At 39.4% G+C, this 57,671-nt stretch carries 48 protein-coding genes and 1 pseudogene (2 of these 49 cut by a window edge); 6 read left to right on the forward strand and 43 right to left on the reverse strand.

The genetic code is table 11. The features are described from left to right. Both HZR21_RS04565 and typA read right to left on the reverse strand, forming a co-directional pair. A protein-coding gene (locus HZR21_RS04565) for a DUF3165 family protein (protein WP_180746638.1) crosses the window boundary here: on the reverse strand, positions 1–85 show its start. The gene continues 146 nt to the left of window position 1, outside the view; the window shows 85 of its 231 coding nt (coding positions 1–85); its start codon is at positions 83–85; its stop codon lies beyond the left edge, outside the window. Between the two features lie 36 nt (positions 86–121). Next, positions 122–1,957, reverse strand: a complete 1,836-nt coding sequence (gene typA / locus HZR21_RS04570; protein WP_180746639.1) for a translational GTPase TypA — start codon at positions 1,955–1,957, stop codon at positions 122–124. A 211-nt stretch (positions 1,958–2,168) separates the two neighbouring features. Here typA and HZR21_RS04575 point away from each other — a divergent pair, with 211 nt between their 5' ends. Together HZR21_RS04575 and HZR21_RS04580 are read left to right on the forward strand one after the other, a co-directional pair. Then, positions 2,169–3,068 carry a phosphodiester glycosidase family protein gene (locus tag HZR21_RS04575; protein ID WP_180746640.1) on the forward strand — a complete coding sequence of 300 codons (900 nt, stop codon included), beginning with the start codon at positions 2,169–2,171 and terminating at the stop codon, positions 3,066–3,068. 2 nt (positions 3,069–3,070) lie between these two features. Beyond that, a complete protein-coding gene (locus HZR21_RS04580; protein ID WP_180746641.1) occupies positions 3,071–3,988 on the forward strand; it encodes a phosphodiester glycosidase family protein in 918 nt (305 codons plus the stop codon). A 126-nt stretch (positions 3,989–4,114) separates the two neighbouring features. On the opposite strand, the gene HZR21_RS04585 is transcribed toward HZR21_RS04580, so the two are convergent. The 5 genes from HZR21_RS04585 to HZR21_RS04605 form a co-directional block, all read right to left on the reverse strand. Continuing rightward, the gene (locus tag HZR21_RS04585) at positions 4,115–5,053 is read right to left on the reverse strand and encodes an LCP family protein (RefSeq protein WP_180746642.1); all 939 of its coding nucleotides are present in this window, start codon (positions 5,051–5,053) and stop codon (positions 4,115–4,117) included. Between the two features lie 6 nt (positions 5,054–5,059). Continuing rightward, the gene (locus HZR21_RS04590) at positions 5,060–5,452 is read right to left on the reverse strand and encodes a rhodanese-like domain-containing protein (RefSeq protein WP_246307805.1); all 393 of its coding nucleotides are present in this window, start codon (positions 5,450–5,452) and stop codon (positions 5,060–5,062) included. Then, positions 5,443–6,438 (reverse strand): ROK family glucokinase, encoded by a 996-nt coding sequence (locus HZR21_RS04595; protein ID WP_180746643.1) that lies wholly within the window; start codon positions 6,436–6,438, stop codon positions 5,443–5,445. Before HZR21_RS04595 ends, HZR21_RS04590 begins: the two co-directional genes overlap by 10 nt. Beyond that, the gene (locus tag HZR21_RS04600; RefSeq protein ID WP_003138303.1) at positions 6,413–6,643 is read right to left on the reverse strand and encodes a YqgQ family protein; all 231 of its coding nucleotides are present in this window, start codon (positions 6,641–6,643) and stop codon (positions 6,413–6,415) included. The genes HZR21_RS04595 and HZR21_RS04600 overlap by 26 nt, the downstream gene beginning before the upstream one ends. Positions 6,644–6,783: 140 nt before the next feature. Further along, entirely contained in the window at positions 6,784–7,245 is a 462-nt protein-coding gene (locus HZR21_RS04605) for a Dps family protein (protein ID WP_180746644.1), read from the reverse strand. A gap of 201 nt (positions 7,246–7,446) precedes the next feature. Here HZR21_RS04605 and HZR21_RS04610 point away from each other — a divergent pair, with 201 nt between their 5' ends. After that, the gene (locus HZR21_RS04610) at positions 7,447–8,145 is read left to right on the forward strand and encodes a prepilin peptidase (RefSeq protein ID WP_180746645.1); all 699 of its coding nucleotides are present in this window, start codon (positions 7,447–7,449) and stop codon (positions 8,143–8,145) included. 335 nt (positions 8,146–8,480) lie between these two features. On the opposite strand, the gene dinB is transcribed toward HZR21_RS04610, so the two are convergent. From dinB to HZR21_RS04675, 13 genes and pseudogenes are all read right to left on the reverse strand, one after another. Continuing rightward, entirely contained in the window at positions 8,481–9,542 is a 1,062-nt protein-coding gene (gene dinB / locus HZR21_RS04615; protein WP_180746646.1) for a DNA polymerase IV, read from the reverse strand. Between the two features lie 93 nt (positions 9,543–9,635). Next, positions 9,636–11,597 carry a DNA topoisomerase (ATP-hydrolyzing) subunit B gene (gene gyrB, locus HZR21_RS04620; protein WP_219605572.1) on the reverse strand — a complete coding sequence of 654 codons (1,962 nt, stop codon included), beginning with the start codon at positions 11,595–11,597 and terminating at the stop codon, positions 9,636–9,638. A 303-nt stretch (positions 11,598–11,900) separates the two neighbouring features. Next, positions 11,901–13,570 (reverse strand): annotated as a pseudogene (locus HZR21_RS04625) (FAD-dependent oxidoreductase). 107 nt (positions 13,571–13,677) lie between these two features. Beyond that, positions 13,678–14,277, reverse strand: a complete 600-nt coding sequence (locus tag HZR21_RS04630; protein WP_180746648.1) for an HAD-IA family hydrolase — start codon at positions 14,275–14,277, stop codon at positions 13,678–13,680. Next, on the reverse strand, positions 14,274–15,179 hold the full coding sequence (locus HZR21_RS04635; RefSeq protein ID WP_180746649.1) for a DMT family transporter: 906 nt from the start codon (positions 15,177–15,179) through the stop codon (positions 14,274–14,276). The genes HZR21_RS04630 and HZR21_RS04635 overlap by 4 nt, the downstream gene beginning before the upstream one ends. 33 nt (positions 15,180–15,212) lie before the next feature. Next, on the reverse strand, positions 15,213–16,691 hold the full coding sequence (abc-f, locus tag HZR21_RS04640; RefSeq protein WP_343037646.1) for a ribosomal protection-like ABC-F family protein: 1,479 nt from the start codon (positions 16,689–16,691) through the stop codon (positions 15,213–15,215). 499 nt (positions 16,692–17,190) lie between these two features. Further along, positions 17,191–17,493 (reverse strand): PTS sugar transporter subunit IIB, encoded by a 303-nt coding sequence (locus tag HZR21_RS04645; RefSeq protein ID WP_040525803.1) that lies wholly within the window; start codon positions 17,491–17,493, stop codon positions 17,191–17,193. Between the two features lie 123 nt (positions 17,494–17,616). Then, positions 17,617–18,840, reverse strand: a complete 1,224-nt coding sequence (locus tag HZR21_RS04650; RefSeq protein ID WP_180746650.1) for an FtsW/RodA/SpoVE family cell cycle protein — start codon at positions 18,838–18,840, stop codon at positions 17,617–17,619. 123 nt (positions 18,841–18,963) lie between these two features. Then, the gene (locus HZR21_RS04655; protein ID WP_180746651.1) at positions 18,964–21,066 is read right to left on the reverse strand and encodes a heavy metal translocating P-type ATPase; all 2,103 of its coding nucleotides are present in this window, start codon (positions 21,064–21,066) and stop codon (positions 18,964–18,966) included. Positions 21,067–21,138: 72 nt separating this feature from the next. Beyond that, positions 21,139–21,339 (reverse strand): heavy-metal-associated domain-containing protein, encoded by a 201-nt coding sequence (locus HZR21_RS04660; protein ID WP_180746652.1) that lies wholly within the window; start codon positions 21,337–21,339, stop codon positions 21,139–21,141. Continuing rightward, positions 21,336–21,803, reverse strand: coding sequence for a CopY/TcrY family copper transport repressor (locus HZR21_RS04665; protein ID WP_180746653.1), 468 nt, complete (start codon positions 21,801–21,803; stop codon positions 21,336–21,338). The genes HZR21_RS04660 and HZR21_RS04665 overlap by 4 nt, the downstream gene beginning before the upstream one ends. Positions 21,804–21,893: 90 nt before the next feature. Continuing rightward, complete coding sequence (locus HZR21_RS04670; protein ID WP_180746654.1) at positions 21,894–22,550, reverse strand: thiamine diphosphokinase; 657 nt, start codon at positions 22,548–22,550, stop codon at positions 21,894–21,896. A 64-nt stretch (positions 22,551–22,614) separates the two neighbouring features. Beyond that, the gene (locus HZR21_RS04675) at positions 22,615–24,588 is read right to left on the reverse strand and encodes an NAD(P)/FAD-dependent oxidoreductase (RefSeq protein ID WP_180746655.1); all 1,974 of its coding nucleotides are present in this window, start codon (positions 24,586–24,588) and stop codon (positions 22,615–22,617) included. A 305-nt stretch (positions 24,589–24,893) separates the two neighbouring features. Between HZR21_RS04675 and HZR21_RS04680 the strand changes: the two genes are divergently transcribed. Next, on the forward strand, positions 24,894–26,003 hold the full coding sequence (locus tag HZR21_RS04680) for a lactate oxidase (RefSeq protein ID WP_180746656.1): 1,110 nt from the start codon (positions 24,894–24,896) through the stop codon (positions 26,001–26,003). A gap of 308 nt (positions 26,004–26,311) precedes the next feature. On the opposite strand, the gene recQ is transcribed toward HZR21_RS04680, so the two are convergent. Beyond that, on the reverse strand, positions 26,312–28,111 hold the full coding sequence (recQ, locus tag HZR21_RS04685) for a DNA helicase RecQ (protein ID WP_180746657.1): 1,800 nt from the start codon (positions 28,109–28,111) through the stop codon (positions 26,312–26,314). Between the two features lie 145 nt (positions 28,112–28,256). On the opposite strand from recQ, the gene HZR21_RS04690 reads away from it, so the two are divergent. Further along, positions 28,257–28,607 carry an iron-sulfur cluster biosynthesis family protein gene (locus HZR21_RS04690; protein ID WP_003138278.1) on the forward strand — a complete coding sequence of 117 codons (351 nt, stop codon included), beginning with the start codon at positions 28,257–28,259 and terminating at the stop codon, positions 28,605–28,607. Between the two features lie 686 nt (positions 28,608–29,293). On the opposite strand, the gene HZR21_RS04695 is transcribed toward HZR21_RS04690, so the two are convergent. The 16 genes from HZR21_RS04695 to HZR21_RS04765 form a co-directional block, all read right to left on the reverse strand. Next, complete coding sequence (locus HZR21_RS04695; RefSeq protein WP_180746658.1) at positions 29,294–30,229, reverse strand: glycosyltransferase family 2 protein; 936 nt, start codon at positions 30,227–30,229, stop codon at positions 29,294–29,296. Positions 30,230–30,445: 216 nt separating this feature from the next. Next, a complete protein-coding gene (locus HZR21_RS11735) occupies positions 30,446–31,102 on the reverse strand; it encodes a hypothetical protein (protein WP_246307806.1) in 657 nt (218 codons plus the stop codon). Next, entirely contained in the window at positions 31,054–32,523 is a 1,470-nt protein-coding gene (locus tag HZR21_RS04700; protein WP_246307807.1) for a DUF3329 domain-containing protein, read from the reverse strand. The genes HZR21_RS11735 and HZR21_RS04700 overlap by 49 nt, the downstream gene beginning before the upstream one ends. Positions 32,524–32,829: 306 nt before the next feature. Then, positions 32,830–35,325, reverse strand: coding sequence for a leucine--tRNA ligase (gene leuS / locus HZR21_RS04705; protein ID WP_180746659.1), 2,496 nt, complete (start codon positions 35,323–35,325; stop codon positions 32,830–32,832). A gap of 87 nt (positions 35,326–35,412) precedes the next feature. Beyond that, the gene (locus tag HZR21_RS04710; protein WP_180746660.1) at positions 35,413–36,159 is read right to left on the reverse strand and encodes a helix-turn-helix domain-containing protein; all 747 of its coding nucleotides are present in this window, start codon (positions 36,157–36,159) and stop codon (positions 35,413–35,415) included. Positions 36,160–36,187: 28 nt separating this feature from the next. Continuing rightward, a complete protein-coding gene (locus HZR21_RS04715; protein ID WP_003137436.1) occupies positions 36,188–37,171 on the reverse strand; it encodes a ribose-phosphate diphosphokinase in 984 nt (327 codons plus the stop codon). A gap of 197 nt (positions 37,172–37,368) precedes the next feature. Further along, a complete protein-coding gene (gene ftsY / locus HZR21_RS04720) occupies positions 37,369–38,571 on the reverse strand; it encodes a signal recognition particle-docking protein FtsY (RefSeq protein ID WP_180746661.1) in 1,203 nt (400 codons plus the stop codon). Next, positions 38,572–39,378 carry a Cof-type HAD-IIB family hydrolase gene (locus tag HZR21_RS04725; RefSeq protein ID WP_180746662.1) on the reverse strand — a complete coding sequence of 269 codons (807 nt, stop codon included), beginning with the start codon at positions 39,376–39,378 and terminating at the stop codon, positions 38,572–38,574. Positions 39,379–39,401: 23 nt separating this feature from the next. Beyond that, entirely contained in the window at positions 39,402–42,938 is a 3,537-nt protein-coding gene (gene smc / locus HZR21_RS04730) for a chromosome segregation protein SMC (RefSeq protein WP_180746663.1), read from the reverse strand. A 2-nt stretch (positions 42,939–42,940) separates the two neighbouring features. Beyond that, positions 42,941–43,660: a ribonuclease III gene (gene rnc, locus HZR21_RS04735; RefSeq protein WP_003137430.1), complete on the reverse strand. Its 720-nt coding sequence runs from the start codon at positions 43,658–43,660 to the stop codon at positions 42,941–42,943. Between the two features lie 73 nt (positions 43,661–43,733). After that, complete coding sequence (gene yqeK, locus HZR21_RS04740) at positions 43,734–44,360, reverse strand: bis(5'-nucleosyl)-tetraphosphatase (symmetrical) YqeK (RefSeq protein WP_180746664.1); 627 nt, start codon at positions 44,358–44,360, stop codon at positions 43,734–43,736. Continuing rightward, positions 44,357–44,815 carry a GNAT family N-acetyltransferase gene (locus tag HZR21_RS04745; RefSeq protein ID WP_180746665.1) on the reverse strand — a complete coding sequence of 153 codons (459 nt, stop codon included), beginning with the start codon at positions 44,813–44,815 and terminating at the stop codon, positions 44,357–44,359. Before HZR21_RS04745 ends, yqeK begins: the two co-directional genes overlap by 4 nt. A gap of 49 nt (positions 44,816–44,864) precedes the next feature. Beyond that, positions 44,865–45,200: a DUF1622 domain-containing protein gene (locus HZR21_RS04750; protein ID WP_180746666.1), complete on the reverse strand. Its 336-nt coding sequence runs from the start codon at positions 45,198–45,200 to the stop codon at positions 44,865–44,867. Positions 45,201–45,202: 2 nt separating this feature from the next. Further along, positions 45,203–47,215, reverse strand: a complete 2,013-nt coding sequence (gene metG / locus HZR21_RS04755) for a methionine--tRNA ligase (protein ID WP_180746667.1) — start codon at positions 47,213–47,215, stop codon at positions 45,203–45,205. Between the two features lie 116 nt (positions 47,216–47,331). After that, on the reverse strand, positions 47,332–48,990 hold the full coding sequence (locus HZR21_RS04760) for a Cna B-type domain-containing protein (RefSeq protein WP_180746668.1): 1,659 nt from the start codon (positions 48,988–48,990) through the stop codon (positions 47,332–47,334). 26 nt (positions 48,991–49,016) lie between these two features. Then, the gene (locus HZR21_RS04765) at positions 49,017–49,157 is read right to left on the reverse strand and encodes a hypothetical protein (protein WP_180746669.1); all 141 of its coding nucleotides are present in this window, start codon (positions 49,155–49,157) and stop codon (positions 49,017–49,019) included. A gap of 561 nt (positions 49,158–49,718) precedes the next feature. On the opposite strand from HZR21_RS04765, the gene HZR21_RS04770 reads away from it, so the two are divergent. Continuing rightward, positions 49,719–50,546 carry an exodeoxyribonuclease III gene (locus HZR21_RS04770; protein WP_180746687.1) on the forward strand — a complete coding sequence of 276 codons (828 nt, stop codon included), beginning with the start codon at positions 49,719–49,721 and terminating at the stop codon, positions 50,544–50,546. A gap of 437 nt (positions 50,547–50,983) precedes the next feature. Here the strand turns inward: HZR21_RS04770 and HZR21_RS04775 are convergent, their stop codons facing one another. The 6 genes from HZR21_RS04775 to uvrB all read right to left on the reverse strand — a co-directional run. Further along, positions 50,984–51,340: an arsenate reductase family protein gene (locus HZR21_RS04775; RefSeq protein ID WP_180746670.1), complete on the reverse strand. Its 357-nt coding sequence runs from the start codon at positions 51,338–51,340 to the stop codon at positions 50,984–50,986. Continuing rightward, a complete protein-coding gene (locus HZR21_RS04780) occupies positions 51,337–52,518 on the reverse strand; it encodes a 3-phosphoglycerate dehydrogenase family protein (protein WP_180746671.1) in 1,182 nt (393 codons plus the stop codon). Before HZR21_RS04780 ends, HZR21_RS04775 begins: the two co-directional genes overlap by 4 nt. A 75-nt stretch (positions 52,519–52,593) precedes the next feature. Further along, on the reverse strand, positions 52,594–53,691 hold the full coding sequence (gene serC / locus HZR21_RS04785) for a 3-phosphoserine/phosphohydroxythreonine transaminase (protein WP_180746672.1): 1,098 nt from the start codon (positions 53,689–53,691) through the stop codon (positions 52,594–52,596). Positions 53,692–53,886: 195 nt separating this feature from the next. After that, positions 53,887–54,711, reverse strand: a complete 825-nt coding sequence (locus tag HZR21_RS04790) for a transporter substrate-binding domain-containing protein (RefSeq protein ID WP_180746673.1) — start codon at positions 54,709–54,711, stop codon at positions 53,887–53,889. A gap of 161 nt (positions 54,712–54,872) precedes the next feature. Further along, on the reverse strand, positions 54,873–55,682 hold the full coding sequence (locus HZR21_RS04795; RefSeq protein WP_180746688.1) for a transporter substrate-binding domain-containing protein: 810 nt from the start codon (positions 55,680–55,682) through the stop codon (positions 54,873–54,875). A gap of 96 nt (positions 55,683–55,778) precedes the next feature. After that, a protein-coding gene (uvrB, locus tag HZR21_RS04800) for an excinuclease ABC subunit UvrB (protein WP_180746674.1) crosses the window boundary here: on the reverse strand, positions 55,779–57,671 show its 3' portion. It continues 96 nt past the right edge of the window; 1,893 of the gene's 1,989 nt are visible here — the last part of the coding sequence; its start codon lies off the right edge, out of view; the stop codon is at positions 55,779–55,781.

Raw genomic sequence — 57,671 nt, forward strand, 5'->3', positions numbered from 1 at the left:
AAAGGTTTAAGCTTTTTTTTATCTCATCTGGTGCCAGAAAAAGGTAACACAAGGCAAAGAGTGCTAATACGACTAAATAAAACATCTTATCCTCTCTTATATCTATCGGTCTATTGACTGCTTATCCTTTTTTCTTTTTGTTTGCTTTTTCGCGTTCTGCTTTATTCAAGATTTGTTTACGTAAACGAATTGATTCTGGTGTGATTTCGAGGTATTCGTCGTCAGCCATGAATTCAATTGATTCTTCCAAAGTGAGGATACGTGGTGTTTTAATGACGTTAGTTTGGTCTTTATTGGCAGAACGTACGTTTGTCATTTGTTTTGCTTTTGTTACGTTAACTGTCAAGTCATTTTCACGAGAATGTTCCCCGATGATCATGCCTTCGTAAACTTCTGTTCCTGGATTAACAAAGATTGTACCACGTTCTTCAACACCCATGATTGCATAAGTCGTTGTTTTACCAGTGTCGATAGAGACAAGAGCACCACGGCTACGGCCACCGATTTGTTCATGAATCATTGGCATGTATTGGTCAAAGGTGTGGTTCATGATACCGTACCCACGTGTCATTGACAAGAATTCAGTTGAGAAACCGATCAAACCACGAGCTGGTACAAGGAAGATTAAACGAACTTGACCGTTACCAGTGTTAATCATATCAAGCATGTTACCTTTACGTTCAGAAAGGGCTTGGATAATTGAACCTTGATATTCTTCTGGTGTATCGATTTGTACGCGTTCAAACGGTTCTGAGCGAACACCATCAATTTCGCGTTCGATAACTTCTGGACGTGAAACTTGGAGCTCATAGCCTTCACGACGCATTGTTTCGATTAAGATAGACAAATGCAATTCGCCACGACCAGAAACAATCCAGCGGTCAGGTGAGTCAGTTGGGTCAATACGAAGTGAGACGTCTGTTTGCAATTCTGATTGCAAACGTTCTTCAACTTTACGTGATGTTACCCATTTACCTTCGCGACCAGCGAAAGGTGAATTATTAACAAGGAAAGTCATTTGCAAAGTTGGTTCGTCGATGTGAAGAATTGGCAGTGGATCGATGTGGTCAGACGGTGTTACTGTTTCACCAACAAAGATGTCATCCATACCAGATACAGCGATCAAATCACCAGCTTTTGCTTCTTGGATTTCAATACGATCAAGACCGAAGAAACCAAATAATTTAGTGACACGGAAGTTTTGTCTTGTGCCATCAAGTTTTGAAAGTGTTACGCTATCACCAACTTTAATGGTACCACGGAAAACACGTCCGATACCGATACGGCCAACGAAGTCATTGTAGTCAAGTAGTGAAACTTGGAATTGCAATGGCTCATCAGAGTTATCAACTGGTGCAGGAATATGATCGATGATTGTTTCAAACAACGGCTCCATTGTATGTTCTTGAGTTTCAAGATCATCAGAAAGGCTTGATGTACCATTAATAGCTGATGCATAAACTACTGGGAATTCCAATTGTTCTTCATCGGCACCAAGTTCAATCAAAAGTTCTAAGACTTCATCGACAACTTCTTCAGGACGAGCTGAAGGTTTATCAATTTTATTGACAACAACGATTGGTGTCAAACCTTGATCCAAGGCTTTTTTCAACACGAAACGTGTTTGAGGCATTGTACCTTCGTAAGCATCGACAACAAGAACAACGCCGTCAACCATTTTCATGATACGTTCAACTTCACCACCGAAGTCCGCGTGACCAGGGGTGTCCAAGATGTTAATATGTTTGTCTTTATATTTAACAGCTGTATTTTTAGCAAGAATGGTAATACCGCGTTCTTTTTCAAGATCGTTTGAGTCCATGGCACGATCATCAAGATGTGCGCGTGCGCTCAAGGTATCTGATTGTTTCAAAAGTTCATCCACAAGTGTTGTTTTACCATGGTCAACGTGGGCGATGATTGCGACGTTACGAATGTCTTCGCGTAATTTAGTCAAGATTTATACCTCATAATTTGAGATCACTTCTAAAAATCCTATTGCGACTTTCATACCCTGCCACTTGAACATTTTTTAGAGATGATCTTTATTCTATTTCAACTTTATAAGTATAACATATTTTTGACAAAATGCAACAAGAACGCCTATATTAAGCGTTTTCAGTAGTTATTCTCTTGACTTAACGCCAAAAGCCCTTTATAATGAAATAATGAAAAGAAAAACTAAAAAAAGCAGAGTAGGTCTGTTCATAGCTCTACTATTTTTCCTGATCTTAGTCATTTTATTTGTTATTTTACTCAAACCTTTTGACAAAAAAACGACTGGAAAATCACAAGTTTCAGGAAATTCACCAGTTAAAGTTGACCCTTCTAAAAGTGCCGGGATCATTTCTTCTAGTTCAGTTGTTGCCTCTGATCATGCTGAAAAAGTAGAAAATACAGGAGATGCAACTTGGGTTCAAGTTCATTCCAAAGGGAAAGGTGAAAAATTTCAAGATATTTCAACAGATAATATCAAAATTTATAAAGCGCATAATCCCCAAGTTTTAAAAACTGCGACTTCTAAACATCCAGCCTTAGCAATTTTACCAGATGTTATGGCACAATATCCAGATGCTCTGATTATGAATGCTTCAGGTTTTAACATGGAAACAGGTGATATTACAGGTTTTCAAATTAATAACGGTGCGCTTTTTACCAACTGGGGAGAAAATAAACGGGCACACGAAGCCTTTATCATCAATAAAGATGGTTCTATGACAACTTATGATAGCTCAACACCTGCGAGTCAAATTCTTGCAAATGGCGCAGAACAATCTTATAGTTTTGGTAAAATTTTAATCAAAAAAGGCAAGGTCCAAGAAAATGATGGCTCTGTCAATTGGATGATTCATAGTTTTATTGGTAACGATAAGCAAAATAATCTCTATCTCATGATTAGTGAAACAAACGCTGGTTATGAGAATATCATGAATCAAATTAAAAATCTCAATCTAGCAAACCTTGTTCTGATGGATGGTGGGGGGTCTTCCCAAATGGGACTGAATGGCCAAACCATTGTACCGAGTCAGGATAATCGACAAGTGGGGGACTTTATCGTTCTTAAATAACTATGAAAAAAAATAAACAATATAAACGTAACGCTTCAAAAACATCTTCTACTACTAAAAAGAAGAAAAAATCACCCCTAATCATTACTTTAATTATCTTGCTTTTAGTAGGTTCAGGTATCACTTATATCCTACTAAAACCCAAACAAACTGCTTCTTCTGCACTCAAACCAATTAAAACTACAGCACCCAATGCTATCGTACCACCGACTTCCGTTTCAATTGCGCCTGCAGAAGAAGTTGAAGATACTGGCGAGGCTGGCTGGGTACAAGTTAAATCAAAGAAGAAAGTTGAAAAATTTACAGATATGTCTGTACCAGGTGTTACCATTTACCGTGCTAATAATCCAAAAGTTTTAAAAACAGCTGCAGCACAAATTCCAGGTACTTTCATGATGTCTGACATCGTTGCACAATACCCTGATTCACTTATTATGAATACTTCTGGCTTTGACATGAATACGGGTCAGATTGTCGGTTTTCAAATTAACAATGGTCAGCTATTTTCTAACTGGTCAAACACTGCCTATGGCAGTGCATCGTTTGTTATCAATAAAAATGGCTCAGCTAACGGGTATGACCTCACAACACCTGCAAATGACATTATTAAAAAAGGTGGAGAGCAAAGTTATGGTTTTGGTAGCATTCTTATCAAAGATGGTGTCGTCTTACCCAATGACGGCTCAGTCAACTGGATGATTCATTCTTATATTGGTAACGATGCAGATAATAACATCTATCTTATCATTTCAGATACTAGTGTCGGCTACGACGGTACTATGGCAGCGGTTGCTAATCTCAATTTACAAAACCTTGTCGTTCTAGATGGTGGTGGTTCTTCACAAATGTCGCTAAATGGACAAACAATCTATGAAAGTCAAGATGGCCGACCCGTCGCTGATTTCATCGTATTGCGGTAAATAAAAACAGGACAACCCTATTCATCATTTTAAAAATATAAAAGCTAACACTTCCATGTTTGGAAGTGTTAGCTTTTTGACTTATTTAGTTTCTATCTGGCTCATAAATTGTCTGACAGCAAATACTCATTCATTCAATGCTGCTTCAATTCTGTCATGAGCCTTATTGACTAACTCTTCTGACAGAATTTTTTGTGTTTTACCATCAATCGTAGTCTCTACTGGTTTAAGATTTTCTTTTGTGATATTTCCTAAAACACCATTATAATTTAATCCAAGTGCTTTAATATTGCCAAAAACAAAATCTGTCTTGACATTATCACCGAAAGCATTCACAAATTTTTTGTAATTAACAACAGTATTCGCTGATTTCATTTTTGAAATAATCGCAATCAGTACCGTCTGCTCACGGTCAATTAAATCTGCCTCGGCTTTATCAGCATCATCCCCGACTTTAGTGAGATACGCCTTAACTTCATCTGCTTTTTTCAAACTTAATGTTCCAGGTTTAAATTCGAAACCACTTGATACAAAATGCGTATCATTTTGAACTTGAACACCACCAACAGCCTCAACGAAATCACCTAAACCACGCATATCAAAAGTCATATAACGTGGAATGTCAACGCCTAAAAGTGTCTGCAAGGCATCAATCTCCCCTGCTGCTCCTTTAATGCCATAAAGCTCTTTTAGAGTTGTCGATTCAGAAGGGAGGTAAATATTCCGATTCAAACTAATTACAGTTGTCTTGTTTTTCTTAGGATTAACCGTTAAAACCAAGACATCATTAGCCTTTTTATCATTAACACCTAAGAATAAAAAACTAAATGATGACTTTTCTTTAAGGCTCGGAAGTTTAGCAGTCGTCTTTCTATCAATTGTCTGATAGGACTTGACCATGACATTCTTAACATCAAAATAAGCTTTCCCAAAAATAGCGCCACCAATCAATAAAACCAGTAAGACGATTAGTCCAAAAATTTTAAGACCACGGTGTTTTTTCTTCTTTTTGGGCGTTACATTTTTTTCAGATACGCGATCCGCACGTCGTTTTCTTGTTTCCATAAGGGGTCAAGCTCCTTTTTTTGTTTTGCCATGCCAACCCTTTATCCCAGTTTTTAGGATAACAATGTTAGTATAGCCAGCTTTTTTGAGCTTAAGCGCAGCACGAATAGCAAAAACTGGCTTAGCATCCTCATATAATAGGACAGCTTTGTCTTTACGGATTGCTGAAATACTTTGATCAAATTGAGAAAAAGGAAGATTCCTAGCGCACAAAATATGGATAATTCGAAAAGCTGATGATTCACGTAAATCAATGAGTTGTCCACCGACTATTTGCTCAGAAAAAGCAGCATTATCTACAATTTTAGCAACAGATTTAATTCTAAATTTATTAATATACGGGTATGCAAACATGGCGATTATCACCAAGATAAGTATGATATTGATAGTTAACCACATTTTTTAACGGCCTCATTTTCAGTAAATTTTAATGCCAAGCTGGCTGCGCCAATAATCCCAGCATCATTGCCTAATTTGGCAATTTTAATCTTAGTTGAATTTCTAACTTGTGGGAAGGTATAAAGATTAAAGTATTTTTCAATCCGTCCACGCAAGAATTCACCTGCAGCAGAAACACCACCGCCGATAACAATAGAATCTGGATTCAAAGTATTAGCCAAATTTCCTGATGCCAATCCAAGATATTGACCGACCTGCTCGACAACTGAATCAGCAAATTTATCATCTGCTTCAGCCGCTACAAAAATATCTTTTGAGCTTACAGCGTCACCGTTATCAATCGCTGCTTTAATCGCAGATTCAACTTCATATTCCTCAGCGAGTTTACGAGCAACACGAACAACACCTGTTGCTGACGCAACAGTTTCTAGACAGCCTGCTTTACCACAAGTGCAAGCAAAAGCATCTGAACTTGTATCAACAGTGACATGACCAATTTCTCCACCAGCACCCGCAACACCATGAATCAGATTACCAGCTGCTATGATACCGCCACCAACGCCTGTTCCTAGTGTCATGAAGATGACATCAGGATTATTTTCACCCGCACCAACCCAACGTTCACCTAAAGCGGCAACATTAGCATCATTATCAATAGCGAATGGTAGACCGACACCAGCTTCAATAGCTGCACCTACTTCTTGTAAAGTTTCCCATCCCAAGTTATAGGCACCAATGACTGTATTTTTTGAAATATCCACAGAGCCAGGTGAGCCCATACCAATTCCTAGAAAGTCAGCTTTATCAAGTTTATACAACTCTAAACGATGATTGATAGACGCAATGATATCAGGCACGATTTGTTGACCATTGCCGATAATATTAGTCTCAATTGCCCATTTATCCTGAACTTCACCAGCCACTGTCAAGATGCCAAATTTAATCGTAGTACCACCAAGGTCAATCCCGATAATTTTTTTCGTCATAAGTCTTTTTCTCACTTTCAAGTCTGTGTTCTCGCCGTAGAATTAAGTCTGCGGTAAAATAATCGTTTTGATCTGGAATCAAGCCAGCATCGTATAAAGTCTTTAGCTCTTGTGCCATGAAAAAAATGGCATCAAGTCGATTGCTAAAAAGGTTAATATAGCCATGCTTTTTCAAAAATTCCTGAACATCATATAAAGTTTTCATCCTTTCACATTTTATCATATTTTGAAAACATTTTCAAACATGAATTTAAAGACTTTCTTACCCTTTTTAACGGATTGATTTTTTCTGATCGGCGACAAAAAAACTCGCCATTGACGAGTTTGATTGTTTTTGTTATTTCATCACAAACCTGGCGCTAACCCAAGTTCAGATTCTAACATCCAAATTGTTTTTTCAATGTCACCTTTAGCATCAGCAAAGAGACCATTTGTTACATCATCATCTTCTTCATCTGTTGCATGAACACCCTCTTGGAAAAGATCTGACAAATATTTATAGGCTTTAACAACTTCTGTCAAACGTTCCTCTGTCGTTTTATCCCAGGTAGCAGTTTCAAGCTCGATATTTGATAATTCATCAAATTCTTTCAATGTTGAAACTGGGGAACCACCAATGGTAATTAATCGTTCTGATAGAACATCTAAATGACTATTTAGACCGTCCATTAATTCATCCATTTTAGGGTGTAATTTCATAAAACCAGGTCCACGTAAGTACCAGTGTACTTGATGCACCAAAGCGGCTGCTTTTGATAAATCTGAAACGGATTGATTCAAAACTGCTTTCGTTTTTTCTCTAGACATTTTTTCTCCTCCATCAGAACCTATAAGTAATTTTTCAAAAAAACTACTACTTATAAGGTCTCTTGCTAAGTTGATTAAACCAGAAACATTTGCTCAAGGTGATCTTTAATTATTATCTATAAAGACCACCCCAACATCTTCATTATAGAAAAAAAGCAGTGTTTTATCAAATATTTAGGCTCTTTTTTCGTATAAGTAAGTATGACTATTTTCTTAATTTTTACACTTGGTACAATTTTGGGATCTTTCTTTGGTTTGATCATTGATCGCTTACCAGAACATTCTATCGTAAGCCCTAGATCTCATTGCGAAAACTGTGGTCAAATACTAATTTGGAAAGATTTGATTCCTATTATTTCTCAACTCATTAATTGTGCTAGTTGTCGATACTGCAAGATAAAATTAACCTATTGGTATAGCATTTTAGAGTTATCATGTGGTACTTTGTTTGTTATGGTTTGGTTAGAAAAAGTCGATCTAACCTTTTCTTTAAATTGTCTAGCCTCATTCTTAATGGTTGGATTTGATCTCAAAACTCATGCCTTTCCTTTGTGGATTTGGCTTACTTTTTTTGTGCTACTGAGTTTCACTTGTCCTTTTGATATAGGTGTTTTGTCATGTATTCTAATCGCAATTATGACAGAATTTTCTTCTCTCAAGATAGGCAGTGGAGACTGGCTTTATTTAAGTTTAGTTGCTTTTTCTGCCAATTTTTTCCAGTTAACACTTTGTCTATTTGTTGCAAGTCTGAGTGGACTTCTTTACTATGCTTTCAATCCCAAACAAAAAAAGGCAGAAATGCCATTCCTCCCTTTTTTATTTCTTAGCTATCTGTGTCATCTTTTTTTTGAAAATGATGCTTTAATAACATACTTTTCCTTGATTATATTCAGATATTAAATATCATTCATTTGGTGAGGTACTTACAAATGAAGGCATTGTTATAGACATTTTTTTTGATTCTTCTAGGCTTTTCAATCGTGCTGCTGTCTGGTGACTATCTCTATGTAAATCCTTTTTCTCTGATTCTCTACGTGACAAGATTTGATTACCACGTTAAAGTGCATCTTCCTTATTATTTTTAATGACAACAGCAATACACAAAAGCCCTAATATGATGAGGACTAATTCAATAAGATAAACAATCTTACGCTCAACCATTTTTTCCATACTGTGATCCACCCTTATATGGCTAATATTGTATCACAAATTAGAAAATAAGCAACTCTATCTTTTCAAAGCCCCGTCACTGTCACACCCAAAAGACGAATTCCAACATTTTCACGCAAAGCATCGTCCAATAATTTTTGCGCGCTTTGGTTAATTATATTCAAATCATCTACTCTATCATCTAATGATAATCGCTTGGTAAAAGTCGTGAAATCAGCATAACGTATTTTAATCACGACAATATGACCTTTCAGCTGCTTCTCTTGTAAAATCATGGCCACTTTTTCCGCCAATTTACTCACCTCAGCCTTGATATCAGCTTCTAAATAAAGCAGTTTAGCATATGTTTTTTCTTTACCCACTGACTTCCGAACTCGATTAGGTTTAACAGGAGCATTATGGATACCATTAGCTTTCAGGTAGAGCTCCCAACCAAAAACACCTAATTTTTCCGCTAAATATTGTGGGGAACTCTTTTGAATATCCCCTCCTTTAGTGATACCTAAAGCCTCCAATTTTTCAGCTGTCTTTTCCCCTACACCATGGAATTTCTTGACCGATAGTTCTGCTAAAAAACTCAAAGCATCCTCTGGTGCAATCAAAGTCAAGCCTTTTGGTTTCTCAATATCTGAGGCAATTTTTGCCAAAAATTTGTTATAAGAAACACCCGCAGAGCTTGTTAAATGGAGTTCAGTGAAAATATCATGCTGAATCATCTTAGCGATCTTAACAGCACTCTCTGCATTGATTTTGTTAACCGTCACATCCAGATAAGCTTCATCTAGAGCCATGCCTTCTACTTCATCCGTATAGCGATGAAAAATTTCATGCATCTGGCGTGAAATCTCTTGATAATGGGCATAATTACCTGATACAAAAACGGCTTGCGGACAAAGCTCGTAAGCTTCTTTCGCCGACATGGCAGAATGAATGCCGTACTTTCTTGCTTCATAGTTTGCCGTTGAGACGACACCACGCCCACCAGTTTCTAAAGGATTTCTAGCAATGACAACAGGATTTCCTTTTAATTTGGGATTATCTCGCTCTTCAATCGACGCAAAAAAGGCATCCATGTCGACATGGATGATTTTGCGACTGGTATCATTGATGAGTGGGAATACAAGCATACTTTATTTTACCATTTTTTGTTAGTCTCAACAACTAACACACAATTTTCAAATTAACGACATCAAAAAATGACCTACTAAAGGTCATTTTTACTAAATATCAATTGTTGAGTATTGCGCATTGGCTTCAATAAAGTCACGACGTGGTTCTACTCGATCTCCCATCAACATATCAAAGATTTGATCAGCTTCAGCGGCATCCTCAACACTGACTTGTGCCATCGTCCGATGCTCAGGATCCATGGTTGTTTCCCAGAGTTGGTGATCGTCCATTTCCCCAAGCCCTTTATAGCGCTGAACGATAGGCTTGCGATTACCTGTTGTCATCTCAAGCACAGCTGTTTGCAGTTCTGTCTCTTGGTTCACTCCAGGTTGGATATAGGTAATCTTATCACCTAGTTTTACCCCATAAATCGGTGGCTGAGCGATGTAAACATAGCCCGCTTCGACAACAGGGCGCATATAGCGATAAAAGAGGGTCAACAATAAGGTTCTAATATGAGCCCCATCGACATCGGCATCGGTCATGATAACTAATTTTTGATAGCGCGCTTTAGACACATCAAAATCAGCACCAAATCCTGTTCCCATAGCCGTAAATAACGAGCGAATTTCTTCATTAGCCAGGATTTTTTCCATGCTGGCTTTTTCAACGTTGAGGATCTTACCACGAATTGGCAAGATAGCTTGGAATTCACGGTTTCTACCAGACTTAGCTGACCCACCAGCCGAATCTCCTTCGACGATGAAAATTTCGGTTTGCGTCGGATCATTTGAAGAACAGTCTGCCAGTTTTCCTGGTAGATTTGAAATTTCAAGACCAGATTTTTTGCGTGTTACTTCACGCGCACGTTTAGCTGCAATTCTAGCCTTGCTGGCTAAAATTCCTTTTTCCACGATACGTCTTGCGACCTGTGGATTTTCCAAAAGAAAAGTGCCGAATTCTTCACTAAATAGCTTGTTAACAATCCCTGAAACCTCAGAGTTGCCGAGTTTTGTCTTAGTTTGACCTTCAAACTGCGGATTCGGATGTTTAACTGAAATCACAGCTGTTAAGCCTTCACGAACGTCATCTCCAGTTAGATTTTCTTCATTTTCCTTAAGGAGTTTGTTAGACTTAGCATAGTTGTTAATCACGCGTGTTAAGGCAGTTCTAAACCCTTGTTCATGCGTGCCGCCCTCATGAGTACTGATATTATTGGCAAAAGATAACACCATTGAATGATAACTACCTGTGTACTGCATGGCGACTTCGACAGCTATCCCTTCCATCTCACCTTCTGTGAAAATGGCGGGTTCAAATAGAACAGTCTTTTCTTCATTGAGATATTCAACATAAGACTGAATCCCACCCTCATAGTGATAGTGAAGGCTTTCAGCCTCTTCTGGCCGTTTATCAGTGATTGAAATGCGCAAGCCACGATTCAAGAAAGCTAACTCACGCACACGTTTCGCTAATTTTTGGAAATCAAATTCAGTTGTTTCTGTAAAAATTATTGGGTCCGGTGTAAAATGAACTGTTGTCCCATGACGATCAGTTTCACCAATCATCTCCAAGTCACCGCCAACCACACCGCGATGATATTCTTGGTAATATTTTTTGCCTTGTTTAAAGACTGTGACATCTAACTGAGTAGATAGGGCATTTACAACAGATGAGCCTACACCATGCAGACCACCTGATACCTTATAGCCGCCACCGCCAAATTTACCACCAGCATGTAATACTGTAAAGACAGTCTCAACCGCTGGGCGACCAGTTTTTTCTTGAATATCAACTGGAATACCTCGGCCATCATCAACAACGGTAATCGAATTATCAGGCTCGATAAAAACCTCAATATGTGAGGCAAAACCGGCTAAGGCTTCATCAATCGAGTTATCCACGATTTCCCATACCAAATGGTGCAGACCTTCTGATGAAGTTGAACCGATATACATACCAGGACGCATCCGTACAGCTTCAAGGCCTTCTAATACTTGAATCTGACTGGCGTCATACTCCGCTGCTTTTTCTTTTTTATCTTGTATCGCTTGTAATTCTTCTGTTGTCAACTTTCGCCTCTTTCATTATATTCAATCAGTTAAAAAGTAACACACATCTATTTCAATCAGAATGATCACTTTCTACTATCATCAGTTTATAACTGGTGATAGCGTTTCTACCACAGAAAATCATTTTGTAATCAAATAACCTAAAGATGTCCGACTTTTAAGGGATTCAATACACAACACATTGATATAATTATACCACAATTCACGATTTTTTGCTTGAACTTTCAGGAGATGACAGGTGCCTTTAAAACAGAATCAAAACAGGCTTTGATTAACAAGTTTACGATTGACTAACTTATCTAGTTACTCAAGCTTTTCCTTGACTTGCTGAGCAATTTCTTGATAATGATCATTACACCTGTCAAATTATAAACAGTTTTAAAACCTTCATGCCGTAAAATATTTTGTGCGGCATTGCCCGCAACTCCTTTATAACAATAAACAATTGTCAATTTGTCCTTATCCAGATTAACTGATTGATCGCGTAACGCTGATAAGGGAATATGAATCGCACCAGGAATGTGCGCTTCTGCATAGCTTTCAGCTGTTCTCGCATCGATAATAGTCATTTCAGTGTGTTTATCTTGTAGAGCTAATAACGTCTGAGGCGTCATCAAAGGAGCAGTATTCAATGCATTTGTGAGCGCCATTCCTGTATAGGCAACCGCATCTTTTGTCGTTGAAAAAGGCGGTGCATAAGCTAAATCCATATGGAATAAATCTTCGGCTTTTACACCTAGCGTAATCGTTGAGGCAAAAATATCAATTCGCTTATCTACACCCTGTGGGCCAATAATTTGAACCCCTAAAATGCGATGCGTCTGTTTATCTGCAACAGCTTTAATCACCATATCTTTTCCCGCCATATAGGTTGGCTTATCTGGTTTGATATTAAACAAAACAGCAACCTCATACCCTTCAGCTAGTGCCTCTTTTTCAGTCAAACCGGTTTGCGCAATGGTCAGGTCAAAGAAACGTAAAATACCCGTTCCAAGAATTCCTTGAAAACGTAACGCCCCACCTGTCATGGCATCACCTGCTATTCTCCCCATCTTATTAGCGGTTGTCGCCATTGGTCGATAAATAGGTTTACCTGTAATCACATGAAAACTCTCAGCCACATCTCCAACAGCATACACTCCTTCTAGATTAGTCTGTAGGCTCGTATCTGTCGCAATCGCGCCTGTTTCACCCAAAGTCACTCCAATTGAAGTTGCTAGAGATGTATTGGGGACAACACCCGTTGCTAAAATATAAAGGTCCGCTTCAAGAACATTGCCTTGGCTCGTAACAGCGGATTCAAGGCGCGTCCTACCATTAACTTCGACAATTGTTTCTTCTGCTCGAAACTGAATGCCTTGCTTACGCATCTCCTCTTCAATACGAATTGACATATCCCAACCAAAATGTGGCATCGGATGCTTGCTGCGTTGTAAAACAATCACATCTAGCCCTTGTGTCTTCAATTGCTCTGCCATTTCAAGACCAATGTAACCTGCGCCAACAACAACAGCTGTTTTCGGCTGATGTTCATCTATGAATGACTTGATAATTTTACCACTGTGAATATTTCTAACTTGAAAAACATTATCAAATGCCTGATTTTGAAAAACTTCTGGCGTCTGATAGCTAGCACCCGTTGCAAAAACTAGCAAATCATACTTATCTTCAAAAGTCTCACCCGTCAAGAGATTTTTGACCAGAACTTTTTTGGCTGCGTGATTAATACTCAAGACATCATGCGATGTGTGAACGTCAACATTGTGTCGCGCCTTAAACCATTGCGCATCGCGTGGCGTCAGTTCATCAAAATCGCCAACTTCACCTCCGATAGCATAGGGAATACCGCAAACGGCATAAGAAATATCTGTATCTTTATCATAGAGTGTAATCTCCGCACGCTCAGTATTGCGACGTGTCTTAGTTGCAACACTTGTCCCTGATGCAACAGAACCAATAATAATAATTTTCATAGCCGTTCTCTTTCTTTTCTTATCTTTATCTCCAATGTATCCAATTACTGTAAGCTTGTCAAGAATAAAAACATCATGCGCCAATGGCACATGATGTTTCAATCTATTTATAGGTCCAAAATATCAATTAATTTAGTGACATGATGCGTCGCCTTAATCTTTTCTTGGTCTTCCGGTGCGAAATAAATCGTATCGATATGCGCATTCTGACCCGCAAGAATATCGATATCTCTATCCCCAATCATGACAGGTTGCGCAGGATTGTAAGTATCAAGCAAGTAATTGATTGAGTCCGGACTCGGTTTTCTAGCAAAGCCATTACTAGACGTCACGACTTCCGTGAAATAGCTAGATATCCCTGCAGCCGCAAGAATCTCTAAAACCTGGTCATTACGATGCGAAATCATAAAATTCCGATGACCACTTTCGACAATGGTTGCAAGCACACGGACAGCGTCTGGAAATAAAACAGGTGTCGTCAGGGTTTGGGCCTCTCTTTTTTTGTAGATGGCTATGAAATCAGGCAAACTAGCTGCAAATTGAGAGACTGCAAAGTCAGTCGATATCCTAAGTGCATCGTAGACTGCGTCATAAGCAACATTGACCCCAAAGTCTTCCAGTAAAACCTCATGAAAAGCAGTCGCTGATGTTTGATAGTTATCAAGTAACGTTCCGCCTAAATCCCAAATATAATCTGTATAACTCATGATTTTCCTTCTTCTAATGACAGTAAAATAACGCTGACTAAGGTCACCAACATCGAAATACCAATCACCGCATCAAATGGCATGTCGAACAAAAAGATACTAAAGACTGCTGCTAAAATTGGTTCCATAGCTGCGCAGACCTCTGCAACAATAGGTGATACGTATTTGATTGCGCTCATGTTAAACATGAAGGCGACGGCAGTACCAATGACTGCTACACCAAGTGCTAACAAGAGACTAGCAGGCGTAAGCTTAAAGTCAAATTGCCAGACTGGATGAACGCAGTTCATAACAAATCCTGCAATGAGCATCCCCCAACCTGTCACATTCATGACATCATACGTATGCAAGAGACGCTTTGGAATCAAAGAATAAGATACGACGGCAATCGCTGATAACATTCCAAACAACAAAGCCAGTGGCGATAAAGTCATGGCTGAGATATTTCCGTGAGTTGTCAGAAAAAAGATACCTACCATAGCAAAGATGACTAAGATTAGCGACTTTAAGTTGGGTTTCTGTCGGCGAAAAATGGCAAGATATCCGAGTAAGAAAATAGGGGATGTAAATTGTAGAACCGTTGCTGTTGCGACACCTGCCACTTGAATACAGGCATAAAAAGTCAGTTGTACCATTAAAACGCCAAAGATGGCATAACCAAATAATGAGGCATAATTCTTCTTGTCTTTCCAAATCGACAAAAACTCCGATGGTTTTTGAATTAAGGAAATCGTCAATAAAATCAGACCTGCGATAGTCAAGCGAAAGGTTGTAATCCATAGCGCGTTCCCACCATACTGTTCAAAAAAGATTTGACCAAAGACGCCAGAAAATGCCCATAAAACACCTGCTAAGATGGCATAAATTGTGCCTTTAAAAATGTGAGATTTGCTATTTTTCATTCTTATATTTTAACATAAATTTTGAGATTTTTTTCACTGACTTGTATCATTGTTGAATGGTGTGAGTTCAATGACCTGGTCAGCGATATTTTTGACAAATGTGACATCATGTTCAACGACTAGCAATGCGGGTTTAACCGTTTTTAGCAATGCCTCAATCTGTTCATGGTTGAAGACATCCAAATAATTCAAGGGTTCATCCCAGATGAAAAGTTCAGCGGATTGAGACAGAGATTTAGCCAACTCCACCTTTTTTTGTTGGCCCATGGACATGTCTTCTATTTTTTGATGAAAAACAGCACGTTCCATGCCTAGTTTTCTCAGGTTATTGAGAAAGAGACTATAGTTTAGCTGATGATCATACGCAAATGTTTTCAAATCCCCACGATTGTCATCATAGATCTGACGAACGCGAGAAAAATTAAGGTTTTTATTTTTAACTAACTGAATTATTTTTTCTAGTAGTTGAGATTTACCAACACCGTTTGGTCCTGTAATAGCCGTGATTTGACCAGCACTTTGCGCCAAATTAATTGGCGTAAATAAAGGTTGTCCTTCAAATGATACCGTTAAATCTTTTTCAGTCAATAGAATCTGTCGATGACTGGGTGCATAAATCATAGATAAGGCATCAACCTTTTCTATATTCTTGAGTAATTTTTCTTTTTCAGTAATTTCTGAATGTATCCGATGCTCTAGAACCTTAGCTTTTTTCATCTGACGAGCACTTCTAGCACCGATAAAGCCTGTGTCTCCAATCGCACCACTCCCCTTTTTACGGGGGGCACCGTACTTATCCTTTTCTCGACTACGTGACCATTCCGCCTTGTCACGTGCCGTCTGTTTCAGGCGACCAATTTCTGACTTGAGTTTATCATTTTGCGACCATTCAAAGTCATCGCGCTGTTTCTTCTGTTGTTCATAAGTCGAAAAATTCGATGCTAGGAGTGCCAAACCATTGCGCTCAATAGCAAGTAAGTGATCCGAAACCTCGTCTAAGAACTGACGATCATGGCTGACAACGATGTAACCAGATTTACTCCGTTTTAAATAGTTGGCGATTTTAGCACGACTAGCCGCATCTAAGTAGTTGGTCGGCTCATCAATCAAAGGAAAATTTGCCTCATCAAGGAAAAGACCTGCTAGTAAAACCTTGGTTTGTTCACCTCCAGATAAGGTATCAAAAGGCCGCCACAAAATATCTTCTGGTAAACCAAGTAGATTCAGTTCTCTTTGTATCTGCCACTCTGGGGCATCATACAGTTCATCTAAAATGAATTTAGTCAGCTGCGCCTTGTCTGGAATCGTTTGTGGAAAGTAGACAAAATTCACATCAGACTGAATTCGACCAGCATATGGTAACTCACCGAGCAATAATTTCATCAGAGTTATCTTACCTCGACCATTTCTTCCAACCAAGGCTAGTTTCCAACTGGCATCAAAGGTGACAGTTACATCTTCAAAGATCATATTGTCAGCATAGCTAAAGCTCATATTTTTTAATTCTATCAAAAAAGCACCTCCAGTAACTTAAATTCTTAAGCCGAAAGTGCCTTAAAAAGCCTTGATTTTACTGACAGAGTCATGCATAAAAAGAGAGCATGTTAGTTCTGACATACAAGGTGAAAAGTCCGCACAAATAAGCTTAATAAAAATTCGTTAAAAATTTTCAATCACTTAAATGCGCAATGGACCCCACCTTATCAACGTTTGAACGCCGATACCTTCATTATTTTTTATCATTTTAACACAAAAAAACCACCTTTTCAAGTGATTTTATTAAGGGTACCTCTAAAAACTGCTTTTGCGGCTGCGGTTACTCGCCGCATAAAGTGCTTTGATGACTTTTGAGCTAAATTTTTCTAGCGATAGGCATTGCGACAAAGCTTGCGGCTGCGATTACTCGCCAAAGAAAGTGCTTTGCTACTGCAAGATGCGGAGCAATAACGACGCGATAGGAAAATTTAGCCTAAAGGGGCAAATCTGAGTTTTTAGAGGTGTCCTTAAACTTTTATCCTTTAAGTTCGATAGCAAGATCAAGACCTTTATCGCCTTGCATCAAACCATACATTTGCATAGGAATATCTTTAACTGGTGTTTCTGGGAATTTCTTAGTCACTTCGTCAACCATGTAGCGTGCTTGTGGGCCAATCATGATAACGTCAGCTTTAGGACCTTCTGAATCTACTTCTGCAAGTCCGTAAGCTTTAACGTCAAAGTCAAGACCACGTTTTTCAGCTTCTTGTTGCATTTTTTGTGCAAATAGTGAAGTTGACATGCCTGCTGAACAGAATAATTTTACTGTAGTTGTCATTTGTGAGTACCATCTCCGTTTACATTGTTTTTGTTGCAAACGCTTTCTTTTATTTGATAAATTAATTATATAACAAAAATACCACTTTGCAAAGTGGTATGTGATATATTTGTTGTAATACAGTTATTCTGTTCTGTAACGTTCTGTTCTACTCACTTGATTTTTGAGGTGTTCCAGCGTGAATTCCGGTTCCTGATTATATTTCATAGATAATACTAAGCCTATCCCAATCAAGTTACCAATAAGCGAACTCCCCCCTTGAGAAATGAACGGCAGTGGGATACCCGTCAATGGTAGTACGCCAATATTCGCACCGATATTTTCAAAAACATGGAAGAGAATCATCATCGTAATCCCAGTCGAAACATAGATATAAAACTGATTATTGGCACGAATCGTTACCCGAATCATGCGATAGATTAAAATAAAATACAAGAAAATGACAAACGCTGAACCTAGGAAACCAAAGTTCTCACCTATAACCGTGAAAATCATATCAGACTCACGTACTGGAACGCTGATATTAGCAACGTTAAACCCTTTACCAAACAAGCCACCAGTCCCAATTGCCAATAAGCCTTGGGCTTGCTGGTATGTTGAGCCTTGCGCATTAGCAAATGGATCCCGCCAAGCGTCTATCCGTAGGATCTGATAGTTATCCATACCAACAGATCTTAAAAAATCTCGTCCGGCATCAAAGGTTGTGAGAAAAATAATCCCACCGCCAAGCAAGGCAACTACACCCACAACAGGTAAAATAAGCCGCCAAGAAATACCTGAAACAACAACAATACCTGCAAAAATTGCCATAAAGACGAGCGCGGTACCAAAGTCTTTTTGTGCTGCTAATAGCACCATGACTGGCAAGGTTACCAGAAACATATATAAAATCAGCAAGATATCATCTTTTAACAAACGTTTCTTTAGCTTATTTTGGAAACTCACGACGACTCGTGCCATTAGTAAGATATAGGAAATCTTCATGAATTCAGAAGGTTGAAATAGATTACTCCCTCCCAGATAAACCCAGTTTTTAGCACCCGTCAACGAAACCGTTAAAGGATCATAAAACTTCAAGGGTAGAATCATAAGTACAATACCAAGACCATATAAAATTGGTGTAAATTTCCAAAGCATCTTAGCATCGAAATGCATGACAACAAGTGCCACAACAACCCCAGCAATCCCCCATGTAATCTGTTGTGTCATGACTTTTGCGACACGAGTTGGATAATCATGGTTTGTTGCTATATAAAGCACTAGTAGACCTATCAAATTCAGCAAAAACGCTGGTAAAATCAACGCGTAATCAATTCGGCTATCAAAAGTTAATTTTTGTTTTTTCATTATGCTTTATTATATCACACCCCACTCAGCAGTCCAAGACCAGACTAAGCAAAATTTCCCAACCATATGGTAACAGACTGATACACCTTAAAATCAAAGCCAAACAAAAAAACCAACACATGGTCAGATTTTTTTCGTATTAAGCATGAGTGAGCTCACAATGACACTCACACTTGATAAACTCATCGCAAGCGCTGCAAACATTGGATTTAACAACCCAAATGCCGCAAGCGGAATCCCAACAAGATTATAAATAAAGGCCCAGAAATAATTTTGATGAATCTTTCCGACTGTCTTTTGAGACAAACGAATCAAACTGATAATTTTCGACAGCGAATTTTCGGACGTGATAACCACATCCCCCGACTGCATGGCGATATCACTACCTGACCCCATAGCCACACCAACCAAAGCACTGGATAGAGCGACAGAATCATTAATGCCATCTCCAACCATCATAGCATCTGCTGTGCTACTGACGACTTGTGCTTTTTTCACTGGATTAGCTTGCGCAATCACTGTATCAACATTGACAAATGCATTGATTTTAGCAGCTGCCGTCTCATTATCTCCCGTCAACATGGTTGTTTTGATGCCCATTCGGGCAAGGTCGGCTATCGTTTGAGCAGCGTCTGCTTTGATTTCAGATGAGAAGGTCGCAATACCTAGTAGATTTGTCGCAGTTGCTAGATAGATGCTAGTGTCTGAGGATGCAGAAACGTCTATCCCCTGCTCTGCCATTAAATCAGCATTCCCTGCAAAATAAACTTGACCCTGAATTACCCCAGTTAGACCACGACCAGCCAATTCTTGAAAGTTTGAAACAGGTAACGGTTCTGTCTGCTTCAAAGCTTGTGCCAAGGGGTGGTTAGAAAAACTTTCCAAGCTAGCTAGAATTTGAAAGTCTTCGTCAGACCCTGACCAATTAGCCAGCTGAAAGTGACCTGTCGTAATCGTGCCAGTCTTATCAAAAATCACAGTCGAGATATGCTTACTGTGTTCAAGTGCGTTGGCATCTTTAATCAAAATACCGTTTCTAGCGCCCAGACCCGTTGCCACCATGACAGCCGTGGGTGTCGCTAAGCCTAGGGCACATGGACAAGAAATGACGAGCACACTGGTCGCATGTAAGAGCGCTTGACTGATATCTTTGGTGAAGATGGCTGTTAGAAGGAAGGTTATCAAGGCGATGCCTAATACGACGGGGACAAAAATGGCTGAAATCCGGTCTGCCGTTTTCTGAATTTCTGGCTTGATGGCCTGTGCTTCTGACATAGCTGCCATCATTTGTGAAATGGCAGAATCATCCAACGTATGGATGACACGTGCTGTGATAACACCATCCAAGTTGACTGCACCTTCCATGACTGTTTGACGCACTGTTTTCGTTACGGGAACCGCTTCACCAGTCAGTGAAGATTCATCAAAACTTGCACGTCCTGTTAGGATTTCTAAGTCTAGTGGCACACGCTCACCTGGTTTAACGAGAATGACTTGATTTTCGGCAATCGTCTCAACTGGTGTCTCAATTTCCTGATTATCCTTTAGGAGATGAACCGTTTTAGCCTGTTTCTTTTGCAGACTATAAATCGCAGCAGATGTATTTTTCTTGGCCCGATTTTCTAGATTTTTTCCGAGTAGGACTAATGTGATAATCACCGCAGCAGATTCAAAATTAACTGCTGACATATTCCCCATGAACAATCCAAAAACGAGACTGGAAATGTAGGCAACACTTGTGCCAAGTGCAACAAGCACATCCATATTAGCTGACTTATTTTTCAAAGCCATGTAGGCACCTTTATAAAATCTAGCCCCAAAAATAAACTGAACAGGTGTGGCAAGAATTAACTGCATGATTGGATTATGAAAAATCATCAAACTATGCACATGTAAAGTACCAGCAACCATACCAAGTAACATTGGCATGGTTAAAATAGCTGACAGTACAAAGGACCAAAAAAGGTTTTTCTCTGCGCGCTCCTTTGCCTGACGAATTTTTTCACGATGCGCTTTATCATCAACAATCGCACCATAACCTGCTTGTCGAACTGTTTCTATCACGGTCTCAACATCACAGTCATCCTGCATCACCACTTTGGCTTTTTCTGTTGCCAAGTTAACACTGGCTTCTAAAATTTTATCAGAGTCATTCAACGCTTTATCAACGCGCATCACGCAGTTAGCACAGGTCATGCCTGTAATGACAAAAGATTGTGTTTTCATATTAATAGTCTTTCCTATTTTTAAAAAAAGCAGTGGCTTATATTCGAGCCACCGCTTTATCACGATACTAAACTAGACCACTTTATAGCCAGCTGCAGCAACCGCTGCACTTAACTGTTCAAGCGGCGTATCTTCTGATTTCACAACTGCTTCACCTTTTTGGAGGTTGACTTTAGCAGATGCTACTCCAGAAACACCTTCAAGCGCCTCAGTCACGTGTGACACACAGTGTTGGCAAGTCATGCCTTCAATTTTTAAATGTGTTTTAATCATGAGATAACCTCCATTACTTTCATATCATCAGTTGCATGATCATGGTCACAAGTACATGCACTGAACTTTTCTAAACAATCGCAAGTCACATGACAAGCTGGCGTCTTTTCCGCTAATGCCTCACGAATAATTTGCAGATTTTCTGCCGTAAGCTTAGCATCATCAATTAAATTGACCAAAACATCCACATGCTTTTTAGCGCAAACCTTATCAAGTAGTTCTTGACCCATCAAGCCGACTGCCTCACATTCAGACATGGTCGGTGTATAGATAAATTTCCGACCTGATTTTGTCGTTGCAAGCATTTCTTTTTTTACTAACCGCCCTAAAAGGGTCTTTATTGTTGCGACAGACCAGTCATTAGATGCCGCGATTTGACAGGCTATTTGGTCAACGGATGCTTGCTCCAAAGTCCAAATCGCTCGCATCACGACCATCTCTGAGTCTGATATATTTATTTTCATATCATCACCTCTATTTATAGTTTACAACTGTAAACTATAATTGTCAAGTTAAACTACTCTATAAATTTAATAGTTGTCCTTTCGACTTACTCAATCCCTGGATTGAATCACCGCAACTATTCCTGTTTCGAAGTCAATGGTAACAGGACGCTTATCAACAAACTCATTTGAAGAAAGAGAAAAATTTGACGGAAAATCAGTCTTTGGCAAGTCATACTTGGCTTGATTGATTGAAAATCCTATCACGGGGGTCAAACTAGCAAAAGCCAAATAAGTCATCTGAGGGATTTTTCTTAGCATATGTCGGCCTGGCCCTACAAATCTGATAACATTTTGTGCATCTAGCAAGGTAATTTTAGACAATAACTCAGAAAATATAGTTTGCAAAACCAAATAAAATATCTGAATTTCATGGTCAAATCGACCGCCCAATCCACCCAAAATTAAAATGTCGCTAGCGTCCGGAAACTGTGTCATAGCAGTTAAAACTGCAAGCTCTAAATCTGTATCATCTTTTTCAGCAGGTGATTGCTGGATGTCATCTGCATAAGCACGAACCGCCGCATATTCTTCTGAATTCAAACTATCAAAATCACCAATTGCAAGATGAACTGGAAAACCAGCCTGCATCAAACGATATGCACCACGGTCCACACCGATAAAAAAAGTATCGGCGTTACTTGTATGTGCCTTAATTAAAGCATCAAAAGCTGTTGCAGGTCCCCCTGCTAAGATGACTATTTTCATAAGTTTCATTATATCAAAAAAAACGCCCTAAGACGTTTAATTCTGGATGATTTGTGTTCTATTTTTATTTATATAAGGATTTAGATTTACCATACCACCAATTAAAGAAATGTTTTTGTAGCCAAGGCTGAATCCATTTATCCAAGCCAAACGAGCGACCTGAACCATTCATCAGGGCGATAGCGGCGAAGATGAACCAGATGTTGACCCAATAGAACATACCTGAAAGGGAGAACATGACAGTCAAGGCGGCAGTTGCTGCAGCTGCTATCCAAGTGAAGGCACCAACAATTAAGGCAAGTGCAAGGGCAACTTCGACAATCGACATGAATTTCTGCATGAAAAGTGCCACTTCTTTGTTTGGAATCATGAATTTGAAGATAGGCTCTAACCAGTTTGGAATTTTGTCTAGGACTGCCATTGGTTCATGGCCATAAGAATAAGACAATCCAAATTCAGCGGCTGATTTTGTCGCTTCAGCTGCACCAGATGTTGCTGCACCACTGGCTGCTGCTGTGGCATCGGCTGCTTTCGTTGCTGTCTCAGCTGCACCTGTTGAGGCTCCGGCTGCTGCATCCGCTGCGGTTGACGCTGTTTCTCTGAGCCATGCAAATGGAAAATGGAGGTCATCTGTAAACCATGACCCTTTACCAAACCAAGTTGTGGGATTCAGGAGTTTGCCGTCGCCGACCACTTTGGTAGAGGCCTCTGTCAACCACACAAAACCATAAAAAATACGTAGAGGAACCGACCAGAGGACATTACCTAAACGAGAGGTATGTCCACGGAAAATATTGCGCTCATTTGGTGTGTGGAAGAATTCATTTTTTAGGTAAGTGAAGAAATACCAGAGGCTGCCAATTTGCAAGATATACAAGATATTGATCAAGTGTTTAACTGCCATGGCAAAGAAACCTGACAAATGGAATTTGCCCATGAGGGATGCGACACCCCATTTAGAACCCACTGATACCATAGTCCCTTGATATTTACCGACAAATTTGTGTTTTTCGCCGCCTTTGATATCTGCGATGATATTTTCAGAGGCTGTATGCGCTGTTTGTTCAGCAGCTTCAACGATTTGTGGTGTTGGGCGACCTGTTGCCTCTTCGATGAAACCTGACACGTCACCAGCGACATAAATCCCTTGACCTTCAAAGCCTTGTGCTTCCATATAAGCATTAGCTGTTAAGCGATGACCACGTTCACTTTCAGAAAGACCATAAGCTGCGGCTTGGGTATTGCCTTGTACACCAGTTGTCCAAATCAAGGTATGGGTTGGAATATCAGCGCCATCTTTGATTTTGATATGGTCAGCTGCGACTTCTGTAATCGCGTGATTTAAAAGAAGGTTAACGTTTTTCTTGCCGAGATACTTGACCACTTTATCGGCATCAGAACGATCTAAAGTGTTGAGAATCGTTGGCATCATTTCAACGACATTGAGCGTGATTTCTGATTCATCTAGCTTATAGTCACGCGCTACGACTTGTCGCCAATCGATAAGTTCACCGACCATTTCAATTCCGGTAAAGCCAGAACCCGCTACGACAAAATTAAGCAAAGCCTTGCGTTTGGCCTCGTCATGTTCAAGCGATGCTTGTTCAACAACTGTTTCTAGATGACGTTTAATTTTAAGTGCATCTTCCATTGACCACAAGGTAAAGGCGTTTTCTTTAACACCTGGCACGCCAAAATCGTTTGGTTCACCACCAATAGCTACGATGACATAATCAAAGTCTAAAACACCACTCGCTTTTGTTGTGACTTTTTTTGCTGTCTTGTCTAATCCGATAACTTCATCTGTCAAAATTTGCACATTCTTACGATGTGCAAATAATTTTTGCAAATCATATTGCGTATTGGCAAATGGTACACGGCCAGCCGCAACTTCGTGTAACTGCGTCATCATCGTTTGATAGCTGTGTTTGTCTATCAAGGTGATTTCTGCTTCATTTTTAAGTTTTTTAGATAAGGTTTTGGCCGCCTTGACACCAGCAAAGCCAGCACCAATCAAGATAATTTTCTTCTTAGACATTGGAGGTCTCCTAATATAATAAATTCTAATTTTTTTGTAAAAACCTACATTTTAATTATAGTCCATTTAGTCAGAAAAGTAAAATTAAAGTAAGTTAACTTTTGAAATATTTGACAAATAAGCGCATAATAAAATTGTAAATATTTAATGAGTCTAGTCTGGCTAAATTCTGGGTAAAATAAGGATTATTTTTCTATTCTTAACGGAATAAAAACTGGCTTACAGACTTTATCAAATGCAGTGATACATGTTCACTACATTGTCAATTGTCGTATTTCTTATTTCATAGAAAAAAGGAGCACATCATGAGTTACATCACTTCAACACAAGAACGCCACATTGATATCGTGGATATTCCAGCACTTGAATCCAAAGTTGCAGTCAATATGGCAAAAGGCGCTTTCGGTTATCTGTCTGGCGCTGCAGAGGACGAATTAGTTTTAAAAGCTAATCCCCTTGCTTTTAACCATAAATTGATTGAACCACGTGTCTTACAGGATATTGAAAATCCTGATTTGACAACTGAATTTTTGGGTCTCAAACTCTCTGCACCTATTATTGCCGTCCCAATTGCAGCACATGGTCTAGTCCATCAAAATGCTGAACTTGATACAGCTCAAGGTGTTGCGGATGCTGGCACAATTTTCAGCTTATCAACTTATGGCAATGCAACCGTTGATGATGTGGCTAAAGTTGCTCCTGAATCGCCTAAATTTTTCCAACTTTACATGAGTAAAGACGATAACTTCAACCGCTGGATTCTCGATAAAGCCGTCAAAAATGGCTACAAAGCGATTATTCTAACTGCCGATTCCACTCTTGGTGGCTATCGTGAGGCAGATATTGTCAACAACTTTACCTTCCAAAATGTCATGCGCAACTTAGAAGAATGGTCTAAACTATCTTCTGACGGTGAAACAGGCTCTGGTGAAGGCATCGCAGCCATTTATGCTAAAGCCAAACAAGCTTTAAGACTGAAGGATATTGCTTTCATCAAAGACTATACGCACCTACCCGTTTTCGTCAAAGGCGTTCAGTCTCCTAAAGACGTTGAACCTTTGATTGAGGCTGGGGTAGATGGCATCTGGATTTCTAATCACGGTGGCCGACAATTAGATGGTGGTCCTGCTAGTTTCGATGTTCTAGCCAATATTGCAAAAGTTGTTAATAAACGCGTGCCAATTATTTTTGATTCCGGTGTCCGTCGGGGACAACATGTTTTCAAAGCGCTAGCAAGTGGTGCTGATGTTGTGGGCATCGGTAGACCAATGCTTTGGGGCCTTAATCTCGGTGGTAGTCAAGGTGTGACCGATGTCTTCAATCATTTCAAAAAAGAACTCCTGATTACCATGCAACTAGCAGGCACACATAATATTGCTGAAATTAAAGCAACAGAGCTGTTGGACGCCAAATAAACAGAGGGATAAAAATGCATGCTCTTAAAAATAGGCGATGAACAATCGGTGATAGTAATCGGCAGCCGTTCATCGTCTATTTCTGTACGACTGCTCGATCAATTTAAAAAAATAATATCAAATCGGTAGGAAAACCATTGAGTTTTTACCAAACCGGTATTCTATTGGCAAAACAATACGAAAATGGTAGGAAAACCATTAATTTTTTACCAAATCGGCATTCTTTTGACAAAACAATGCGAAATCGGTAAAAAACTGTTGCTGTTGTGCAAAATTAAAAAAACGCCTATTCTATAGAAAAGGACGTTTTAGCTGGCATAGTCTTGGATTACTTTGAGAAAAGCTTGACCAAATTGGTCGGCTTTTTTTTCGCCAATGCCTGAGACATTCAACATATCGGTTAAAGATAGCGGTTTGGCATCTGCCAAATTCATCAAAACTTGGTCTGAAAAGACCATGAAAGGTGGAATTGCCAATTCTTTGGCAAAGACTGTGCGTTGTTTTCGCAGTAATTCAAAGAGTTCACCACCGACTTCCCGTTTCGTCGAACGGGATTTCTCAAGCGTTTCTTTGACTTTAATTTCGCGCATGGTAACCATCTGCTCACCTTTTAAAACTTGAACACCCTTTTCGGAAATACTGAGACCATTATACTCGCCCGCAACATCCAAATAACCATCTGCTACCAAGTAATCAACAAAGCTATTGAGTTTTTTGATTGACCAGTCTGCCATGAGACCATAGGTTGAGAGCGTGTCAAAGCCTGTCCAGAGCATTTTTTCGGGCAATTTACCGCGTAGCACATTCACGACTTGCGTCCGAGAATAGCTGCCTTCACGTAACTGGCTCATCCGGACGATATTTGACAGTACCTTCTGAGCATCAACTGTCACATCAATCAACTCGCGGTCATCCGTACAATTGGAACAGATTCCACAATCAGCCATCTCTTCACCAAAGTACTGGATAATGTAGCGCTGTAAACACATTTGAGTGCTGGCAAAAGCTGTCATTTCCTGTAATTTAGCAAGTTCTTTGTGCCGATATGCGGCATCTTGATTATCAGCCATGTCGATGAAAAAACGTTGAAGTTGAATATCACGCGCTGAATATAAGAGGACACTCTCACTAGGCAAACCATCTCGTCCTGCACGACCAATCTCCTGATAATAAGCCTCAATAGCCCCCGGCATTGTCAAATGTAGAACATAACGGACGTTGGTTTTATTAATTCCCATGCCGAAGGCATTGGTCGCGACGATGACTTGAAAATCATCATAGAGAAAGCCGTTTTGAGCTGATTCTCTATCCTCATCTGACATGCCGGCGTGATAACGGCCAGCAGAAACACCTGATTGTTGCAATAATTCCCATACTTCATCAACTTTTTTACGTGTTCCGGCATAGATAATGCCCACATCAGCTGGATGATTTTTAACATAAGAGCGTACATACTTGCGTTTTTCAGCGTCTGTCAGCCCTTTTTCGATTTTGATAGCGAGATTGGCTCTAGCAAATCCTGTCACAATCGTTTCTTCAATATTTAAAATACGAACCAAATCGGCTTGTACTTTTTCTGTTGCAGTCGCCGTCAGTGCCATGACATTAGGATGATTACTGAGACCTTCAATTAAGTCAACTGCTCTCAAATAAGCAGGTCTAAAATCATGCCCCCATTGGGACAAAACGTGTACTTCATCAATAACAACCAAACTCAAATTTAAAGACTGGATAAAGTTATAAAAATAAGCATCTTCTAGGCGTTCAGGTGCAACAAAGAAAATTTGATAAACGCCTTGTTTGATATCATAAGTACGATTTTTTATATCCTCAAAATCTAGCGAGCTATTTATCATAGTCGCAGAAACACCAGCCGCCACCAACTCATCAACCTGATTTTTCATCAATGAAATCAAAGGTGAGACAACCATCGTCAGACCTTCTGATAAAATCGCTGGTATTTGATAAGTCAGCGATTTCCCACCACCTGTAGGCATGATGCCGAGTGTTCGTTTACCAGATAGAACACTGTTAATAATTGCTTCTTGTCCATCTCGAAAACTTTCATAACCATAGATGGATTTTAATATATCGTGTGCAGTTGTCATGTTTTAATTATAACAAAAATCCATCATTTTCTGTTAGATACACTCCACTGACATTCGACTTACATCTGTTATTAAGACCAAAATCAATCGCTTTCTTTTGCAAAAAAGAGAACGGAGCGGTATAATAACTGTAGGAGGTAATCTCATGAAAATTACATTTGACGAACAAGTACTTGCTAGACTAGCTGACTGGTCTGATGCCGATATTGTATTAGATTTTGATAATACAATTGGTGAAACAGGGCGTCCTGTGGAAGGATGTTCCATTGGTACCAACTATCGTTTGATTGCCATTGATAAAGGTACAGTCCCTGATATCTTTGATATCGTCATCGCGTCAAACTTTGCGCCCCTACATTTTAAAAAATACGGTGAAATGTTCCTTGAAAACGACATGACTATCACTGAAAATACAGACAAACGTGTCCAACTCAAAGCTTCAGGTGAGGTGATTGACAGCAATGTTCAAATTTTAGACTATCGACAAGCTAAATAATTAGATACTTTATCAAATCTTGTAGGATAGCTATTTCCCCTATAAAGAGAGTAACACTTTACATTTTAAGATTCACTTCACTAAGCGAATTCTGTTTTTTGATAACTCATAACTTCAAGTATCATGGTTAAACGAACAGGAAACACCTTTCCTCAATCTCGTTTAGCCATGATTTTTGCTAATTTCTTCATGTTCAGTCATGCCAAAGTAAGAGAAAGCTTCGTGTGCATTTTATCTCGGTCATGTTCCCTTCAATTTCCTTAATCATTTGACACATATTTTGGATACCAAAAAGGTATTGATAATCGAAAATTTAATCAACATAACAAGGGCAAGGCTTGTCTGCCTTATTCAAACCTATATTTATCACAACTATATCATAGATAAAGTCAAAATCAACTTATTAATCAATATATCTTAAAAGGTGGTCTTGAGGCACATTTGACCATAGTCAATCATTGTTTATTTATGAAACATGACTAAACCTTCCTAATCACTGACTTGAAACCTTATTTTTACAAACAAAAAAGACAAACTGCAAATTGTTTTGAAGTTTGTCTTCAGTCTGAATCAAGTATTGAATACTTGATTTTTTTGTTAGTTTGATTATGAAAGAAATAGAGGGATTATAACACGAAACCTCATTTTTCACGATTTAAAGAACAATTCCTATTTCTCTTGAAATACTAATCTTCTCTTTTACAATGACTTTCTTTAATAATATAATTGGGACGCTTTTTGACCTCTGTAAAAATTTTTCCAATATACTTTCCAACAATACCTAGACAAAAAAGTTGCAACCCACCCAAAAATAAAATGATACAAACAAGAGAAGGCCAACCTGGAACAGGATTTTGTTTCACTAAATTATCCAAAAAGAAATAGATCATAGCTAGTATAGAAATGATACAACTCCCCAACCCAACAAGTGTCGCAAAAGTTAGGGGTGCTTCTGAAAAATTAATAATGCCTTCAAGTGAGTATTTAAAAAGCGACCAAAAATTCCAGGTTGTTTCTCCTGCTGAACGCTCACGATTCTCATAGGATATGTAGTAAGTATCAAACCCAACCCAGCTAAAAATTCCCTTAGAAAATCGATTCACTTCATTTAACTCTAAAATTGCATCAACCACTTGACGCGTCATCAAACGGAAATCACGAGCGCCATCAACCATCTCTGTGTCAGAAATACGATTGATGACTTGAAAAAATTTCTTTGCAAAAAAAGAGCGCAATACCGGTTCACCAACACGATTAGAACGTCTTGTCCCAACAATATCATAACCTTCTTCGATTTTTTCGTACATTTCTGGCAAAAGTTCAGGTGGGTCTTGTAAGTCAACATCCATGACCGTAATCAAATCTCCTGTTACAGCCTCTAAACCAGCAAGTAATGCAGCTTCTTTACCAAAATTCCTCGAAAAAGAAATGTAATTCACATTTGTATATTTATTTGCTGCTTCTTTTAAGCGAACCAACGTTTCATCTTTTGACCCATCATTCACAAATAGATATTCAAATTCAAGTGACATGTTTGACTCAACTTGTTTCATTTCTTGGAGATAGATGTCAATCGTTTCTTGCTCATTGTAACAAGGTACAATGATTGATAATTTTTTCATATGTTACTCTTTCTGATCTAATTTTTTAGCGCTGATGTCATATTCATCCAATGTTATATTAATTATAAAACATTCTGGTAACTAATACAAATATTTCAAAAATCTATGACTAGGTCTATATGGCACTTTGTCAAAAGGAAACATTTTTTGTGTCAAAAAATCGTATGGTAAATTTTTCCACACGATTGATTATAGACCCTAAAAAAAGTAAACTTTTTATTTCTTCATCTTTTGATTAAGCCAGATGTCATAAGCACCAAAGAGTAAGAAGCCTATCAATAGCGCATAAAGACTTGTAAAGCTTCCTAAATCTTTCCAAAATGGTATCTTAGTCATCTTAATTTCCTTATCCCAAGTCGTGTTGGCATCAATAGGTAAGGTCATTGTCTTTGAACCATTAATTTGATAACCCTTCGGTAAATTAATGGTCAGTACTTCGCCTGTCAAACCTTTAACATCAGTTGTGCTTATATTATCGCCATTTTTATCATTAAAAAACAAAGTAACGATATTCCTCTCAGGGCTCACTTTAATGTCTATCGTTTGCTCAAATGATTGATTGAAAACATAAGATTTGGGATTATTTTTAAGCGTTTGGTAGCCTTTGGTTGACGCATTGGACAGATCATAGTTCTCATTATAGGGCGACGTAATTTTTTCAGTTGCCACAATCTGATTTGTTGTCACATTCACATAACGAATCAATGCATTGCGGAACCACGGTTTATCTGCCGGTAAATTACTATTATTTGGCTTCTGATCTGTTTTTTCAGTAGTTAAATTAGGTGAACTTTCAGTTTTTAACACTTTTTTAGGCGCAATAGTTACAATTGTTTTTTGAAAATCCCCAAAATATTTATCATAGGTAGCCATCGTCCATCGACTAATTCAATATTTTTATCAGAAACTTTTTGTAGGGGAACTGTATTATCCAAATAAACTTTATTTAACCCATAATATTTCGCGAGCCATACATTTAACCATTCTTTTTCTGGTTTATCACTTGCAACTAAATATGGCGTTCCAGCATAAGGATTATAGGGATTGGTCGTGATAGGCATTCCTGGAACATGCGCCGAAGTTTCTTTATCTTTTTTAACTTTTTGAGCAATCGATTGAGCAGTATAAAAATATTGATAAGAATTTTGTATATCTTTTAAATTATAGGCATAACTTGGAATTGCCACAAAAGTGAGTACAAATACACCAATCATTAAAGGGACTGCCGTTTTAACTTGTTGTAAGCGGAGTTCTTGCCAAGCTTCAATCATCAGCAACAAAGCGATAATAAACAAGACATTACTAGCAAACCAAAGTCGTGCAGGCGTAATCGGTGAAGCCACAATTGCAGCCGAACCCGCCAAACCCGAAACAAAGAAAATCAGACCAGCTGCTACTACTACTTTCGTTTTTTCAGTCCATTGATGACGCCTTAAATAAAGCAGACCTCCAAGCAAAAGAATAGCCAGTATCAAAAGTCCCGAATGCTGTATGGTACCTAAAAAAACATCACTTAAACGCTGTAATAACCCTGCCGACTTGCCATAATTTTGTGTTTCCGCGGAGCCCGAAGAGAGCGTTAGCTGAATACAAAAACCAATGCCAGCTCCAAATACACCAGCAGCCTGAGTAAGGATATGCTCACTAGGCGATCTTTTATAATTAAAAATCATAAAAAGAAAGGCAAGCAAAACAGCAGTCGAGCCGCCCACTTCATTTGTTAGTCCTGTCAAAAGCCCTAAAATAAAGAGCCCTAGACTTATCCAATTATTGCTGACAGCGATATCAAATCGAAAAGGTAAGAAAAATAAAATAATCACTAGGCTTGGCCAGAGATAATTTTCTGCACCACTTACCCAAAGTACTGTTGACCCCAAGCCGGGAATAAAAAACCACATTAAAAGAAATGTCAAAGCCAAACGGACAGGTTTTAAAAAGGCTTGTTTGCCACTCACAAGAACATTGAATAAAAAACCTACCAACACATAGCTAACGGAATTAATGATATTGAACAAGCCTTTAGGAATTTGCATCGCAAAAATTTCAAATATAATCGAGGTCATTCTGGCATTCCAAATCGTCATATGCGTATGCACTGCCGAGATCCAATCCCATAAGTTCTGGTATTCCCTCAAGTTTTGACTAGGCCAAGCACCCGTATAGACAAAATGATATAGAAAATCATCACCTGTATAACCTGAAAACCGATTCAAATTCAGAATAAAAATAAAGTTAATACAGAGTACAAGGACACTGAGTACAACAAGTAATATATTATATTTCTTTTTCATCATGACATTAATAATCCTTCAAAAATCTCTTAGTAGCATTTAAATCTATAGCAACTTTTGCTTTAAATATTCGAATACGATGATTCCTATTTTTATCACAAACTATTTGAGTACTTTTATCAATCATTTTAACAATTACCTCCTAATTTATTCACAATATACTATACTATACCACTTAAAATTAGAAAAGTATAGCAATTCAATTTAGAAATCAAAGGAACGAATTTTTTTATGCAAAAAAAATCGTTTAGGAAATTTTCCCAAACGATTGATTATAGAGCCATTTTTTTAATGGACTTTTCTTGACGCTTAATTTGCCACAATGTTAACTAATTTATTAGGCACTGCAATCACTTTACGGACTGTTTTACCTGCAATTAAGTCTTTTATCACATCATTTTCAAGGGCAATTTTTTCCAATTCGTCTTTTGAGGCACCTGTTGGTACCATAACTTTAGCTTTATTTTTGCCTAATACTTGAAGGACGATTTCGACCTCTTCATCTTGAAGTTTACTGTCGTCAAATGTTGGCCAAGCGACATAAGAAATGCCTGCTTCACCAGTCAATGTTTGCCATAATTCTTCACCCAAATGCGGTGCGAATGGCGCTAATAACTGAATGAATCCTTTGGCATAATCAAGTGGCAATTCAGGTAATTTATTAGCGGCATTGACAAAGATCATCAACTGAGAAATCGCTGTGTTAAATTTCAAGGCATCCAAATGTTCAGTGACTAACTTAACCGTTTCGTTATAGACACGATCCAGTTTACCATCATTTTCAATCGTAATCGTTTTTTCCGTGATTAAACGGTAAACACGCTCTAGGAATTTATGTGAACCTTCAAGACCTTCTGTTGACCAAGCGATACTTGCATCAAGTGGTCCCATAAACATTTCATAAAGGCGTAACGTATCCGCGCCGTACTGCTCAACGACATCATCCGGATTGATAACATTCTTCAACGATTTCGACATCTTAGCAGGACCTTGCTCAAGCTCTTCACCATTTTCCAGATTATAGAACTTCCCATCACGCGCCTCAACCTTATCAGATGCCACAAGCGCACCACGACCATCGCGATAGCTTGTACCTAAAATCATCCCTTGATTATAAAGTTTTTGGAACGGTTCTTTGGTTGGCACTACGCCAATGTCGTATAGGAATTTATGCCAGAAACGAGCATAAAGCAAGTGAAGGACGGCATGCTCAGCACCACCGATATAGATATCAACCGGTAACCACTCTTTTAAGAGTTCTGGATCAGCCAACTGCTCGCTGTTTTTCGGATCGATATAGCGAAGGAAATACCAGCTAGAACCCGCCCATTGTGGCATAGTGTTGGTCTCACGACGACCTTTAACACCATCTTCACGTGTGACTGATAACCAGTCAGTTAGGTTGGCAAGTGGCGACTCACCAGTCCCTGACGGTTTAATGTCACTTGTTTTAGGTAAAACAAGTGGTAAATCTTGTTCTGGGACAGCTGTCGATGTACCATCTTCCCAATGGATAATTGGGATTGGTTCACCCCAGTAACGTTGACGGCTAAAGAGCCAGTCACGCAAGCGATAAGTCACTTTTTCTTGACCAAAGTTATGCTTTTCTAACCACTCGACCATTTTAGCAATGGCTTCTGACTTATCAAGACCATCTAAGAAGTCTGAGTTAATGTGTAAACCGTCTTCTGTATAAGCTTCTTTTGTGACGTCACCACCGGCAATAACCGGAATGATTAGTAAATCGAAAGTTGTCGCAAAGTCCCAGTCGCGTTGGTCATGAGCTGGTACGGCCATGATGGCACCTGTCCCGTAGCTTGCAAGGACGTAGTCTGAAATCCAGATTGGGATTTCACGGCCATTAACTGAATTGATGGCATAAGCACCAGTCCAAACACCTGTTTTTTCTTTAGCAAGGTCTGTTCTCGCCAAGTCAGATTTGAGGCTGGCTTGATATTGATATTCTTTAACAAACTCAGCTTGACCTGGACTTGCGATTTGGTTGACCAACTCGTGTTCTGGTGCTAAAACAGCATAAGTCGCACCGAAAAGTGTATCAGGACGTGTCGTAAAGACGGTGAAGTCTTGGTCAAAGCCTTTGATTTTGAAATCAACATTAGCACCGACTGACTTACCAATCCAGTTGCGTTGCATATCTTTAACTGACTCTGGCCAGTCCACATCTTCAAGGTCATTTAAGAGACGTTCAGCATAGGCTGTGATTTTCAGCATCCATTGGCGCATCGGTTTGCGAACGACTGGATAGCCACCACGCTCTGATGTACCGTCAGGTAGTACTTCCTCATTTGAGATAGCTGTACCAAGTTCTTCCACCCAGTTAACCGCTACTTCTGCTTCATAGGCCAGGCCTTTTTCATAAAGTTTGGTGAAAATCCACTGTGTCCATTTATAGTAATCTGGATCTGTCGTATTAATTTCGCGCTCCCAGTCATATGAAAAACCAAGGGCATTGATTTGACGTTTGAAGGTCGCGATATTTTTCGCTGTGAACTCGGCAGGATCATTACCTGTATCCATGGCATATTGTTCAGCAGGGAGACCAAAAGCATCCCAGCCCATTGGGTGCAAGACATTGTAGCCTTGTGCCCGACGCATACGGCTGAGAATATCCGTCGCCGTATAACCTTCTGGGTGACCGACGTGAAGACCAGCACCACTTGGATAAGGAAACATATCTAAGGCATAGAATTTCGGTTTATTTTTATCAGTCCCTGTTTTGAAGGTCTTGTTTTCAGCCCAAAAAGCTTGCCATTTTTTTTCAATTGCTTGATGATTAAAAGTCATAATATTCTTTCTGTTGGTTAGTGTTAGTATTCTTTATTTTACGATAATTTCATCGTTTTTTCAACTTGACATCCAAATGTATGCGACTCAAATCAGGCTGTAGAGCAAGACCAAGTCACTCCCACTTAATGTCAAACCGTACTGTCGCTCAAATTTCTTAATCTTTTGCGTCAGTGTATTACGGTGGATATACATAGCCTTGGCTGTTTTCAGTTGGTTGCCGTCATGTTGATAGAGCTGTGTGATTAAATCCTGCGCCTCTATATCGGTCAAAAGCCCTTGCTTAATTTTGGTTAATGGCGGACTGGTGACTTGGGCGAGGCCTGCTTTGATAAGCGATTCTGAAAAACTAAGGCCCTGATCAAAGTTTTTTTGCTCAGTTTGATAAAGCGTGCTGAGTTCTGTCTGATCTGTAAACAACCCCAAATAGTAGTCACATTTAACCCCTAAATCCTGAGTTAAGGCCCCAAGAACTTGCTTGAATTCTCCCTCCCTCAGGCGTTCTGCTGACATTTTTTCAATGGCGATGCCGGAGTTGGGCGAGACTTGTTTAACCTTTATGATACCTGAGAAAATCAAGGATAGATTTTCAGCGATTTCAGAAAAGTTTTGAGATTTGAACTGTATCACACGGTAGGTGCCGTGAGGTAAGTGAGCAAAATCAAATTTTTTGGCTTGAAACAAGACATCGTTAAATAGGCTGATTTCCCGTTGCGTCAGCTCATTTTTGGCGATATGAAATGGCCTACCTTCGTTTTCAAAATTAAGGTCTGAGGCGTTTTCACTTATTCCTTTTTTAATCGGGAATAGTTTGGCTAATGTTTCTATCTTCATGACTTTACCAAAAAACGCCAACTGGCGTTTAGACTATATCTTCTGATTTGACACGCATGGCAAACAATGGTGACAAAGGACGATTTTCGTGAATTCTGACAATAGCATCAGCAATCAGCGCTGAGATTGAAATTTCAGTAATTTTCTCAGATTCGCGAATGCTATCTGGTAACTCAATTGTGTCTGTGACAACCAATTTCGTAATCGCTGAATTTTCAATACGCTCAAGCGCTGGTCCTGATAAGACACCATGTGTACAAGAGGCATAAATTTCAGTTGCGCCAAGTCCTTTAAGGGCGTTAGCTGCAAGCGTGATTGTACCCGCTGTATCAATCATGTCATCAATGAGGACACATTTTTTACCTTTGACGTCACCAATGATATTCATAATCTCAGCAACATTGGCACGTGGCCGACGTTTGTCAATAATCGCAATCGGTGTTTTCAAGAAGTCTGCCAACTTACGTGCGCGTGTTACCCCACCATGGTCAGGCGATACAACCACGACATCTCCATTAGCACCCGTCAAACCGAGACGATCAAAATAGTCTGCAATAAGTGGCGCACCCATAAGGTGATCAACTGGAATATCAAAGAAACCTTGAATTTGTGACGCATGGAGGTCAATTGTCACTAAGCGGTCAACACCAGCTCTTTGGAGCATGTTTGCGACCAATTTTGATGTGATAGGTTCGCGTGGACGTGCTTTGCGGTCTTGACGTGCATAGCCATAATAAGGCATGACAACATTAACCGAGCCAACAGAGGCACGTTTCAAAGCATCAACCATAATCAACAATTCCATCAAGTTTTCATTAACTGGGCTAGATGTTGATTGAATCAGAAAGACATGACTGCCACGAACTGACTCCTCAATATTGATTTGAATTTCACCGTCACTGAAAGTTTTAACATTGCATTTTCCGAGATCGAGTCCCATGTTTCTAGCGATTTTTTTAGCCAGTTCTTGGTTTGAGCTGAGTGCAAATAACTTCAGGTTTGCGTACGACATGTCTTCCTCCGAGATTTTTGATACCTTGCCAAATGGCGCAAGGCAATCGTTTGAGCGCTTTTAAGCGTTCAAGGACTGGCTTGTTAACCATGGCTAACAGGTATGAACTAGAATAATTTGAACACTATCCCACTATAGGATACTCTCCCATTTTACTATTTTTCAAGTGTTTTGTAAATGCTCCTGATAATACCAGGCTAAATCAGGTCTTGGAAAATCCCTTTGACAAATAGTGCCTCATCAAAGTCTTCCAAATCTTGAATTCCTTCACCAAGTCCGACTAATTTAACTGGAATTTGTAAAATTTGTTGAATGGTTAGGATGATACCACCTTTTGCTGAACCGTCTAGTTTTGTTAAAACAATGCCAGTCAATGGTGTGACGTTTGAAAATTCTTTAGCCTGAGAAATCGCATTTTGACCTGTTGTTGCGTCTAGAGCTAACAAAGTTTCATGTGGCGCATCTGGTAACTCACGCTTGATGATTTTACCCATTTTTTCAAGTTCTTTCATCAAGTTATCTTTATTTTGTAAACGACCAGCTGTATCAATCAGTAAAACATCAAATTGTTCAGTATTAGCACGTTTGACCGCATCAAAAACAACAGATGCTGGGTCAGAGTTTTCTTTACCGACAACAACATCAACACCACTACGACGTGCCCATTCGACCAATTGGTCTCTGGCTCCAGCACGGAAAGTATCTGCTGCCGCAAGCAAGACTTTTTTGCCTTCATTCTTATAACGGTTCGCCAGTTTACCAATCGTTGTTGTTTTCCCTACACCGTTGACCCCAACAAACATCATCACGGTTAAACCATCCTGAAGATTAAGTTGTGTATTCAGACCAGACTCTCCAAAATTATTGACCATTTTTTCAATGATAACACGTTTCACATCGTCTTTTGACTTGGCATTTTGAAGTTTAACTTCTCGACGCAAATCATCTGTCAACTGGGTCGCCACATCAACACCGACATCACTCATAATCAGCGTATCTTCTAAATCTTCGAAGAATTCTTCGTCAACAGAACGGAAATTCGCTAAAAATTCATTAAAACGGGCGCCAAATGACTTGCTCGTTTTTTTCAATGATTTTTCGTATTTCTCCTCGATTTGTTTTTGCGTTTCAGGTTCAATTTCAGTCTTGAGTTCCGCCTCAACTTCGACATCAGCCGTTTGAGCGACAACTTCTATCGTTTCAATCTCTTTTTCTGGTACTGATTCAGGTTCAATTTCAGATATTGGTTCACTGACAATTTCAGACTCGGATTCTAGTACAGTTTCAGCATCTGGTGTTTCTTCTGATTCTGTTAAATCAAATTTGAAAATATCTGCTGATGCATTTTCTTCAATTTGTTCTTCAACTTTTTTACCAAAAATTTTATCAAATAAGCCCATTTAATCCTCCAAAATATAGGTCTGAATCGCCCATGCAACACCATGCTCATCATTTGTAACCGGTGCGACAACATCTGCTAATGCTTTAACTTCAGGGGTCGCATTCTTCATTGCAATACCAAGCCCTGCCCATTCTAGCATAGCCAGATCATTTTCCTCATCTCCCATTGCCATAACAGCAGTTTTATCAATACCTAAAATTGCTGTTAACTTGTCAAGACCAAACGACTTGACCACACCTTTAGGCATGATTTCTAGTAGAATATCCCGAGACTTGAAAATCTCATATTTTTCCTTTAAAACGGCTGGAATTTTAGGGATTTGTTGATCCAGAAAATCGGCATTAATAGCGCTAACAGCCTTGTTAAAGATAATATCACGCGGTATCGTATCAAATGGTCCCTCTACAAAATCAAGAAAAGGACTGAAACTCTGGTAAAGTGAGCTAGAATTAGTTTCATAAGCGACACCTTCGGAAATAACATCAAGTGGCAAGTCAAGTTGCGCAAGCGCCTCATGAATCGCTACTAAATCATCATAAGAAAAAGTTTTCTTTGATAAAATTTCTCCGTTATTACGTTGAACCAAGCCACCGTTAAAGGTAATCGAGTATTCTGATGCCACCAGTAAATCTAGCTCAGTCAAAATATGCTCAATCGCTTTTAATGGTCGACCGGTTGTAATCACGACATGAACACCTACTGCTTGCGCTTGTTTAATAGCGACTTTATTTTCAGAAGAAATCTGCTTGTCATGCGTCAATAAGGTCCCATCTAAATCTAGTGCTAATAATTTTATTTTTGACATTTTAAAGGGCCTCTTTCTTATTTTTATTGCTTATCTGCCGCCACAAAATCTTTCAGCTTAACTGAAACAATTTTCGAGACGCCACCTTCCTGCATGGTCACACCATACATCGCTTTAGCCGCCTTCATTGTCCCTTTTCTGTGGGTCACAACGATAAACTGACTGCTTTCGTCGAAACGCGTCATATAATCTCCGAAACGTTTAACATTCGCCTCATCTAGCGCCGCCTCAACTTCGTCGAGGACGACGAATGGTACTGTCCGAACACGTATAATAGCGAAGAGTAAGGCAAGTGCCGTAAGGGATTTTTCGCCCCCACTCATGAGGTTGAGACTAGCAAGTTTTTTACCAGGTGGCTGAACAGCAATCTCAATTCCAGCATCTAATAAATCCTCAGATGTTAAGATAAGATCAGCCTGACCACCACCAAACATTTGCGTGAAGGTCTTTTGAAATGACTCTCTAATCGCCTCAAAAGTTGATTTAAAGCGAACCTTTACCTCATCATCCATATCATTGATTGTAGATTCTAGCAATGCTTTAGCTTTAAGCAAATCTTCTTTTTGCGTATTGAGAAACTCACGGCGTTCATTAACTTCATCAAATTGTTCAATCGCTGCTAGATTAATTGGCCCGAGTTTTCTGATTTGCACTTCTAATGCTTGCAACTGACGTTCACTTTCTGGCAGACTAACTAAGTCTTCTGCTTGTTCCTGCGCAGCATCAAAACTCATTTGATAGTCATTAACCAGTTTGTTTTGACGACTTCTCAATTTGTTTTCAGACGTTTCAAGTGACAATTCCAGTCTTGTTTTCTGAGCTAATTGGTCTTGACGTTGCTTAATATTCACCGCGTTTGCATCATCCAAATCTTCGATTTGGGCAGTCAAATCTTCGCGCTCGAAACGTAGACTGACGAGTTTAATATTAGCTGCCTCTAGTTTGTCCGTAACTTGGGTGAGATTAGACGTCAAACTTTCGAGACGCGTCTCATCATTTAAATCCGATGCATTGGTCTCATTTTGTCTGGTTAAAGGCTCAACCTCAGCATCCAATGTGCCTTTCTCAACAGTTAACCGTTTGATTTCACCTGTCGTATGACGAACATCGGATGTGATTTCAGAAAGTTTCAGTTGACTATCTTGCAACTCTCGACGCAAGTTCTCCGTCAGTGCTTTGACTTGTGACTGACTACTTTTCACTTCGGAAATATCGGTGTTAATCTGTGTTTTCTTATTTTGAATTGCAGCAAGAGCAGACTGATGCGCCTCATTTTCAAGCGTAAGCTTGTCAATAAGGGCTTGCTCATCAGACGCATTGGATAAGGCCAAACGACTTTCTAAATCTTGCTTACTTTCCAAGAGGGCTTGCTCTTTTAAGCTGTATTCTTGACTTTCTAGCCTTGCTGCCTCACCTTTTTGACGTAAGTCTGCCAAAGTCGTTGTCAAGGCTGTTTTTTGATGTTGTAAGTCTTGCAAGTCTTTTTCAAAACCACGAACAGTCTGGTCCAAAACTGCAACTTTTTGTGTCAAATCATCAATTTCGACATTGGTAAAAGTCGTTGAATTTTTCTTATTCGCACCACCTGAGAAAGACCCACCAGGTCTAATTTCTGTTCCATCTAGGGCAACGATTCGGGCTGTAAAATTCAATGCACGGGCAATTTTTGTCGCATTATCATTCGTATCAACGATAAGGACACTCCCTAATAAATTTGAAATTGCTGGTGCAATTTTTTCATCATAGGTGACTAAGTTTTGTGCTGTATCAATGAAACCTGGCATATTAGCAACCTGATTCGTTTTGCCAAAATGACGGGGTTTAATTGTCGTCAAGGGTAGGAAGGTCGCACGTCCTAAGCGTTGCGCTCTTAGGAAATTAATGGCTGATTTCGCGGATTGCTCATCTGAAACGATAATATTTTGAGCGCCCCCTGCCAACGCAATATCCATCGCCGTAGCATACTGTTTATCAAAACTCACCAAATCAGCCACTGCACCAATTATACCTGGCAACTTATCAGAGGTTTGTAAGACGGCTTTAACACCTTGATAGAAATTGGCATGACTAGCTCGGATATTTTCCAGACTCGTTAAACGTGCCTTACCTTTATTCAGCTCATCCATAGCCGAAAACAAACGATTCTGTGTCTGACTAATATCTGCTTCTAACTTTTTGAATTGCGTATCTGCTGTACTGTACTGGCTTAAAAGCTGGTCTAACTCTAGTTTCAAGGTTTCAGAGCGTTGGGTTGTTGCCTCTAACTCTACTTTTAAGCTATCATATTTTTCAGATAATGCTTGATTTTCATCAGACTTGCTGGCAGCATTCGCTCTGATATTATCTAACTCTGATGTGTTTTTGGTAATGGCATTCGATAGCTGAGCTTCTTGGTTCACTAAGTCTACAAATTCTGCTCGCAAACGCTCAATGACATCATCTGGATTTTCAGAAAAGTTATCTAATTTACCTTGTAGAGTTTGAATCTGCGTTTCCAAATCATCTTTTAAGACTTGTTTTTTTTCAAGTTTGTCCGTTAAACTTGTCAGGTTCTCAGAAATCTCAGCTACTTTATTTGTGAGATTTGCGATGCGTGCCTCACGTTCTGCCGCAGACTTTTGAGACATCTGAGCTTGACTGTGAAAAATATCAATTTTGGACTGAAAATCAGATTTTGCTGTCGTTAATTGTAAAATCTCAGTCTGTAATTTTTCTTGTTCTGATTCAACGGCTGAACGTTGTTGTTTTAATTTAAGCACATCTCGCTCAAAGACTTCCTGTGCCGCATCAAGCTGAGCTAAGGTCTGCTGCACTTCTTTAAATTGCGCTTGCGCACTCTCATAGCTGACTTTTTCAGCAATGATTTGTGCGACTAAAACAGATATTTCAAGTTTCGCACGTTTATCATCGAATTCACGGAATTTAATTGCGACATCACGTTGCGCACGCAAGGGCGTTAACTGACCATCTAATTCGTAAATGATATCATCTAAGCGGCCCATGTTTTCTTGTGTCGCTGATAATTTAGATTCTGTTTCTTTCTTGCGATTTTTGTACTTTAAAACACCAGCGGCTTCTTCAAAAATGGCGCGACGTTCTTCTGGTTTGCTGTTAAAAATCGACTCTATCTTCCCTTGAGAAATGATAGAAAAGCTATCACGACCAAGACCGGTATCCGTGAACAATTCATGAACATCTTTCAGTCGGACTTTTTTGCCGTTAATCAAAAACTCGCTATCACCATTACGATATAGACGACGTGTAATGACAACTGTTGCCTCACTTGGTAGATAACCGTCGGCATTATCAAAAGTGACAATGACTTCTGCATAATTGAGCGCACGGCGTTTTTGCGTTCCTGCAAAAATAATATCAGGCATTTTAGCGCCACGCAGACTTTTAGCAGACTGCTCGCCTAGAGCCCAACGTAAACTCTCGGTGACGTTTGACTTGCCTGAACCATTTGGTCCGACAATCGCTGTCACGCCCGTATCAAAGGTAATTTTTGTCCGATCAGCAAAAGATTTAAAACCGACCATTTCGATTTGTTTCAAATACATGCTTAGTTATCCTTTTGTTGATTTTTCTGCTTTAAGAAAGCCGAGCGTGCCGCATCTTGCTCCGCAATTTTCTTGGATTTTCCTTTGCCGTGACCAATAGTACGTCCTTCAAATACCACATCCACCTCAAAAACAGGCGCATGCACTGGACCACTTTTGCCAACGACGACATATTCAAGTGGAATTTTATTATTTTTATCAATTTGACCTGCTGTATAAAAAATCTCTTGTAAGGCAGATTTATAGTCCGTAACTTTATCATAAGACCCATTTTCAATCTCAGGAATCATCACATCATAAATAAATTTTTTAACTGCAGCTAAATCTTTATCCATTAATAAGGCACCCAGAAAAGCTTCAAATAAATTTTCTAGATTGGCATCATTTTCACGGCCACCACTCTTTTCTTCGCCATTCCCGAGTTTCAAATACTGATCAAACCCTAGTTTACGCGAAAAGTCCGCAAGAGATTCTCTGCGAACGATTGAAATTTTCTTTTCAGTTAAAACACCTTCACGCTCGTGCGGGTAGGCTTTGTAAAGGTATTCGACAATGATAAATCCTAGCGCCGCATCCCCTAAAAACTCTAAGCGTTCATTATGAAAGACGCTTGAGTTTTTGTGTTCAAAATAATAAGATTTGTGTGTAAAAGCCTCTTCTAATAGCTCAGGCTTATCAAAACTAATCTGAAACGCTCTTAATTTTTCTTGTAAAGTTTCCATTGTTCCTATTATATCAAAAAGTACCGATTTTCGCACTTTCCCATCAATCAGGCCTAATCATGATATTCTGAATCTATCTTAAAACCTTGTCATCATAAAAATCATGCGCCTCGATTAACCATGGATGCATAACCAATAAATCACTATTATATAAATAATCGATAAAGAATTGAGTCGCAATATCAAGAGAAAGATTAAAAGCTTGTAACAAGTCTAAAAGATATGGCGGCGTCCCTTCTCCATCCCACTTTATTTTATCTGCAAGACAAACGACTTTTTCTAAATCTGTCGCATTTGCGTGAAGAGTTGTATGATAAGTGATCGCACTTAAAATTTCTGATGATGTTATCCCAAAAATATCTGCCGCAAAATAGGCGGAAAATTTACCATGTAAAAGCATTGGTACCGCACGTTCCTCAGCTAGGACAGCAATACCAAGTAGCTCCGCAAGTGCAATCCGCTGTTCATTTGGTATTAACCCACCGATATCATGCAATAAGCCAGCCGTAAATGCTGCATCTTCATCCAAATCAAACCGTTTCGCAAGCCTTTTCGCCTCATTGGCAACATTTAATAAATGCCGCCACAAATAGGCGTGTGTCGCTTGATTTGCAGTACAAACCCGCTTAACATCTTCAATGACATCACCCGTCATCGGCACATTAAAGTAGCACCCCTTCACGTCATCATATAAAGTCATTGCCCTAACCTCATCACCACTTGGTTGCGCAATAACTCACCATTCTCATAAATTGGCTCAGCATAATGCGTAACAAAATAATCCTTGACTACTTCAACAATTTTAAAACCGACGGATCCATATAAACCAATCGCATCGACCGTCAAGTCACCCGTTCTTATCCAAATCACGGCTTGGGCATCACGCGATAAAACATACGCAAGCGCATCAGTCATCAAGGCTCTGCCAATACCTTGCCTAAAGTAGGCTGGGTCAACAGACACATTCATAATTTCATAGTGATGATCATCTGACAATGGCATCAGCACCAACACGCCTAATATAGCCTGCTCACCATTTTCAGCAACAAACACACGAGACTTTGAAATGTAAGCCTCGACAATCGCACGATCTGGGTCAGCGTTTAATAATAGTGTCCACGGTAGTGGCTCACCCGACTTCAATTCTCTTATCATCTTTAACTTAGATACCAAAAATAAGGAGTCTCCTCCTTATTCCCTCTTATTATTTGTTTTCTATTTCCTGATCAATTTCCTTACCTAAAAAGTAAGAAATGACTGTTCGAATCACAACCAAAGCCGCAAGTTTACCAATATCCTCAAAAGTTGGTTTAATAATACTTTCAACAATATCTGCTGCAATCAAAATTTCTAATGAGAAAAGCACGTAAGCCCCAAGATCATTTTTGATTGTGCGCAAAACACTCGCCTTATCAGCGTGACTCACTTCATTTTTGACAAATTTGAATGTTGCTTTTACGACACCACAAATCAAGACCAAAACGGCCACAGTATTCATGGCCAGAATCAGCAACTCACAAATTTCAGTAGTTATCTCCATTTTTAACCTACAATACTACCGTTAGCAACTTCTGGCGAAACTGTCAATAGAGTCAATTTATCATCTGATTCAGCTGATAAAATCATCCCTTGCGACAGTAGGCCCATCATCTTACGTGGTTTTAAATTCGCAACAATTTGCAATTTCAGACCGACCAATTCTTCAGGATTTGGATAGAATTTTGCAATACCAGACAAGATTTGACGGTGACCTTCATCGCCTGCATCCAATTCGAATTTTAAGAGTTTGTCAGAGCCTTCAACTTTTTCAACAGCGATGACTTCTGCTACCTTGATTTCAATTTTTTCAAAGTCATCAAATTTAATGGCTTTTTTGTCAGAGACCAAAGTCGTTTCTGTTGGGTCGAATTCAGTTGTTTCAACTGCTGGAGATGTTGCTTGCATTTGTGCTTTAATATAAGCAACTTCTTCTTCCGCATCTAAGCGAGGGAAGATTGGCTCACCTTTGCTGACAACTGGTGCTGTAAATTCATGGCCAAAAGCTAAGCCTGTTAATTTCGGTTCAGCTGAGTCAAGACCGAGTTGTCCAAAAATAGCTTGAGATGTTGTGCGCATGAAAGGTTGTAACAAGACAGCAACGATGCGTAAGCTTTCAGCTAAGTGGTACATAACACTATTTAACTCAGCTGATTTGCTCTCATCTTTACCTAAAATCCAAGGTGTTGTTTCATCAATATATTTATTAGAACGTGAAATAATCGTCCAGATTTCATTTAGCGCAATATTGAACTCCATCTTATTCATTGATGTATGGTAGTTCTCAATAGCTGTTTCAATCACTGATTGCAGTTTACCGTCAAAGGCTGTCTGTGTTTCTGGTGTATGGATTTGACCCGCTTGATATTTATTAATCATGGCAACCGTCCGATTAAGGAGATTCCCTAGGTCATTTGCCAAGTCATAATTGACACGGTTAACAAAATCTTCCGGTGTGAAAATACCATCACTACCAAACGGTACAGCACGCATGAGATAATAACGTAAAGCATCGAGACCATAACGCTCTACTAACATTTCTGGATAAACGACATTGCCTTTAGATTTAGACATTTTGCCATCTTTCATGAGCAACCAACCGTGTCCGAAAACTTGCTTAGGCAATGGCAAACCAAGTGCCATCAGCATAATTGGCCAATAAATAGTGTGGAAACGAACGATTTCTTTACCAACCATATGAACATTGGCTGGCCAGAATTTGTCGAAATTCGTCGTATCATCGCTACCATAGCCAAGTGCTGTGATATAGTTAGCAAGCGCATCAAACCAAACATAAACGACATGTTTAGGATTTGATTTAACTGGCACACCCCAAGTAAAAGTTGTCCGTGACAATGACAAGTCTTCTAAACCTGGTTTGATAAAGTTGTTAATCATTTCATTTTTACGTGATTCGGGTTGGATGAAATCAGGATGTGATTCATAGTAAGCCAACAAACGATCAGCATACTTACTCATCCGGAAGAAATAAGATTCTTCTTTAACACGCTCAACTTCATGTCCACTTGGCGCTTTACCGCCAATCATCACACCATTTTCATCACGATAAACTTCAGCAAGTTGAGATTCCGTGAAATACTCTTCATCAGAAACAGAATACCAACCATCATATTCACCAAGATAGATGTCGTCTTGCGCAATCAAACGTTCAAACATATCTGCAATGGCTTTTTCGTGGTAATCGTCTGTTGTCCGAATAAATTTATCGTAGGAAATATCAAGCGTTGCCCATGATTTCTTCATGTCGGCAGCCATACCGTCAACATATGTTTGAGGTGAAATCCCAAGTTCATTCGCTTTTTGTTCGATTTTCAGACCATGCTCATCTGTTCCAGTCAAATAAAAAACGTCAAAATCCATTAAACGTTTGTAGCGTGCCAGCACGTCACAAGCAATCGTTGTATAAGAATTACCAATATGTAATTTACCAGAAGGATAGTAAATTGGTGTGGTAATATAAAAAGTTTCTTTTGAAGTCGTTGCATTAGTGTCAGTCAAAGTTCAATCCTCTTTCAAGACGTCAGATGAGACGCCGTAATCCCTCTTATTATACCATATTTTTAAAACAATCGCTATCCTACTTGGATAGCGATTGTTAGTTTATTCTTGTTACTTTAACGTTTCTTTTTTACTATAAACCACCCTAAAAGGACGAGTACGATCAAACCACCTAACAGCTTGAACAAAAGACTATTTGATTCACCTGTTTCTGGTAACTGGTCTGTTTTCTGAGTTGCTGACGTATTGCCTGCCTGAGTAGGTTGACTCGTTTGATCTGCCACAACTGGTGCCTGCTCTTTTGAAGGCTGAGTTGGCAGTGTTGGGTTAACCGGTTTTTCTGGATCTACCGGTTTCTCGGGATCTACCGGATCAAGGGGATGATAAGTATTCACAAACGTTGCATCGCCTTCATAAATCGGCGTCGCAACAAGTTGGCCTTTTTCGTCAACGACTTTAGCAGTGACTTTAAGCTCATGCTCATCATAAGTCATGCCGGCTTCATTTCCCTTGACTTCGTTAATGGTATAGGTATAATCTCCTGCCTTATCGTAGGTAATTGCATCAAAATTAATCATTCCATCTGCACCATTAGTTTGAGTCTCAATCACACTACCTTCTGAATTTTTCAACTCAAACTCATAGTTTGCTGCCATTAAAGGTTTACCTTTAAGAATTTTTTGCGCTTTTAAGCTGGCTGTTGCTTCAGAAGGGTGGTAAGTGTTGGTAATGTCGTAACCGTTAAATTCGGCTGTATAGTTAGGGACGGGAACCTCTTCCACACGGTATTGATATTTAGCATGATTTTCATCAAAATTCGGTAAATTCGAAAAGCTAAAGTGCCAATCAGCATCTGCTGTCACAGACTGCGTATCAATCTTATTATTATTTTGATAAAGTTCAAGCTCAATTGATGAAGGTCGTACGCCTGCTGCATCATCGTTGTCTAACCAAGTTTTCACACCTGCTACTGTGACACTTGTGCCACTATTGCCGCCACCGCCAGCAATTTTTACAAATTCTGTATCAGTTTTTGTTGCAAATCCATCACCCGTTAAAGTGCCTACATTACTATATTGGTCTGACGCAACATCATCTGTAATTCGACTCATATAATTAATATAAACTGGACCTTTTAGATCACCAAATGTCACTGTAAAATGCGTATCATCGGTCATGTTAATCATACTATTCGGAATAAGTTCACCAGCTTTAGCATACCAATTATCTTCCCAACCGATGACATAAAAGCCTGAAACTGAACCCGGTACGAGTTTTTGATTTGGTCCAAGCTCATCCTGAAAAATAGCATTATTAATCGTCGTATCTAGATTCTCTGAAAAATTAATACGCGCTGTCCAGTGGATTAAAGCTGGATCCTCAGCATCTATATATCCCCACTTTTTAATGCCTTCATTATCCTCTGGTCGGAAACTTCCTGACGCAATCGTAACTGTTGATGAGATATTTTCCGTCCATTTGATTTCGACCTTCTCATCAAACGAAACTTTTCCTTCAACCCATTTTACACCAAGATAGAACTGGCCATTTATAGCGGCCGTCTCAGCTTCCGTGATAGCATCTGTAAAAGTAATCACGATATCTCCAGTCGTCGGACTGACCTGAGCATTACCAATTGTATTACCCTGTTCATCATTGATACCGAACGCCGCTGAATTTCCCAATCCCAGTACCTCAGGTACTTTGAGAGTCATCGTATCTCCAGGCTGAATTATTGTACCCGCTGGAATTTTAAAATTCCATTGCGCTCGCATATCATCATACATCCCGAAAGATTCTTTTACTTGACCTGCACTTGTAGCTCAGCATTTGTAATGAACTGATCGCCCCAGTCTTTAGCAGCTCTTTGTGGTTCCCCTTCTCCAAGCGGTGCTGCAAGTGCTACTGAACTCGTATTCACGAGTGACAGTAACACTATCACAATACCCAACATACTTTGAATTTTTTTTAACATTTTTTCCCCTTTAATTAGTTAACAATTCTTTTTTTAAATTTTTGAAATACAATAAATAACGAAAAACTATCTGTAAATTTAACGCTATTTGAATTATATTAGATTATTAAGCGTTTGTCAATTTAGTTGATTTACTACTTCATAAGCAGTTAGCGCAAATACTCCCCAAGAGATGTTTAAATTTAAAATAACAAACTTCAAAATTTCTATAACACTAAACCGACTATAAATAGTTTAAACACGCCTAGAAATCTACAGATTATTGCGGTACAAATGACACAATTCAGATAATATGACGTATAAAAATTTTTGAAAATAAAAAGATGATTGACCAAATTTTTTGTCATACTACTACTTGCTAACCTATTGTTAGACTAACCTCTCACTAAATGACTAATCGCCATTATCATGCTCGGCTCAAGCCACCTGTTCCAATTTTTATCCAAGTATTTTAAAAGACGATAAAGCATTTCAGAGGGTTTTTAAGCTTAAAATGACTAGTTTTTTGGTATAATAAAACCTATGAAAATGAAATTTATCTCTTGGAATATTGATTCCCTAAATGCCGCCTTAACTAGCGATTCCCCACGCGCCCAACTCTCGCAAGCCGTCCTAACCCACCTTGCAAGCCTAGACGCCGACGTCATCGCCCTACAAGAAACCAAACTATCTGCCAAAGGCCCAACCAAAAAACACTTAGAGATCCTAGCTGAGCGTTTCCCTGGTTACGCTATCGCATGGCGCTCATCCGTTGAACCCGCTCGTAAAGGCTATGCCGGCACAATGTTTCTATACAAACAGGAGTTGTCTGTAACCATTGAAACGCCAGAAATCGGTGCCCCTTCGACAATGGATAGTGAAGGTCGCATTATTACCTTAGAATTTGACAACTTCTACTTGACCCAAGTCTATACGCCCAATGCAGGTGATGGCTTGAAACGCTTAGCAGAACGCCAAATTTGGGACGAAAAATACCGAGATTACCTCCTTGAACTTGACGCAAAAAAACCAGTCATTGCGACAGGTGACTATAATGTAGCCCACTTCGAAATTGACTTGGCACATCCTAATAATAATCGCAATTCACCAGGCTTTACAGATGAAGAACGTCAAGGTTTCACCAACTTACTTAGCGCAGGCTTTACCGACACCTTCCGTCATGTTCACGGTCAAGTGCCAAACGTCTATTCTTGGTGGGCGCAACGTTCTAAAACAAGTAAAATCAACAATGCAGGGTGGCGGATTGACTACTTTATTACATCAGAGCGCATCGCTGATAAAATCAGTGCCTCTGAAATGATTGACTCAGGAGCAAGACAAGATCATACCCCAATCTTACTTGAAATCGACTTATAAACCATTAAAAAAGTCCAGTCATTTGATGACTGAACTTTTTTATATTTAGGCTAGCAAAACTTTTTAGCTAGTATTTAGCATGAGTAAAGTACAAATATATACTCCCTTTGAATTGACGTGTGTCACTAAAAAACTACTGATTCCACATCAATTTAACGATTTTTCACCATTTTCGTATTGTTTTACCAAAAGAATACCGATTTGGTAAAAAAACAACGAATTTATTACCATTTTCGCATTGTTTTGCCAAAAGAATACGAAAATGGTAAAGAATTGGCGATTTTCTTACAAGTTTAGCATTGTTTCTCTAATTAATCATGCTACTTGTCAATTTGTCAAAATAACATAAAAAAATAGACTATGAACGTTTCCGATTAATATCGAAAATCGTTCATAGCCTATTTTATTGGTCTTTTGTCTCGACCTCATTTTTATATTTAGGCTAGTAAAGTTTCGTAGTCAGTCCGATAACCAATTTGTAAAATTTTGCCATCTTCGTCTAACAAGATTGGTCGTTTGATCAACATCCCATCAGAGGCTAATAAATCTGCCGCCTCTTCAAGAGAAAGATCGGCGATCTTATCTTTCAAGCCAAGCTCACGATAACTGATGCCAGACATATTGAAAAATTTCTTTTTATCAAATCCTGATGTTTCGAGCCATGACAAAATGAGCTCAGCCTTAAGTGGGGTTGTTTTCAAGTCAATTTCTTGAACCGACACACCAAGTGCATCTAATTCTTTGTGCGCTCTTTGACAAGTCGAACACTTTGGATACCAGTAAAATGTTTTCATGATTTTTTGATGATTCTCACTCTCACGATATTGTCTGAGCTATCAAACTCAGCGGCCAGTGCCTTTACTTTCTCTTCATCGGACTCATCCAAATCAAGCAAGGTATAGGCATGGTGGTCTTTAGACCGGTTGATGATATTTGAAATATTGATGCCGGCTTCTGACACACGGGTCGAGATGCGAGCAACAATATTAGGCACATTGTTGTTGATTAAGGTAATCCGGAATGGTGACGTCAAGGCCTGCTTGACATTCGGGAAGTTGACAGAGTTGATGATTTCACCTGTTTCCATGAAACGGCGAATCGTTTGACCTGCCATAATCGCACAGTTGAGTTCAGCTTCTTCAGTCGAGCCACCCACGTGTGGGAGAACAGTGATTTTTTCTTTATTAAGCAAATCTTCTGTCCCGAAGTCTGTGATATAGCGTTTGACTACGCCTGTTTCAATGGCATCAAACAAGGCGTCGTTGTCAACCAGTTCACCACGCGCGAAGTTGATAATTGTCACGTCTTTCCCCATAACATCAAAGGCATCACGGTTGAAAGTCGCTTTAGTTTCTTCAGTCAAGGGCACGTGAATCGTGATGTAATCACAATTTCTGAAAATATCCTTGATGTCATTCACACGACGGACGTGACTTGAAATGTTCCAAGCTGTCTCAATCGACACGTATGGATCATAGCCGTAAACGTGCATACCCAAACGATAAGCATCATTTGCAATACGGGCACCAATCGCCCCAAGCCCGATCACACCGAAGTTTTTGCCTGTGATTTCTGAGCCTGCAAATTGTTTCTTGCCTGCTTCGACTTGCTTGGGTACATCATCACCAGTTAAGGTATTCACCCATTCGTTAGCAGAGATATAATCACGCGCACTCAAAAGTGTTGAGGCAATCACGGCTTCTTTCACGGCGTTGGCATTAGCACCTGGCGTGTTGAACACCACAATTCCTTTGTCAGTCGCTTCTTCAATCGGAATATTATTGGTACCAGCACCTGCACGAGCGATAGCTTTGAGATTTTCTGGAAATTCAGTACCATGTAAGTTTTCAGAACGAATAATATAAGCATCGGGATTTTCTTTGTGATCCCCATCAATCTGGAAGGCATTGCCAAGTTCACGGAGACCAATTTTATTGATATTGTTGTAAGTTTTTACTGAAAATGTTGTCATCTACTTGCTTTCTATTTTAACTGAACCATGCGTCATATTTATATGACGCAATCAAACGCTAAACGGTAAACAAACTTAAGCTGAATTTCTAGCCTCAAATGCTTTCATAAAGGCTACCAATTCTTGCACCCCTTCAAGTGGAAAGGCGTTATAGATCGACGCACGCATGCCCCCAACTGAGCGGTGACCTTTGATGTTTTTGAAATCATGTTCAAGTGCTTCTTTGTTAAACAACTTATCCAAGTCATCTGTTGGGGTCACAAATGGGATATTACAGATGCTGCGGTCTGCTTTTGTTTCAACGGGATTTGAGTAAAACTCAGACTGATCGATAAAGTCATAAAGCAAGTTGGCTTTCTCGATGTTTTTAGCTTGCATGGCGTCAACACCACCTAGGCTTGCCACGTAGTCAAACACAAGACGTGCCATGTAGATGCCATAAGTTGGAGGGGTATTGTAGAGTGAGTCGTTATCCGATTGGATTCGGTAGTCCAACATTGAAGAGAGAACCGGCTCATCATTAAGTAAGTCTTCGCGAACGATGACAATAGTTACGCCAGCAGGTCCAATGTTTTTTTGCGCACCAGCATAAATCAAGCCGAAGTCAGCAACATTATAACGAACTGCCAAAATATTGGAACTCATATCCGCAACGATCGGTACACCATTCGTATCTGGTAAATCATAAATCGTTGTGCCTTCAATCGTATTATTGGTCGTCAAATGCACATAAGCCGCATCTGGATCAATCGTTGCTGCATCGAAAGTCGGAATATGGTTATAAACTGTTGCCTCTGAAGACGCTAAAAGTTCCGGTTGGAAATCAATTGTCTTAGATAACTTTACAGCCTCTGTATAAGCTTTTTTACCCCATGAACCACCCACGATATAATAGGCTTTTTTCTTTTTCTGAGCCAAATTCAGTGGGATCATAGAGAATTGTAATGATGCACCGCCCTGTAAGAAAAGGACTTTATAATTATCTGGAATCGCCATCAAGTCACGCAAGCGCAACTCAGCAGCTTTGATAATTTCATCAAACTCGGAGGAGCGATGAGACAGTTCCATAACACTCATACCACTTTCGCGGTAATCTAGCATTTCTTTTTGTGCTTGTTCAAGCACGGGTTTTGGCAAGACTGCTGGTCCTGCTGAAAAATTGTAAACTGTCATTTGGTAGAAACCTCCGATTTATTTTACCGACGAATTCAGAATTAAACTCGCCTTAATATTTAGAATTAACTAAATATTGATACTATTATATCATATTGTGAAAATTTATACACAAAAATCCCTTATTTCATCGAAATTTTTAGGGATTGTTCGTGTTTTTATACGTAAATCGATAATTCATGTAATCAGTCTATTTTATTTAGCTGCTGTTTGAGATAATTCAAAATTAGTTTTGACAAATTCTTCAATTTTACCATCAGCTTTAAGTTGTGTGATCACTTTGTCAATTTCTTTTTTCAGATTACCTGAATCCTTAGGCATCGCAATCGCATAACTATCCGATTTTGATGAATCAAATTTAATATTTGTGACAATCGCTAAATCAGGATTGGCCGCCACGTAAGCTTTAGCAATTGGTTCTTCAAAAACAACGCCTGAAACCGTCCCATTTTTGAGTTCATTAATCATCTGACCATTCTTAGTCAAGCTGACCAAATTAGCCCCCTTGACTTGATCTTTCACAATATTTTCCTGAACTGTTCCTTTTTGAGCAGCTACTTTCTTGCCGTCAAATGCTGCTAAATTTTGATAAGCGTCTGCTTGAGACTTTTGAACGATCATCACATTTTGCGCTGTATAATAGGACGTTGAGAAGTCATATGCCTTTTGACGTTCAGGTGTTGCTGAAATCCCCGAAATGGCTATGTCAGCCTTACCAGATTCGACTGATGCAAGCACGTTATTAAAGTCCATCGCTTGGAACTTGACCTTTACTCCTAATGCCTTACCAATTTCATTGGCTAAGTCAACATCAGAACCCACAATTGTATTTTTTCCATCTTTAATCACTTGAAATTCAAAAGGGGCAAACTCTGGATTCAAGGCGACTGTCAAAGTCTTTTTATCTTTAATTTGGTCTACATAGTGATTTGGGTCAGCCTTTTTATCAGAACCACAAGCCGTCAAAGCAAGTACAGCCGTCACAGCAACAATACCTAAAATCATTTTTTTCATCTTCATAAGTTATATCTTTTCTGTATATTTATTAGTTTATAGCATAATTATACAGCATTTCAACAATAAGTCAAGTTTTTTGCATAATTTTTCATTTTATTGATTATATGCCATAAAAAAAATCCCCCTACAGACTTACCGTATGTAGAAGGAATGACTTTATAGACTTATTTCGCGCTCTGTGCGAGTTCGAAATTTTTCTCAACAGATTTACTAATCGCATCTGTCGCTTTCAATTTTTTGATGACCGCATCAATTTCTTTTTTCAGTTTATCAGATTTTTTAGGCATTGCAACACAATAGCTATCAGTATCTGATGAATCTAGTTTCACGCCAGATAAAGCTAAATCAGAATTGGCAGAGATATATGACTTCGCAATAGGTTCTTCTAAAACGACACCTTCAACTGTTCCGTTTTTCAACTCATTAATGGCTTGACCTGTTTTAATCAAGGAAACCAGTGAGGCATCCTTAACTTGATCAGTTGCCACTTTTTCTTGAACTGAGCCCTTTTGAGCCGCAACCTTCTTGCCTTTAAAATCTGCAATTGTCGCATATTTATCTTGATGTTCTTTCTTCACAACAATGACATTATTAGCTGTGTAGTAGCTATCTGAAAAATCATAAGATTTAGCTCGGTCTGGGTCAGCCGAAATACCAGAAATCGCAATATCTGCTTTACCGCTTGTCACACTAGCTAAAACATTATTAAAATCCATTGCTTGTATTTTAACTTTCACACCTAAAGCTTTACCAATTTCATTAGCCAAATCAACGTCTGAACCGACGATTTCATTTTTGCCATCTTTTAACATTTGAAACTCAAAAGGCGCATAGTCTGGGCTCAAGGCAACAGTCAAAGTGCCTTTATCTTTAATTTTAGACAATGTATCTTTTGATGATGATGACCCACAAGCCGCCAAAGTCACGATTGATGTCAAAGCAACAAGGCCTAAAGCTATTTTTTTCAAGTTCATGTGTTCTCTTTTCTGCATATATATTATTTATCAGTATAATTATACAATGTTTCCAAAATATGTCAAGAATTTCTATCAGAAAATCAACTTGCTTCTCTAGTCAATCGCCTTAATCTCCAATATCGTATCCCGAATTTGTGCCGCAAGCTCATAATCTAAATTACCAGCCGCTTCATTCATCTGCTCGGTCAGCGTTTTAATCGCTGCCTGACGTTCTTTCCGATTCATGGTTTCATAGTCCACTTCGACCACTTGCCCATCATCCGCAACCTTTGTCAAACCAATCTTATCCCGAATTTCCTTGATAATCGTCGTCGGTGTGATACCGTGCTCAAGATTGTAAGCCATCTGCGTCTCACGACGACGGGCAGTCTCATCAATCGCAATTTTCATCGACTCCGTCATCTTATCGGCATACATAATCACGCGCCCTTCCGAGTTCCGCGCCGCGCGACCAATCGTCTGAATCAAGCCACGCGCATTGCGCAAAAAGCCTTCCTTATCGGCATCCAAAATCGCCACCAAGGACACCTCAGGCACATCAATCCCCTCACGCAAGAGATTAATCCCGACCAGCACATCAAACACGCCTAGCCTTAAATCACGCAGAATCTCCGTCCGCTCAAGCGTTTTAATATCCGAGTGCATATATTTAACCTTGACACCCATTTCCTTGAGATAATCGCTCAAATCCTCAGCCATTTTCTTGGTCATGGTCGTGACAAATGTCCGTTCGTTGCGCTCAGCGCGCAGATTAATCTCGCCTAGGAGATCATCAATCTGACCCATGATGGGGCGAACCTCTACGATCGGGTCAAGTAGACCAGTCGGCCGAATGATCTGTTCAACAATTGTATCCGTCTGCTCCAGTTCATAATCACCAGGTGTCGCAGAAACATAGACAATTTGATGCACATGGCTTTCAAATTCTTCTCGTCTGAGTGGTCGGTTATCAAGCGCACTGGGTAAACGAAAACCGTAATTAACCAGCATTTCTTTACGCGACCGGTCACCATTATACATCCCCTTGATTTGTCCCATGGTCATGTGACTTTCGTCAATCATGATCAAGAAATCATCTGGGAAGAAGTCTAGCAAAGTATAAGGTGGCTCACCTTCAGTACGACCATCCATATGACGTGAATAGTTTTCGACACCGTTGGTATAGCCCATCTCACGCAACATTTCGATGTCATAGTTAGTCCGCTGCTCCAAACGCTGCGCTTCTAACAACTTACCTTCCTCGTTAAAGTGTTTGAGTTGTGCTTCTAATTCGGCTTCAATTTTAGCAATCGACTCTTCCATGTGTTCATCATTGGTCACAAAGTGGGTTGCGGGGAAAATCGCCAAATGTTCGACTTCGCCCAAAACATGACCAGTCAAGGCTTCAATTTCACGAATTCGCTCGATTTCATCGCCGAAAAACTCAACACGAAAGGCGTTCTCATCACGAGAGGCTGGGAAAATTTCGACCACATCGCCACGCACGCGGAATTTACCACGCTGGAAGTCAATGTCATTTCGCTCAAACTGGATATCTACCAAGCTGTTGAGCAAGTGGTCTCGTGAGATTTCAAGACCCGGTCGCAAGCTGATCACATTGTCAGCGTATTCCTTAGGATTCCCCAAACCATAAATACAGCTGACCGATGCGACGACGATGACATCATTGCGCTCTAAAAGCGAGCTCGTCGCACTGTGGCGGAGCTTGTCGATTTCGTCATTGACCGAGCTGTCTTTTTCGATATAGGTATCAGAGCTTGGCACATATGCCTCTGGCTGATAATAATCGTAGTAAGACACGAAATACTCGACCGCATTATTGGGGAAAAACTCTTTGAACTCACCGTAGAGCTGACCGGCAAGGGTTTTGTTGTGGGCGATAACAAGCGTCGGCTTATTTTCACGCGCAATCACCTGACTCATGGTATAAGTCTTACCAGTCCCCGTCGCCCCCAGCAAGATTTGCGCCTTCTCACCATTTTCGAT

It is taken from the genome of Pseudolactococcus laudensis (assembly GCF_013449735.1).
Classification (GTDB): Bacteria; Bacillota; Bacilli; order Lactobacillales; family Streptococcaceae; genus Pseudolactococcus; species Pseudolactococcus laudensis.

Coding starts and splice junctions, on each gene's coding strand:
- HZR21_RS04680 (WP_180746656.1), top strand. CDS start 24,894: ATGAGTTACATCACTTCAACACAAGAACGCCACATTGATATCGTGGAT.
- HZR21_RS04700 (WP_246307807.1), bottom strand. CDS start 32,523: ATGATGAAAAAGAAATATAATATATTACTTGTTGTACTCAGTGTCCTT.
- HZR21_RS04775 (WP_180746670.1), bottom strand. CDS start 51,340: ATGAAAACATTTTACTGGTATCCAAAGTGTTCGACTTGTCAAAGAGCG.
- HZR21_RS04595 (WP_180746643.1), bottom strand. CDS start 6,438: ATGACGAAAAAAATTATCGGGATTGACCTTGGTGGTACTACGATTAAA.
- HZR21_RS04760 (WP_180746668.1), bottom strand. CDS start 48,990: ATGCGAGCGCAATGGAATTTTAAAATTCCAGCGGGTACAATAATTCAG.
- HZR21_RS04610 (WP_180746645.1), top strand. CDS start 7,447: ATGACTATTTTCTTAATTTTTACACTTGGTACAATTTTGGGATCTTTC.
- dinB (WP_180746646.1), bottom strand. CDS start 9,542: ATGCTTGTATTCCCACTCATCAATGATACCAGTCGCAAAATCATCCAT.
- HZR21_RS04750 (WP_180746666.1), bottom strand. CDS start 45,200: ATGGAGATAACTACTGAAATTTGTGAGTTGCTGATTCTGGCCATGAAT.
- HZR21_RS04575 (WP_180746640.1), top strand. CDS start 2,169: ATGAAAAGAAAAACTAAAAAAAGCAGAGTAGGTCTGTTCATAGCTCTA.
- recQ (WP_180746657.1), bottom strand. CDS start 28,111: ATGACAACTGCACACGATATATTAAAATCCATCTATGGTTATGAAAGT.
- HZR21_RS04630 (WP_180746648.1), bottom strand. CDS start 14,277: ATGAGTTATACAGATTATATTTGGGATTTAGGCGGAACGTTACTTGAT.
- HZR21_RS04660 (WP_180746652.1), bottom strand. CDS start 21,339: ATGATTAAAACACATTTAAAAATTGAAGGCATGACTTGCCAACACTGT.
- HZR21_RS04590 (WP_246307805.1), bottom strand. CDS start 5,452: ATGTGGTTAACTATCAATATCATACTTATCTTGGTGATAATCGCCATG.
- HZR21_RS04695 (WP_180746658.1), bottom strand. CDS start 30,229: ATGAAAAAATTATCAATCATTGTACCTTGTTACAATGAGCAAGAAACG.
- HZR21_RS04675 (WP_180746655.1), bottom strand. CDS start 24,588: ATGTCTAAGAAGAAAATTATCTTGATTGGTGCTGGCTTTGCTGGTGTC.
- rnc (WP_003137430.1), bottom strand. CDS start 43,660: ATGGAAACTTTACAAGAAAAATTAAGAGCGTTTCAGATTAGTTTTGAT.
- HZR21_RS04795 (WP_180746688.1), bottom strand. CDS start 55,682: ATGAACTTGAAAAAAATAGCTTTAGGCCTTGTTGCTTTGACATCAATC.
- HZR21_RS11735 (WP_246307806.1), bottom strand. CDS start 31,102: ATGGCTACCTATGATAAATATTTTGGGGATTTTCAAAAAACAATTGTA.
- HZR21_RS04725 (WP_180746662.1), bottom strand. CDS start 39,378: ATGTCAAAAATAAAATTATTAGCACTAGATTTAGATGGGACCTTATTG.
- HZR21_RS04635 (WP_180746649.1), bottom strand. CDS start 15,179: ATGAAAAATAGCAAATCTCACATTTTTAAAGGCACAATTTATGCCATC.
- HZR21_RS04715 (WP_003137436.1), bottom strand. CDS start 37,171: ATGTCGTACGCAAACCTGAAGTTATTTGCACTCAGCTCAAACCAAGAA.
- HZR21_RS04780 (WP_180746671.1), bottom strand. CDS start 52,518: ATGACAACATTTTCAGTAAAAACTTACAACAATATCAATAAAATTGGT.
- HZR21_RS04745 (WP_180746665.1), bottom strand. CDS start 44,815: ATGATAAGAGAATTGAAGTCGGGTGAGCCACTACCGTGGACACTATTA.
- HZR21_RS04645 (WP_040525803.1), bottom strand. CDS start 17,493: ATGACAACTACAGTAAAATTATTCTGTTCAGCAGGCATGTCAACTTCA.
- yqeK (WP_180746664.1), bottom strand. CDS start 44,360: ATGACTTTATATGATGACGTGAAGGGGTGCTACTTTAATGTGCCGATG.
- HZR21_RS04670 (WP_180746654.1), bottom strand. CDS start 22,550: ATGAAAATAGTCATCTTAGCAGGGGGACCTGCAACAGCTTTTGATGCT.
- ftsY (WP_180746661.1), bottom strand. CDS start 38,571: ATGGGCTTATTTGATAAAATTTTTGGTAAAAAAGTTGAAGAACAAATT.
- smc (WP_180746663.1), bottom strand. CDS start 42,938: ATGTATTTGAAACAAATCGAAATGGTCGGTTTTAAATCTTTTGCTGAT.
- serC (WP_180746672.1), bottom strand. CDS start 53,691: ATGACAGTTTACAATTTTTCAGCAGGACCAGCAGTCTTGCCAAAACCC.
- HZR21_RS04585 (WP_180746642.1), bottom strand. CDS start 5,053: ATGGAAACAAGAAAACGACGTGCGGATCGCGTATCTGAAAAAAATGTA.
- HZR21_RS04790 (WP_180746673.1), bottom strand. CDS start 54,711: ATGAAGATGAAAAAAATGATTTTAGGTATTGTTGCTGTGACGGCTGTA.
- HZR21_RS04650 (WP_180746650.1), bottom strand. CDS start 18,840: ATGAAAAAACAAAAATTAACTTTTGATAGCCGAATTGATTACGCGTTG.
- HZR21_RS04665 (WP_180746653.1), bottom strand. CDS start 21,803: ATGAAAATAAATATATCAGACTCAGAGATGGTCGTGATGCGAGCGATT.
- HZR21_RS04600 (WP_003138303.1), bottom strand. CDS start 6,643: ATGAAAACTTTATATGATGTTCAGGAATTTTTGAAAAAGCATGGCTAT.
- HZR21_RS04580 (WP_180746641.1), top strand. CDS start 3,071: ATGAAAAAAAATAAACAATATAAACGTAACGCTTCAAAAACATCTTCT.
- leuS (WP_180746659.1), bottom strand. CDS start 35,325: ATGACTTTTAATCATCAAGCAATTGAAAAAAAATGGCAAGCTTTTTGG.
- HZR21_RS04605 (WP_180746644.1), bottom strand. CDS start 7,245: ATGTCTAGAGAAAAAACGAAAGCAGTTTTGAATCAATCCGTTTCAGAT.
- HZR21_RS04690 (WP_003138278.1), top strand. CDS start 28,257: ATGAAAATTACATTTGACGAACAAGTACTTGCTAGACTAGCTGACTGG.
- HZR21_RS04655 (WP_180746651.1), bottom strand. CDS start 21,066: ATGAAAACACAATCTTTTGTCATTACAGGCATGACCTGTGCTAACTGC.
- HZR21_RS04770 (WP_180746687.1), top strand. CDS start 49,719: ATGAAATTTATCTCTTGGAATATTGATTCCCTAAATGCCGCCTTAACT.
- HZR21_RS04710 (WP_180746660.1), bottom strand. CDS start 36,159: ATGAAGATAGAAACATTAGCCAAACTATTCCCGATTAAAAAAGGAATA.